This window comes from Stenotrophomonas sp. SMYL8, assembly GCF_036320065.1.
Lineage (GTDB): Bacteria > Pseudomonadota > Gammaproteobacteria > Xanthomonadales > Xanthomonadaceae > Stenotrophomonas > Stenotrophomonas maltophilia_A.
The window spans coordinates 75,447-129,390 of the sequence record NZ_JAWIRR010000003.1; the positions used below are offsets into that span (position 1 = coordinate 75,447).

Below are 53,944 nucleotides of genomic sequence, written 5' to 3' on the forward strand. Positions count from 1 at the left end.
CCGGGGCTTTCTTGCCTCCCCCCAGCCCCCCCCGGCCCCCCCCCCGCCCCCCCCCCGCCCCCCCCCCCCCCGACTCTACAAAAAACATCGAGCAAGCCCGACGCTACATCACCACGGCCGGCGCATGCTCACCGAGGCCAGCGCCACGCCACTGGGATGCGGATAGGTCTCTTCGCGCACGCTGATGAACCCGTGCCGTTGATAGAACGGCACGGCGTTGAGCGAGGCCGACAGCACTACCTCACGATCACGATCGGCCATCGCCAGCAGGCGCTGCATCAGCGCCTGGCCGATGCCCTTGCCGCCGCGATCCGGATCGACGAACAACGCATCAACCTCGTTGGCATCGGTATCAAACACGCCGAACCCGAGCAGGACACCCTGCCCGTCCTCGGCCACCACGCAGCCCCCCTGCGACAACAGCCGCGCGTACTGCGACGGTGGCGGCGAGGCAGACCAGGGCGCGATGACCTCGGGAGGGTAATGGCTGCTGCAGGTCTCGCGCACACAGCGCGTGCGCAGGGCCCACAGCCTGGCCACATCATCCATGGTGCCGGTCCTGAACTGCATGACGCCTCCTTGTAGAGCCGAGCCCATGCTCGGCTGTTCTTCGTTCCAACAGCGCGATGCCTGATTGAAAGGCAGTCGAGCAAGACTCGACTCTACAGAATCGTTAATCTCGACGCCTGATCGAAAGGCAGTCGAGCAGGGCTCGACGCTACAGCAACGGTTACCGCGACTTGCTGGCGCGCAGCGCCTGGATCTTCGGCGGCGGCTGGAACGAGTCGCTGCGTGCATCGGCCCAGAACGCATGGAACACCGCATGGTCGGGCACCTTGTGCAGCAGTTCGCCTGGTTCCAGGTAGCGGTACAGCGAGGCCAGTGAACGGATTTCCACCGGTGAGACGCGGCGCAGGATGTGCTCCGGCCCCAGCTCGGCCGGATCGTTCAGGCCCGCGGCACACAGCAGTTCCTTCAAGGCGTGCAGCGTGTGCTCGTGGTAGCTGTACACGCGGGTGGCCTTGTCCGGTGCATCCAGGTGCTTCCAGCGCGCAGGATCCTGGGTGGCGATGCCGGTTGGGCATTTGTCGGTGTGGCAGCTCAACGACTGGATGCAGCCCAGCGCGAACATGAAGCCACGGCCGGCATTGCACCAGTCGGCCCCCAGCGCGATGGTCCGCGCGATGTCGAACGCACTGGTGATCTTGCCGGCCGCGCCGATGCGGATGCGATCGCGCAGGTCGAGGCCGACCAGGGTGTTGTGCACCAGCAGCAGCGCTTCGTGCATCGGCACGCCGACATGGTCGACGAATTCGGCCGGCGCCGCGCCGGTACCTCCCTCGGCACCGTCGACCACGATGAAGTCCGGCAGCAGGCCGGTCTCATGTATCGCCTTGGCAATGCCGAACCACTCCCACGGGTGGCCGATGGCCAACTTGAAACCGACCGGCTTGCCACCGGACAGCTCGCGCAGGCGGGCGACGAACTGCAGCAGCTCGACCGGCGTCGAGAACGCCGAGTGACGCGAGGGTGACACGCAGTCCACACCCATCGGCACGCCACGCGTCACCGAGATCTCGGCGGTCACCTTCGGCGCCGGCAGCACGCCACCGTGGCCGGGCTTGGCGCCCTGCGACAGCTTGATCTCGATCATCTTGACCTGATCATGGGTGGCATTGGCAACGAAGCGCTCCTCGCTGAAACCGCCCTTCTCGTCACGGCAACCGAAATAGCCCGAGCCGATCTCCCACACCAGGTCACCACCCATCTCGCGGTGATAGGGCGAGATCGAACCCTCGCCGGTGTCGTGGTAGAAGCCGCCCTGGCGCGCGCCTTCGTTCAGCGCGCGGATGGCATTGGCCGACAGTGAACCGAAGCTCATCGCCGAGATGTTGAACACGCTGGCCGAATAAGGCTTGGCACAGTTCGGGCCGATCAACACACGGAAGTCATGCTTGGCGATGGCGGTCGGTGCCAGCGAATGGTTGATCCACTCGTAATCCACCGCATAGGTGCTGCGCAGGGTGCCGAACGGCACCGTGTCCATCTCGTTCTTGGCGCGCTGGTAGATCAGTGCACGCTGCTGGCGCGAGAACGGCACGTCTTCCAGGTCGCTCTGCACGAAGTACTGGCGGATCTCCGGGCCGATCGATTCCAGCCCGTAGCGGAAGTGCGCCATCACCGGATAGTTGCGGCGCAGCGTGCTGCGTTTCTGCAGCAGGTCCCAGGTCCCCAGCGCCACCATCGCGGCAGTCAGGCCGACGCCCCAATACCAGGCCGGCCAGATCGTGGCCAGCCACAGGCATATCGGGAACATCAGGATGGCGAGCAGGTAGACGATATACCGGTGCATGGCTTTCCTCGGTTGCAACTGCCCCCGAGTCTACCGCGCCGCCCGCTGCCAAGGCTTACAAGCGATCGTCAACCACGTTGCGCGGCCAGGCCGATTTCACGTCGTAGACCAGGCCTCCCGGCGCCAGCAGCGCCCGGATTGCGGATTCATCCATCGCCTTGAAACGGGCGTGGGCCACTGCCAGCACCACCGCGTCATAGCACCCCGCCCCGGGATCGGCCAGCCAATCCAGGCCCTCGCCGGTCAGCGCCGCCGGGCCGACCCAGGGGTCGCTGACCTCCACCTGCGCACCGGCATCACGCAGGCGTTGCGCCAGTTCCAGCGCGCGGCTGTTGCGCAGGTCCGGGCAATCCTCCTTGAAGGTCACGCCCAGCACCAGGATGCGTGCGTCCGCCGGCGCACGGCCACGCTCGGCCAGCATCGCCAGCACCCGCGCCGCCACGTGCTCGCCGACGCGGTTGTTGACCTGTCGTGCGGTGTGGATCAGGTCCGGGTGATAGCCCACGCTCTCGGACTTGTGCAGCAGATAGTACGGGTCCACGCCGATGCAGTGGCCGCCGACCAGCCCCGGCCGGAACGGCAGGAAATTCCACTTGCTGCCGGCGGCGTCCAGTACGTCCTGGGTATCGATGCCCAGCCTGTCGAAGATCAGGGCCAGCTCGTTGACCAGCGCAATGTTGACGTCGCGCTGGATGTTCTCGACCACCTTGGCCGCTTCGGCCACCCGCATCGACGGTGCCGGGAAGGTACCGGCGGCGATGATGCGCTGGTACAGACCATCAATCACCGCAGCAACTTCCGCTGTCGAGCCGGAAGTGATCTTGCGGATGTCGGCCAGGCGCCGCTGGCGGTCGCCGGGGCTGACCCGTTCCGGGCTGTAGCCGCAATAGAAGTCTTCGTTGAAGCGCAGGCCCGAACCCTGCTCCAGCAGCGGCACGCACACTTCCTCGGTGGTACCGGGGTAGACCGTGGACTCGTAGATCACCAGGTCGCCGGCGCGAAGATGACTGGCAATCAGCCGTGTCGCTGAACGCAGGGGCTCCAGGTCAGGCTGCTCGTAAGCATCGATCGGGGTCGGCACGGTGACGATGTAGACGTTGCAGGCATCGAGCAGTGCCGGATCGCTGCCGTACTGCAGCAGCTGCGCACTGGCCAGCTCGTCGGATTCCATTTCCAGCGTGTGGTCCTGGCCGTTGCGCAGCTCGGCGATGCGAGCGGCATCGATATCGAAACCCAACGTCGGCCACTGCCGGCCAAACGCCACCGCCAACGGCAGGCCGACGTAGCCCAGGCCGATCACCGCAAACCGGGGTGCGCTGGCCGCCGCTACCGGCGCACTCATCGGCACATCCCGCGCAACGGATGCGATCGCACATACGCTGCCATGGCCTCGGCCAACACACTCATCTGCTGCACCACTCCGGAAAACCTGCGCCAGAAAGGCTACAGCCTACCGGCCCCGGCGCCCTGCCGCCAAGGCGGGCTCAGGACCCCAACGCCACCGCGGCCGGTTCCAGTTCGCCGTCGGCGCCGGTCCAGGCCTGCAGCAGGCGTTCGAAGCCACCACTGCCCTGAAGGAAGCCTGGCCAGGCGGTGTCGATGATCTGTGCCAGCAGGTCCGCTTCGATCCGTCGCGTGCCCATCGACCAGCGCGGAAATGCGCGCTGCACCACGGGGGCACGGCATAACACTTTCAGCTGCCCGTGGCTGCGCGCATTGAGGATGCGCTGGAACACCGAATCGATGCCGTCCTCCGGGCCCTCGAGATACTGCAGGAAGCGCGCTCCGTCGAACATCAGCACACCGGTGACACCGGCTACACGATTGAATGCCGTGGCGTCGGCCAGCAGGCGGTCAAGATCGGTTGTCTGCAGATCGGCGCGGGCCTCACTGGCATAGGCAATCGCGTGCAGCGACATCAGGTGGCTCCCCCCCTGGGAACGATGGCAGGGACTATGACATGAATGCGATCGACAGTTAAGCACGCCGCGGCCATGATGCAATCCGGTTGCGGAACCGCAGGTGGGCTACAATCGGCGCCGCACTGCAGGCCCGGATGGCGAAACTGGTAGACGCATCGGACTTAAAATCCGCCGGGGGCAACCCCATGCCGGTTCGATTCCGGCTCCGGGCACCACACGCACGCAGCACGTCCCGCTTTCAGATCGCCCGCGAGTAACGTGGTTGCTCGTGCGCGGCACGCAGATACGGGTCAAAGCACATCGCCAGCAACCGCAGCAGCGGTCGCCCGGGTTCACTGGCACGCACCACGCCATCGCGGTATTCGGCCAGGCCGTCTTCCTGCAGCCGCTGTACCGAACGCAGGTCCTCGGCAAAGTACTGCTCGAAATCCAAGCCGTGACGCTGCCCCAGCAGCACGCCATCCACCTCGCCCTGGCACATCAGCTGCTGGATCAGTTCCGCGCGCAACTGGTCGTCGGCACTCAACGCCACGCCGCGCCAGACCGGCAGCTGGCCCTGGTCCACCGCGTCCTCCCACGACGGCAGGTCGCGCGGATTCTGGCTGTAGGTGGCACCGATGTGGCTGATCGCACTCACGCCCAGGCCAAGCAGATCGGTATCGGCGTGGGTGGTATAGCCCATGAAGTTGCGATGCAGCTGGCCGGCGCGTTGTGCGCGCGACAGATCCTCTTCCGGCAACGCAAAGTGATCCATGCCGATGTACTGGTAGCCCGCCGCGGAGAGCTTCTCCACCGCCAGGCCCAGCAGCGCCAGCTTGTCTTCCGGCGACGGCAAACAGCTTTCGTCGATCTGCTTCTGTGCGCGGAACAGATGCGGCAGATGCGCGTAGCCGTAGACCGCCAGGCGGTCCGGGCGCAGCGCCAGCAGCAGCTCGAGGGTGCGACCGAAGCCTTCCAGGCTCTGTCCCGGCAACCCATAGATCAGATCGACGTTGACCGAACGCATGCCGCTGTCGCGGCAGGCGCGCAGGATGTCCAGCGTCTGCTGCACGCCCTGCACGCGGTTGATCGATTCCTGCACCTGCGGATCGAAATCCTGCACGCCCAGGCTGGCCCGGTTGAAGCCCAGCCGCGCCAGCATGGCGACGTCGCGGGTGTCGATGAAGCGCGGATCGAGTTCGATCGAGAAATCGCGCTGCGGCGAATCACTGAAATCGAAGCGCCGGCGCAATCCTTCCACCAGCGTGGTCATCGCTTCGGCATCGAGGAAGTTCGGCGTACCACCGCCCAGGTGCAGCTGGATCACTTCACGGCCGTCATCGAACTGCGGCGCCAGCAGGTCGGCCTCGGCCAGCACGCGTGAGACGTAGCTGTGGCCACGACCGCGATCACGGGTGATCACCCGGTTGCAGCCGCAGTAGAAGCAGGGGCTGGAACAGAACGGCACATGCACGTACAACGACAGCGCGCGGGCCAGCTGGTTGCTGTCGGCGATCGCCTGGCGCAGCGCCGGCGCGTCGAAGCCATCATGGAAATGCGGCGCGGTCGGGTACGAGGTGTAGCGAGGGCCCGGCCGGTCGTGCCGGCGCAGAAGATCGGGGTCGAAGGTCCAGGCCAGGCCACCGGCGGCGGGAGAGAACGTGTCCATGCCGCCAGCATCGCGCCGGGCGGCCCGCGCCGCCTTGACCCAGATCAATCCTTGGCAGGGATGCCCAGCACCGGCAGGCCGACCTGCGGCCAGCGCAGCATCTGGTAGCGCTTCCAGAAGGTGTCACCGATGCGCGCGGCCACGTCGTTGGCCAGCTCCTGCATCGGCGGGTTGTTGCATTCGGCGGTGGTGATCCGGAACAGCACCAGCCAGCGGTCGAACAGGTCCTTGTCCAGCTCGATGGCCATGTGCTTGGACATCGGCGAGCCCTTGAAGCGGCGGGTGCCGCGCAACATCGCCGACCAGAAGTCGACCAGCTGCGCCAGGTGCTCGGGCCAATCGTGGACGTGCGCGCCGAACACCGGCCCCAGCCGCTCTTCCTCGCGCACGCGCGCATAGAAGTCGTGAACCAGGCGGGTCACTTCCTGCTCGGTGCACAACTCGGGCGAGGCAACGGGAAGAACAGGCGGCGGTGTTGCGTTCATCGGGGCACCCAAAGCTTGCCGGCAGTGTGCCGCAGCCGGCCATCACCACCGTTGATCCAGATCAATGTCGGCGCAGTCCGCTGCACCTAGGCTGGCACGCTTGCAGGAAGCATGCCCTGCGGATGCAGCGCCGACCCTGGCGAAGTATACGCGCCGCCCACTTTTCGATCCGGGACAGCATGAACAGACCTTCTCCCAACCGCCGCCAGCGGCTGATCCAGCAGTGGGGCGCCATCCTCTGGCCCAGCTTCATCGCCGCCGGCGTGGCCAGCGTGGTGTTCTTCGCCTTCGTCGATCCATTGCGCCTGCAGGCCATCAGTTTCCCGGGCACCGCAATCAGCCGCGAACTGGGTTACACGGCGGGATTCTTCATGTTCTGGTCGGTGACGGCACTGTCCAGCGCGGTCACCTGGTACCTGCAGCGGCCCATGCCGAGCGATGACGACGACGAGCTGCCGCTGGGATGAGCACGTCATGTACCCGGACTCCCCGTCCCTGGCACTGGCGCGGCACGCTCAGCGCCGCCCTGCTGGCGCTGTTCTACGCACTGCCGTGGCTGCGCTGGGAGGGCCGCCAGGCGCTGCTGCTGGACATCAACGCGCGGCGATTCGACCTGTTCGGCTGGACCCTGTGGCCCGGCGACGTCGGCGTACTGATCGGCCTGCTGGCGGTGCTGGCCGTCGGCCTGGCGCTGCTTACCCACCTCGCCGGACGCATCTGGTGCGGCCATGCCTGCCCGCAGACGCTGTGGCGGCGCGCCTTCGACTGGATCGCCCGCAGCGCGGCCCGCATGCTGCCGGCACCTGCTGTACGCCCGGTCACCCAGCTTGCCTGGGGACTGCTGTCAGTGTGGACCGGCATTACCTTCGTCGGCCTGTTCAGCCCGATCACCGGCTTGCTGGCCGCCGCGCCAAACGCTGGCTGGAGCGGCTGGGAAACGTTCTGGGTACTGTTCTATGCCGCTGCCACCTGGGGAAACGCCGGTTTCCTGCGCGAGCAGGTCTGCCGTTCGCTGTGCCCGTTCGCACGCATGCAGCCACTGCTGACCGATCCGCATACGCCGCGCATGCTGTACGACGCCCGTCGCGGTGAGCCGCGCGGGCCACGTCCATCCGGGCTCGGCGGGGTGCTGGGCCGTGGCCGCGGCCTGCTCGACCCGACCACTGCGCAGGACTACGTATTCCGCGCCGCGCATCCGCTGCTGGCCGGACCGATGCCGACCTTCAGCGCCGACCGTCTGGGTGATTGCACCGATTGCGCGGCCTGCGTCATTGCCTGCCCGATGCAACTGGACATCCGCCAGGGACCGCAGGCCGATTGCCTGGCCTGCGGTGCCTGCCTGGAGGCCTGCGCACAACAGCAGCACCGGGCCGGTTTCGGTCCGGCGCTGGTGCGCTACTGCAGTCCGCAGGCAATGGCCGGACAACCGAAGCGCCTGTGGCGACCCCGGACGTTGGCGCTGCTGTCCTTGTTGCTGGCGCTGCTTGCCTGCGGCGCCTGGCGCCTGCTCTGAATCAACGCGACCCGCTGGCGTGCGGCGGCACAAGCTGCGCACGCCGGACGATGCCCAGCTGTTCGATGATCAGCGCCATTTCGTTGGTGACTTCGGTACGCTCGGTCCCCTGCGGGACCAGACGGTCCAGCACCTGCTGGTAGGTATCCCAGAACGCCGGACCGCATCCGTGTTTGTGGTAACTGGCTTCCAGTTCGCGGCGTACCCGTTCAGCCAAGCCATGCATGCCGTATTCCATACGACCTCCGTTGGACTTGTTCTGCATTGTTGACGGTCTACCGACTCACTTGCGTGCTACTGAAAGACTCCCAGGCTTCACGCCTGGTTGACTCCAATTAGTCATAGATTTCACGACAGGTCAATTACATGCAGCGACTTTCGTGATTGAAATTATTAATCGTTCACGAAACTACATACGGGACCCCGGGGCCCCCGGATGGGGTGAAGCCGACAGGCCGCGGGAACCATGGACCGATGACTCCAGTAGATGGCGCCGATTGTGACCCTCAGATCGATCGATCTTGCCTATTTTGCTAAGCATACTTAGCAAATTGCGCTTAGCGTGCTAAATGCGACAAAAGGCGGCGCAAGTCAGATGGATTCGCCCGCCGACGCTTCTGTCGTGGGGAACAGGTTCGGATAGCGCTGATGCAGGATGTACTGCCGCAGGGCCGGAATCGGGAAATCCTTCGGCCATTGCGACACTGCGGAACGGCTGATGCCAAAGAAGCGGGCCAGTTCGGCATCGGTCTGGAATCCCAGCCGGGTGCGCACCTGCCGCTTGCTCCAGAATTCGGTCACGGTCGGTCCTTCTGTTAACCAGACTGATTCTTGCGACAAGGCTTCTTCGCAATCCACGCGTTAAGCTGCCTTGCATAGATGAATACTCTCGGCCAACGACTCGCGGCAGCCATGAAGAAAGCCGGGCACCCACGCCCAGCCGATCTGGCACGCGCCGCCAAATCAACGACAGCAACCATCAGCAACTGGCTCAACGACCATGTGAGTGCCTCGCACGTTAAGGCCGAACAGCTGTTCCGCATCGCCGATGCGGCCAAGCTGGACGCACGCGAGCTGCTTTACGGGGTCAGCGGGCTCGGCGTCGGTGAGCCTGGCAGCGCCTACATCCCCAGCCAGGCCCATCTGGATGTCTGGCAGGACGCCTACGAGCTGGTCAGTCACCTGGTAGCCGAGAACGGGCTGGAGATCGACCATCGCCGCCATGCAGCGTTGGATCTGCTCGCGTTCGAACTGCTGATGGATGGCTTCAGCCGCAGCAAGGTCGCCCGCGTGCTGACGACCTCGATGACGTGAATGCACCGCCGCTGGTAGCATGGACCGCGATGGGGATGGGGCTCCCCCGATAACCGCCTGAGAAGGCTGATGGCTCCTGCCAGGACGAACCCGGTGTTCGTCGACGGCAGGTCGTGCCTGCCCTCGGCGTTCGCCATTGACCCTGCGAACCCGCATTCGAGGCACGCCATGCAAACACTGAACAATTATTTCCTGGTCTTCGTCGGAGGCGGCATCGGTGCCTGCCTGCGCCATGCCTGCAACCTGATCGGCGCGCGGGTGGCCGTCGGCAGTCCCTGGCCCTGGTCGACCTTCCTGATCAACGTCAGCGGCGCCCTGCTGATGGGCGTGGTGGTCGAGGTCTTCGCGATGCGCAATGGCGCCTCGCCGCAGCTGCGCCTGTTGCTGGCCACCGGCATCCTCGGCGGCTACACCACGTTTTCCACCTATGCGCTGGAGATCGGCCTGCTGCTGCAGCGTGGCCAGCATGGGCTGGCGGCACTGTATGCCGGCGGCTCGGTGGCACTGGGCCTGGCCGGCCTGTTCGGTGGGATGAAGCTGGCCCGGCTGGTGCTCGGCTGACGCTCAGGCCGCACTGGCACGGGCCTGTCCCCGCCATTCCCGCGGCGACTGCCCGGTGTGCGCCTTGAACGCGCGCGACAGCGCCGCTTCGCTGCCGTACCCCACATCGTCGGCAATCCGCTTCAGCGGTCTGCCTTGGCGCAGTGCCTGCTGCGCCAGCCCCACCCGCCAGCCCTGCAGGTACTGGCCCGGCGTGGTGCCCATCGCCTCGCGGAAGCTGGCGGCGAACACGCTGCGTGACATGCCGGCCACTTCGGCCAGGTCTTCCAGCGTCCACGCCTGCGCCGGCGCTTCATGCATCGCCACCAGCGCCAACCGCAGCCGCGGATGACCCAGCCCGGCGAACAGGCCGCCACGCATCTCGCCGCCTTCCATCAGCTGACGCAGCACCTGGATCATCACCACCTCGAACAGCCGGTTGACCATCGCCGCCCGCCCGCAACGCTGCTCGAACGCTTCTTCGAACAGCAGTTCCAGCGCCGCGTTGCCGCCATACAGATCGGCCAGCGGCAGGCAGATGAAATCAGGCAGCGCGGCGCTGATCGGATTGAGCCGGCCACCCTCGAAATGCAGGTTGGCGCAGGCCATGTCGGCGCCCTGCTGCGGGTCGGTGCTGAATCGATGCGGCATCGGCCGCGGATACAGCAGCAGGCTCGGCACTTCGACCTGCACGGTCTGCTGCCCGTGGCTGACCTGCACCGGCCCGCGCCGCACCAGGTGCAGCTGACCCGCCTCGTCTTCGCCCTCCAGCGTGTTGATGCCGCACAGCGCACCGGCATGGAATACCGAGGCGGTCACCGCAAAACGTTCGAGCAGTATGGCGAGACGGTCGACCATGACGGGACTCCGGGTCAAGCGAGGCGAGCTCAATGCGACAGATCGTATCGGAATCACCACCGAAATGGTCGACTGAACGCCGCCCTCTCCGGGCCCTCAAGCATCCTGTGAATGGCGGATCACCACGAAGCCCTCCTCCTGCGCAGGTGCCACGAAGTGACGGGTGATCTGCTCGAAGGCTTCGTCGCTGGGCTGGAACGGGTGCTCACCGCGCGCGTTGCGGGCATGCAGCCGCGCCTTGCAGATGGCGTCGGCAACATCGAGAAAATGCAGCTGGTGGGCAACACCGGCCGACTCGAACAGTTCTCGGCCCCATGCACGGGCGGCCCGCGTATTGAACGGAACGTCGAGCACGACCGAAACGCCGGCCTGCAGGATTGCGCATACATGCTGCGTCAGCGCTCCGCGCAGCGCGGCCGCGCGCTGCAGGTAATCGGCAACGGAATGGATCTGGTCGGGATACAGCGCGGCCAGCCAGGCGTCCTCGCTGATCAGCACATGACGTGGCTGCGCCGCCAGCTGCTGCGACAGGGTGGATTTGCCGGAACCGATCTTGCCGCACACCAGGTGCAGGGTCGGCGCATTGTCGGTCGATGAAAGATGATGCATCTGCGTTCTCCTTGATGGATTCCAGTACCCGGGAGAGCGCCGCATGCAACCCGCCCTCCCGGGCGGGTTGCATGGCCGTGGCGACCGCGCGCTATCCCGCCTTCCCGTGGGGAATGCGGATAATCGACGCGGTGCTGTGCAGGACCATGCCGCCAGCGTAGAGCGCAGCCTGGCCGGCGGGCAATCCCCTGCGGCAGTGCAGCGCGCGCAAGGTTTTGCGGGGATCTATGCTCGGCGCCATTCCCGCATGGAATGACCACGATGCGACCCTTGCTTCGATGCGCCCTCGCCCTCGGCCTTCTGCTGCCTGCGGCATCGCTGCTGGCTGCGCCCCCCACGGCACCACGCATGCTCAGCGGTGAGCTGCAGGGCGCACCCTGGCGCCTGGACGTGCCGGCTGACTGGAACGGCGACCTGGTGATGCTGGCGCACGGCTACGAGCCGGTGGGCGTGCCACGCACTACGCCGATGACCGCCAATGACAGCACCGCAACGCTGCTGTCCGCAGGCTACGCCGTCGCGCAGAGTGCCTACGCCAGCCAGGGCTGGGCAGTGGCCGATGCGATCACCGACATGGAGCGCCTGCGCCAGCACGCGCTGGGCGAACTCAAGCGCGTGCGCCACACCTGGCTGCTCGGATTCTCGATGGGCGGCGCGGTGGCACTCGCCAGCCTCGAGCGCTACCCGAAGCACTACACGGGTGGCGTCTCGCTGTGCGGTGCCAATCTCAGTGGCGAACAGATCGCCGCAGATCTGCTGACCACGCTGGTCGCCTTCGATTACTTTTTCCCCAACGCTGCAGGCCTGCCGGCCACCGGACTGGCTTCGCATGAAGCGGCCGTGCTGCCGCAGGGAGTGCTCTATCAGGGCATCGCCGACGCGCTGCAACGGAATCCCCAGCATGCCGACATGCTCGCCAAGCGACTGCAGGTCGCTCCGGATGCACTGGCCGGGACAATCAGCCTGCACACGCTGGTCCTGCATGAACTGGCCACGCGCAGCGGCGGCATGCCGGCCGGCAACCTTGGTGTGGTGTACAGCGGATTCGGTGACGACGCCGCGTTCAATGCCGGCGTGCAGCGCATCGCTCCCGTGCCTGCGGCACAGGCCGATGTCCGCGCGAAGCTGGCACTGAGCGGCGCGTTGAAGCGACCGCTGGCGGTCCAGTTCAACAACAACGATCCCACCATCGTGCCGCACATGCAGGCGGTGTATCCGCAGATGGCCGCACAGGCTGGCGCGCGACCATTGCCGCGCGTGCTGCCGCCGGTGGGCGAAGGGCATTGTGGCTTCTCTGAAGCACAGGTTGTCGACGCCTTGAAGGCAATCCAGCGTTGAGCTCAACGTGTCGCAGCTCATCAGGGGCGCGCCATAAGGACTGCTATGGTGGCCGGGCCCATTGACGGGCACACAAAGGACTGACGTGATGATCAAGACGACCTTGAAGACCGTGATGTTCCTTGGCATGGCCGTGACCGGGCTGGCCTTCGCCGCAGGCCCCTGTGAATTCTGCAGCCAGCAGTACGAATATTGTCTGCGCGCAACTTCAGGCCCACTGGCCAAGACACCCGCAGAATGCCTGGCCCAGTACAAGATGTGCCGCGAAATGGATTGCCAGTCCTCCTGACCGGCATCCGGCCGGCTCCTGCGGGAGCCGGCTCAGCCGGCCACGCTGCCAAACGCTTACGATGCAGGGACCCGCGCAGCATCTGCCGCCTCCCCTCCCTGCTGACACAACGCATACGATGGCCTTCTTCGAACGACTGAGCGACACCCGCTACCTGCCGACCGAACACACGGGCGGCGCCTGGAACATCCGCGAACAACACATCGCACCTGCGATCGGGCTGCTGGCGCACCACCTGGAACGCGACGCCGCAGCGCGTGGGCACGGTTTTCTGATCGCGCGCCTGTCCTACGACATCCTCGGCACCATTCCGATCGAAGCGATGGAGGCCGACGTACAGGTGCTGCGCGGTGGTCGCACCATCGAACTGGTCGAAGCCACGCTGCGCCATGACGATCGCCCGGCGCTGCGCGTGCGTGCATGGCTGATGCGCCCGAACGATACGCAGGCCATCGCCGGCACGCCGATCACCGGCATTGCTCCGCCGGAATCAATGCCCGCGTGGGACCCAGGTACGGTCTGGCCAGGCGGTTTCATCAAGAGCGTGGAGATCCGCCGACATGATCAGGGGCCCGGCCGTGCCACCTACTGGGCGCGCGCGAAGCACGCGCTGCTGGACGGCGAGCCGGTCAGTCCGCTGGCCCGTGCCGCCACCCTGTTCGATCTGTCCAATGGCATGGCCGTGCGCGCCGATCCGAAGGAGGTCGCCTTCCCCAACCTCGATCTGACCGCGCACCTGTTCGGCATGCCCGAAGGCGAGTGGCTGGGCTTCGACACGTCGGTGTCGTTTGGCCACCAGGGTCTCGGCTTGACCAGCACCGTGCTGCACGATGCGCGCGGTCCGATCGGCATGCTCGGCCAGGCACTGACCGTACGCCCGTAATCCCCAAAAGGGCGGCGTCAGCCGCCCAGCGTACCCATGGTGAAGGTGTAGCCGGAGCTCATCAGGAATTCGCGCATGCGCATCTCCGCGCGCCGCGGTGAGGCCAGGTTGGCCGGTGCATACAGCGCGTAGACCACGCCCGCGCCTTCGATGGCTTCACGCCGCACGCCACAGTGGCGGGTCTCCGAAGCAATCACCCATCCATCCTTCAGCCGATCCGGTCCGATCGACTGGCCGTTCATCAGCCGGAACGTCAGCCAACGTACTTCCACAGAAGATTTGCTCATTGCCGGCATACCGCCAGCGTGCCGCGATCGTTCATGTCCTTGCTCGCCATTGCAGCTCCCTAAGACTTGGAACTCGACCATAGCGCCTTGCCATGTCGTGGGCGAATGAGACGGGAGGGGCCCTTATGTCGCCAGGCCGAACCGCGTCCACAGCGCTTCGCGCCCCGGCTGCGTCAGGCGCAGTTCGCGTCGACCCTCAACCCGCCGAAGCCAATCGTTCTTCACGAAGCTGTCCAGCATCGCCTCGCCGACCAGCCCGGCCAGATGCGGGCGCCGCTCGGTGCAGTCCAGGCATCCTCGGCAGTAGCGCGCAGGCTTGACCGTCACGGGAAGCCGCAGCAGCTCAGCCAGCGGCTGGCCGAGCTCCTGCAGGAACGCTGCGCCCTCCACACTCACCTGCCAATGCGCCTGGTGCGGTACCAGGTGTTCGGCCTGCAACAAGCGGTCGGTGATCGCCACCGCATGCACACCGGCCAGATGCCGGTAGCAGGAACGCGCCTGGCGCAACGCCGGCATGCTGCGTGATGCCACTGCGGTGCAGCACGGCGTGCGGTCCCCAACGCGCAGCATGCCCTCCAGCATGTCGGCGACTTCGTGCGAGGCCAGCCGGTGATAGCGGTGGCGCCCCTGCGCGACAGCGACCAGCAGGTCGCCCTCGACCAGCCTGCGCAGATGCGTGCTCGCCGTCTGCGGTGTCACCCCAGCCACGCGTGCCAGCTCCGTCGCAGTATACGCACGCCCATCCATCAACTGCAGCAGCATGGATGCGCGCGCCTGGTCGCCAACCAGGGCACCGACGCTGACAAGGGAACCGGAGGTGTGGACCATGCCCGCATTGTGGCACGCCGTTGCAGGCCGACAGTTCGATGCAGGCCGAAGCGTCGGCACCCGCTGCCAAGGCACAGTGGCCACCCCGATAGCGCAAGGCCTGCCGTGAAAACCGCTCCGATTCCCCGCCGCCGCATCACCCCTTCGGTCCTGTACCCGGGCACGCCTGTGTTGCTGATGACCACGCTGAACGACGACGGCAGCAGCAACATCAGTCCGTTGTCTTCGTTCTGGGCCCTGGGCAACCGGGTAGTGCTGGGCCTAGGCGTGCAGGGTCAGGGCTATCGCAACCTGCAGCTGCGCAACGAGTGCGTACTGAACTTCCCATCCTCCGCGCAGGCCGCACAGGTCGAGGCCATCGCGCGCGCGACAGGCTGCGACCCGGTGCCCACAGCCAAACAGGCCATGGGCTACGTGCATGTGCGTGACAAGTTCGCGCTGGGGGGCTTCAGTGCGGTCGCCTCGACGCACGTCGCGCCAGAGGCGATTGCCGAGTGCCCGCTGCAGGTGGAAGTCAGCATGATGGCGATGCACCCGCCCGCCGAAGATGACGGCCAGGGCTTCGTGATCGTCGAAGGACGGATCCGTTGCGTGCATGCGCACGAAGCGATCACCGTGGCTGGCACCCAGCACATCGATGTCGCCCACTGGAAACCGTTGATCTATCTGTTCCGCCACTACCTGAGCGTGGGTGAACCAGTCGGGCGCAACTTCCGCGCGCAGACGCCGGTCCACGATCCGGCGTAGAGCGGGTGATTCAAGGTGCCGGCGATGGTGGGTGGCTGGTCACTGAAATCCAGTACGACACCATGTCCACATAGCGGCCGTCGCGCTTCACCGCGCGCGGCTCGACGCCGGATTCGGTGAAACCCAGCGATTCATACAGCGCGCGCGCGGCGGCGTTGTCCGCCAGCACCGTGAGAGTGAGCGATTCAATGCCTTCCGCGCGCGCAGCCGTGAACGCGGCAAGAAGAAGTTGACGGGCGATACCCTGGCCTCGATGGCCAGCACCCACATGGACACTGTGCACTTCCGCCGTATGCCGTCGCGCCATCCGCACCGGGCGTACGTAACGCAGGAAACCCACCAGCATGCCGTCCACGAACGTGCCGAAGTAGCGCGTACCAGGATCGCCAAGCTGGGCGCGCATCACGTCCGCCGAGTCATTCTGCGCCTCGGCCAGCGTGGACAGGAACGCCGCAGGCGACTCGCGAAGGGCCTGCAACCGTGCTTGCCAGAGAATATCGGCGTCGTCAGCGCCGAGTTGCCGGAGAAGCATGCGACACACCTGTGAGGTTGCTGATGCACAGGTGCCCAGCCTAGCGCGGGTTCGCCTGATACGGCGTGCATGCAAGAATGAAGACGGCTCCTTCTTCATTCTCTGCCATGACTGAACTGCAGATTCCCCGCGTTGGATGCGGCGTCGTCGTCCGTGATGCCGACGGCCGCATCCTGCTGATCCAGCGCGGACGCGATCCGGAGCGCGGGCATTGGGGCCTGCCCGGCGGCAAAGTCGACTGGATGGAAACGGTAGAGGCTGCCGTGGTCCGCGAAGTCCGCGAGGAGACCGCCTTGGAAGTGCAGCTGCTGCGCCTGCTATGCGTGGCCGATCATTTCGAGCCGGCGCTTGCGCAGCACTGGGTTGCGCCGATCTACGAGGCACGGGCAACTACCTGCACCGAGGCCTCCATCCAGGAGCCGGGTGTGCAGACCGGGCTAGGCTGGTTTGCCGTGGATTCACTGCCCCAGCCGCTGACGCAGGCCACGGTGCAGGCGCTGGCCCGGCTGTAGCGAGTATCGATCCGGGCACGTGCCGGTATCCAGACAAACAAAAAGCCCTGACCGGAGTCAGGGCTTTTCAATTGGAGGCCTCAAGCGGAATCGAACCGCTGTAAACGGATTTGCAATCCGGTGCATAGCCACTCTGCCATGAGGCCAACGTACTGCGCGCCAGGAACGGAGCCCTGACAAGACAAAACCCCATGATGGGGCCTGTCGGAACATGGAGCGGGAAACGAGACTCGAACTCGCGACCTCAACCTTGGCAAGGTTGCGCTCTACCAACTGAGCTATTCCCGCATAAGCCGCCATGGTACCGGAAATCCGGAACACACACCAGCGATTTCACTTTTCTGACTGCGCGTAAAGCCTTGTGGCCCAACGTGCCCCGCCTTGCCGTGGCGGGAGAAAAACAAGGCCCCTACCGGGGCCCTGTAGAATCTGGAGCGGGAAACGAGACTCGAACTCGCGACCTCAACCTTGGCAAGGTTGCGCTCTACCAACTGAGCTATTCCCGCAGATTCCGTTCGACCTGCGTCGAAGGAGCGCTATTGTGTCCAAATTCCTTCACGCCGTCAACAGTCTTCACACGATGCGGTCACGGGCGTCCGCACTGGGGTACGCTGCCCCGCCCAACCCCGTGCGCCCATGTTCCTTCGCGGCAAGCCCCTGTTGATCGCCCTGCTGCTGCATCTGGTAGTAGCGCTGCTGTACTGGGCACTGATTCCGCTGGGAATGAACTGGTATCGCGACAATTTCGGCTTCACCTCGCATCGCGACATCGGCCTTGGCATCGCCCAGTTCTATCTGTTCCATATGTTCCTCGGTGCCCAGCCACTGATTGCGGTGCTGCGGCCGCTGTTCGCCAAGCTGTTGGTGCTGGCGGTTCCGCTGACGTTCGCGACCTGGACGCTGATGCACAACCACCCGCTGCGCCTGCTGTACTTCACTGTCGGGCCTGGCCTGCTGGCGCTGGCCGCGATCGCCACATCGGTGTGCTATGCATCACGCAGCCGCCTGCCCGCTACCATGGACACCGCCGATGCCTAGACGTTACATCCGCCTGTTCTGGCTGCTGGTCGCGCTGACCTGGCTGGCGCTGATCGCTGCGCTGGTCAATGCCGGCTTCACCCCGGACTACTGGTTGCTGCACCGCCTGGAAGGCGCCGAACTGTCCTACCCGACCAGCACCGTCATCATGTTCGCGTTGCTGGGCACGGTTGAACTGGTCGTGGCCGCCTTGATCGTGCGGCCATGGAAACTGAAGCGACTGTGGCTGCGCCTGTTGATTGCCTTCGTTCTGCTGCTGGCGTGGTCGGTACCGTGGATGCTGTCGGCCATGCATCAACCACCGGTGCACGGCATGCACCTGCTGTGGTTGCTGCTGCTGGACGTGGGACTGCTGCTGGCGCTGTGCGTGGTGTCGGCGGTGAGCGCATGGCGGGCGCTCAGGCGAGCTTCTTCCAGCAACTCCGACTGCCGGTAGTCGAAGATGCTGAATCGCGAATGCGAGGCCACGCCCGCGCGCCTCTTTTCAGATTAGTTGCATAGCCTCAAGGTAGATCTATGACAGACAGTATCTGACCCGAGGTCTCCAGCACTGGCAGCGTTCCGATTGACCATGCCCAGCAGTGACCTCCTGTCGAGTCAGGACCGTCCATGCAGCAATCGAGCCTTTTGAATTCTGCCCCCCTCAGCAACGTAGAAGTTGACGCACTCGAAAACGTAGTACCAGCTGCGATTCGCGACCTGCTGATCCGTCGCGGGCGATCAGTCTTCAGAGGCGGCCGCATCCAGCTATGCCATCCGCAGGATCTCGCAATGGTGATGGAGCTGGCGTTACGGCACGATCCGGATCTCGCTCCAGAGGACACACTCGCCTACGCTTACTCTGCGTTCGGCACCATCTACTTCGTGCATACGCAGTACGGTCCGGGCCAGATCGATCTCTTGAGCGGCTCAGTCCTCTGCAGGCGATTGACGGAGGACAGATTCTCGCCAGGTGATATCGGCGGAGATGCAACTTCCGTCTTCCGGCTCCCTGAAGAGAGGTTGGACTTGGTCGACAAAGACGGCCATCCAATGTTCGATGCAGCAGTGCTGGCGCAAGGCCCCTTGGGTGTAGGACATTGCTACGGATTCTTCCCTGCACTCGGATTGGGAGGCGTCGCGCAACTGGACTCACTGCAGGTGGTTGAGGCACCCGTGCACTTCTCGATACTGGCCCAGCTTGTCGAGTTCCAGCTCTTCCGTGAAGCGTCGCATGGCGAACTCGTCGCCGTCATGCGACAACCGCCCGTACCGACACCCGAGGAAATCGTTGCTCACCTTTCTCCGGAATGCCCCTTTCAGGTCGTCCGATACGCCGACATAAAGGCTGAGGTACCGCAGGACTCAACATACGCACCAGAGCACTACGTCTGGGGTGATCCCGATGAGTTGGTTCTCCTAGTTGATGGCGATCTCAAGCTGGACACACTGGATCTCGACGACCCGCTGGCCCCGTGGCGGGAAGAGGATCTTGGTGCGTACATCCGTTTCATTCTGGTTCGCGGCAATGCAGAGATCACACGCCATGTTCACAGCCTTGAAACCGACGGCGCATGCGGACTGCTTGTCTCGGGCGACCTGACGACAACCAATGCCATCGTCGGCGGACAGGAAATCCGCGTAGGCGGCAACCTGCGGGTCCGCGAGCTGTTCTGGGGCGACTACAACCATGGGGAACTGCACGTCGTTGGGAACACCGAGGCAGCGGTTCTCATTCAAACCGACTACTCCATGCAATTCGATGGCTCGGTTCACTGCGTGCGTCGGATGGACGACGAAGCCATCACTGACGACGGAATTGAGCAGATCATCGAACCCGACTGTCTGTCACGCGAATCCGAGGATCCGGACAGTTTCTGGTCATTGGACGCGGGAGCCATGCTGGAAAGGCTCACTGCCGGAAAGAGCGTCATCCGTGCGGAGGGCCTGTCAGCGCCGGACCCGCTGCTATGCACAGTGAATCTGTTTGGCGACGGCACTATCAGTCCAGACAACTTCCTGCGGATCTGCGCCGAAGACATGCTTCCGATGAATATCTGCGGCTATGATTTCCATCGTGACGGCCTCTCACTTCAAGTACGAGCGGACATCGAGGATGCTGGCGCCCCCTCTTACATCATGCAGATGGAAGACCCATCAAGGAATATCGCCGCACGCTTCGTCATGGAGCGGGTTGAGACATCTGTCGGAATAATTGATCGCCTCAAGGGACGAAGGCCCGAGACTGGCTGGGGTCTCTGGAATTACATCTGCAGTGATGTCAATAGCGACCAGAGCGAATGGGCGCGAGTGGAAGCGCATGAGATCCCGCCCGCCCACGTTTCACTCGTCCTAAAAGCCTGGCAATTTCTGCAGGAAGGGGCGTCCAGCCGCCATTGGACCGCGGAGATCATTCCAGCGAGCGAGATCAAGGATCTTCTTGCGCTGGAGATCTGCCAGCCCTACGACAACTATGACGATGATGACCGTTGCGGATTCTGGATCGGTCACTGTCATGCGGCATTTCGCCAACAGGAGCAGGGACCAGATCCAGTGGAACCTACACTTCGCCTGTCTCGCGAACTGAATCAGCCTGACGGCACGAGCGTGATCGAGAGCTATTACTTCGACGTTGAAACCTGCATGGATGGCAGTGAGCGCGTCCGAATCCGCTACAAGGCCGACCAGGATCTGGAGGACTCTCCGGCTCAACTGGATCCCGTTGGAGGGGCTGAACTGGCAGGCGCACTGCGTATCTACAAGCGTGGCGCGAGGGAAATGCGCAGTGCGAATGCTGACCTGCTGAGCGGAGAAGCCCCGTACTTCGCGAGAGATGATGTGTTCGCGATGAACTTCTGGAAGCGGCAGGGTTACCTGACCCAGTAGATGAAATCCTCTTCCCAGCCCCCTGCAGCATCAAGAGGCTTCTGGCAGTTCGCACTGGTTGTGTGGCTGCTGCTGGTTGCCGCGCTCATCCATGCCGGCTTCAAGCCAGACTACTGGCAACTGCGTCACACCGAGTCCGGGACGCTGCCCTATCCCATCGGCTCGGTGATCACATTCGCGCTGATCGTCCTCGTGGAAATGACAGCGCTGGGCCTGGCTGTGCAGCCATGGCGGTTCCGCCGCCTGTGGCTGCGGATCCTGATCAGCCTCATTCCATGGCTGGGGTGGTACGTCCTATGGGGCTTGGCTGCCATGCATCAATCCCCCGTGCGCGACGTCCACTCGAACTGGCTGCTCGGCATGAGCGCCCTCCTGCTGCTTGCACTGCTCGTGGTTGTGCCGGCCTCGCTTTGGCCTAGCCTGCGACGTTGGCTCGGGAACTGAGACCCGCGCCCTACTTCCGGAACTCCACCCGCACATGCTGGCCGAAGCGCGCCTTGGCCTTGCCGTCGAACTCCAGCACGCACTCCACCACCTTGGCCACGCCCCGCCCGGCATCTTCAGGCAGGCGCGCCTGCGCGAACACCGGACTGATGCGCACCACGCGCGCGGGTGGCAGTGAGCCGGTGTTCTCGGCGCCATCGCTGTCCGGCACGACGGTGGCCTTCATGCCCACCTGCACGGCATCGGCATAGGCGGCGCTCAGTTCTGCACGCACCTGCAGCGGACGCGCCAGCAGCAGCGAGATCGCCGGCTTGCCAGCCTGCACGAAGGCGCCGAGGCCCGGCACCTGGCCGACCACGGTGCCGGCTTCCGGCGCGCTCAGCGACATCTGCTGCAATTTCAGTCTGGCGTGCTCCAGCTTGTGCTGGGCCATGTCGACCTGCGCACCGGCCACATCGACATCGGCGCGCACACCTGCCAGCTGCTGCTTGGCCGCATCGGCCTGCTGGTTGGACGACACGCCTTCGCTGGCGCCGGTGGACAGACGGGTGGCGTTGCGCTCCAGTTCGCGCAACTGCGCCTGGCTGCCCTTCAGGCGGTCGTTGGCCAGGGCCAGATCGGCGGTGGCCATCGCCACTTCCTGCTGCAGCAGGGCGCCATCCAGCGACAGCAGCAACTGTCCCTTCTTCACCGTGGCACCCTCCTTCACCGGCGCGGCGGTGATCGAGCCATCCACTGGCGGCGCCAGCGCGATCAGGCCACCCTCGACGTCGATGATGCCGCGCGCCACCGCGACCTTGCCGGCGGTGGCAGTGCCGGCTTTATCTGCAGGTGCTTGGGCAGGCGCGTCCTTGGAACAGGCGCCGAGCAGCAGCGCCGCGGACAGTACCAGGCTGAAGGGAAGCAGGTGCAACGTCTTGGTCATGGGGCGGACTCTACAGTTTCGTTCTGGCGGCGGTCATCACGGACCATGCCGTCTTCCATGGCGATCACCCGATCCGCATGCCGGATCAGGCGTGGATCGTGGCTCACGCACAGCACGGTGGCGCCATGCGCACGTGCGTAGCGATGCAGGATGTCGATCACGCGCTGGCCGTTCTCGGCGTCCAGCGCGCTGGTGGGTTCGTCGGCGAAGATCAGCGTCGGCGACTTGGCGAAGGCGCGCGCAACGGCCACGCGCTGCTTCTCACCACCGGACAGCTGCGCCGGTCGCATGTGGCTGCGGTGGCTGAGGCCCACCTCGTCCAATGCCTTGCGGGCCAGCGGTTCGCTTTCGCGATTGCTCATGCCGCGATAGCCCAGCGGCAGCTGCACCTGTTCCAGTGCGGTCAGTGCGGGGAACAGATTGAAGCCTTGGAACACGAAGCCGACATGGTGCAGGCGGAAGCGCTCCACTTCGCTGCGCGTCATGTGGCCCACATCCTGCCCGAGCGCGTGCACGCGGCCGCCATCGGGCGCAGACAACCCAGACAGCAACGACAGCAGCGTGCTCTTGCCGCAGCCGGAGGGGCCCGATACCAGGGTCAGTTCACCGGGATAGATGTCCAGTGACAGGCCACGCAGCACCGGCACCTGCACGTCGCCGGACATGAAACCCTTTTCCAGTGCGTCGGCCTGCAGGGTCGGGGCGACGGCGCGTTCGGAAGTCATCGGCCGGTCCTCAACGCAGCAGCAACGATGGATCGGAGCGGACGACACTGCGTACCGCCATGATGCTCGACAGCATGGCCATCACCGCGACCAGCGCCACGCAACCGATGATCACCATCGGTGTCAGCTGCACCGGCACGCGCTGGGTCTGTGCGATCAACAGCACGACGGTACTGAACGCCGCCGCCAGCAACATGCCCACGCCGCCGATCAACAGTGCCTGCTCGAACACCACCCGCGCCAGCGCATAGCGCCCGGCACCGAGTGCATTGAGCGTGGCGTACTCGCGCACCGAACCGGCCACCACCGAAGCAAACGACTGGTTGGTGATCACCGCGCCGACAAAGCAGACGATGACGGCCATGAACAACACTGCGATGCCGGCACCGGTATCGAACAGCCAGTATTGCTGCGAGCGGCTGGCGAACTCCGGTGCCGTCCAGAACTCGACCGGCGTGGCCTGCCCCATCGACGTGGCCAGGCGGTCACGCACGTCGTTTGCCAGGTCCGGCGAGCGCAGACCTGCCACGAAATAGGTGCTGCCCTCATGTGGGTCGGTACCGGCGATGGCGCGCGCGGTATCCAGCGAGGCCAGCACGTTGACGCCACCGAGGCCACGCAGGCCCGGTTGTGCCGCGACCACGCGCACCGCCTTGCCATTGATCCACGCACGGTTGTTCTGCAGGTCCACGCTCAGCGTATCCAGATCGGCGCTATCGACGATCACCGCACCGGGTTCGCGCAGCTGCGCGCGCAGGTCGGCGGGCAGGATGCGCGCGAACATCATCGCGTCGCCTTGGGTGGAGATGCCGGACAGATACACAGACACGTTACCGGTACCCTGCGCGCTGGAGCGCCATTCGCCATCGACCCACTCGTAGGGTTCGACGCGGGTGACATCCGGATCCATGCGCAGGTGGCTTTCCACATCCGCACTGATTGCATGGCCGTAGTTCACGCTCTGGGTGCCAGGGAAACCGGCCCAGATATCGGCGGAGGATGCCTTCACGTAGATCGCGGCGGTACCGAAGATACCCAGCACCAGCGCCGCCTGCACGATCAGCAGCACGCCAGCGAAGCACATCGCCAGCACTACCGGCAGGAACCGGCGCCACTCATAGGCCAGGGTCTTGCGGGCCAGCGCGATCATTGCTGTTCGCCCTCACCCTCAGCCGGCAGCGGTGCACCGCCAAGCGCGCGGTACAGCGAAGCAAACGCGAGCACGCGTGCGCCCTGCGCACCGATCAGATCAGCCTGCGAGGCGAGCGCGGCACGCTGCGTATCCAGTCCATCGAACTCGCTGGACAGGCCCAGCTGCACCTGCCGTGCCTGGCGCTTGACCTGCTGGCCGGCGGCATCATTGGCCGCACGCAGCGACTGGATGCTGCTGTCCTGGCGCGCCAGGCTGCCCAGCGCGCCCTCCACTTCGCTCACGCCTTCCAGTACCGCCTTGCGGTAACCGAGCAGTGCAGCATCCAGCTGCTTTTCATCGGCATTGAAGCGCGCACGACGCTGGCCCCAATCCCACAGCGGGATATCGACGTACGGGCCGATCGACGGACTGGAATCGGAGTTGGAGCGGGCGTTCTGGGTGAGGTTGTAGGCGTACAGGATCGAGCCACCAAGACTGACTCGCGGATACATCGCGGCACGTGCGGAGCCCTTGCTCGCCGCGGCCTGCATCACTTCAGATTCGGCCAGCAGAATCTGCGGGCGGTGGCGCAGCAGATCGGCCGGTACCTGCTGCAGCGAGAACGTGCCCAGCTTCGGCGGCGAGCGATAGGCGCGCCAAGCCGGATCCGGGCCATCACGGCCCAGCAACAATGCCAGCGCACGGGCGGCGTTGTCGGCGTTTTCCCGGGCTTGTGCGATGGCGGCGTGGGTGGCGGCCTGGCGTGCACGCAGGCGATCAAGTTCGCCAGGCTCATCCAGGCGCAGGCGCTGGCGGACCAGGGCCAGGTGCTCGCCGCGGTCATCCACCGATTGCTGGCGGGCCAGCAGGTCCTGCTGGGCCTGTGCAACGGTCAGGTCCAGATAGCTGCGCACCACGTCGGCAATCACCGCCACCTGCGCGGCATTGCGCAGCGCCTCGGCATTGCCGGCCGAAGCCTGCGCGCTCAGCTGCGCGCTCTCTGCGGCGCCGAACAGGCCCAGGTCCCAGATCGCTTCGATGCCGGCATGGAAGTAGGTATCGACGGCGGCGGCGTCCTGCACCTGCTTGGCGCTGGCCGAGATTTCCGGCAGGAAACGCGAGTCGGAAGTGCCTGCGACGATCCGAACGGCCTGCAGGCGCAGCGTAGCCTGCTGCAGGTCCAGGTTGCCGGCGATGGCCTGGTCGACCAGGCCATCCAGTGCCGGGTCGGACAGCACTTTCCACCACTGTCTGGCATCCACTGCCACGCCCTGGCCCTGCGGCACCTGGGTCCAGGTGCTGGGCGTGCGGTCAGGCAGGTCCGGAACAGGCACCGACATGCAACCGGCCAGGGCCAGGCTTGCCAACAACGCACCAGGGCGCAGCACTGCATGCAGGGAGAGTCGGTGCCCGGCCTTGGGCACTGCCACTGAAGTGATACGCCTGACCACCAGCCCGCCAACGTGTAGAAGGAGCATGAAGGCTACCGTGCGATTGTGGAGCGAACATGGAGAAATCGTCCGAAAAAGGTCACAGCACGCGTGCGGTTCAGGCAATGCCGCCTCAGCCTTTCACCACGCTTTCAGTGCGTTCTCAACACGGAACACTGGACGGCTTTCACAGCGTATTGCACATTGCGGCATTGTCTTGCTTCGATGCTGCCCGACAGTGAAACGTCCCCGCCGCTGGATGCTGATTGGCTCGATCACGACAGCGACTGTCGGTGTGATCGTGCTCGTCCTGACCACCCCACTGGTCTCGAACGCCACGCTGCTACTGATGGAGCGCAGCAACTTCATTCCCGCCGAATCCTCGATCTTCACGTCCGAGCCGTATGCCATCAACCAGGGCTCGTCGAACTACTGGTTGTACGGGAAGGACCGGACCTACTACTACCACTTCACCTACGAAGATGACGCTCCCTACGTCTACATCCCGCAGGACAACCGCTGCCCCGGTTTCGACCGGCAGGATGCCCGGACCTGGTGCAGCGTCCTGCCCGGCAAGGCACGCTAGCGCGGCAGTGGTGCAACCGGTGTGACAAACGAAAAACGCCCCCTTTCGGGAGCGTTTTCTTGAATCTGGAGCGGGAAACGAGACTCGAACTCGCGACCTCAACCTTGGCAAGGTTGCGCTCTACCAACTGAGCTATTCCCGCAGATTCCGTTCGACCTGCGTCGAAGGAGCGCTATTGTGTCGATATTGCTGCACGGCGTCAACAGGAATTTTCGCGTGCATTGTGGGGCGGCGTTCAGGCCCTTGGGCCCTGGCCTCAGGTCCGCAGACCACGGCGATGGAAGTAGACCTGCTCAGCGATGCGCCGCGTGGCCGCCGTACGCAGCAGCGCATCGAACGGCCAGTCGGCCTGCAGATGATCCATCGCCCAGCGCAGCAGGCGCTTGCAATGGAATGCCGGCGCCACCTGCCGCGCCATCCGTTCCGCTTCCCGCCCTTGCCCGCGCAGGTGGCGGGCAATCGCCTCGCCGACCGCCCAGCCGTGCCGCCACGAGGAATGGATGCCCCCGGCGGACAATGGCGAGACGATGCCCGCCGCGTCGCCGGTCAGGATCAGCCGTTGGCCAGTGATCGGCCCATCTGGCCGGCCGCAAGGCACCAGCCCTGCGCGGGTGGCCGAGGGACGCGCCGAAGGCGGAATGCCGACCACATCGCGCACGTGCTCAAGAAAGCCATCGATATCAGGCGGCCGCACCTGGTTCGGGTCATGGCGCAGCGCCAAGCCGACCTGCAGCCCGGTCGGGTTCTGTGCGACCCAGCCGATGTAACCCGGTGCAAAGCGCTTGCTGACGAAGCAATGGAGTGCGTCGCCCTGCGGCAACTGAAGGCCGGCGAACTCACGTTCGACGCCGTAGAGGTTGTCACGCACCTGGCCGAGCCCGGCGCGTTGTGCCACGCGTGAGCGTGCGCCATCAGCGCCAACCAGATAGGCGCATCGCCCTGCCCCTTCCACCTGCCAGCCGTCACCACTGCGATGGGCGTCGGTGAAAGACTGCTGCAAGCGCAGGTCGACACCATTCGCGCGCAGCTCGCTGACCAGCCAGCGCATCAGGTTCGGCGTATCGGTAGTGAGGAAGTAGTAGCCCGGCGCAGTCAACAACACGCTGCGCAGGTTCGGCGCATACAGACGCACATTGGCGACGCGTTGCACCAGGTGTTCGGGCATGCGCCCCAGCCAGGTCTGCTCCATCGCTTCCTTCACCACGATGCCGGTGGTGTGCAGGCGTTCGCCGGGGTCGGCCTTGCGTTCGAGCACGCAGACGCGCAAGCCATACTGGGCGGCAGCCAACGCGCAGGCGGTACCGGCGAAACTGGCGCCGACGATGACCACGTCGTGGTCGTAGGCGGAGGATTGATGAGGCATCGCGGCGTCACCCTTGGAACGAAGGATGCAGCATCCAACCTTCATGTGGTGGGGCGATGGGGCGACGGTGAAGTGGCAATGAAGCGCGTTGGACGCAAACGAAAAACGCCCCCTTGCGGGAGCGTTTTTCTTGAATCTGGAGCGGGAAACGAGACTCGAACTCGCGACCTCAACCTTGGCAAGGTTGCGCTCTACCAACTGAGCTATTCCCGCTTGGGAGGCGAAATTTTACCTATTCCAAGAATGGCGTCAAGCGCTTTTTCTCAGGGTCTGCGTGGCACCTTGCATTGCGTATCCACGCATGGCATGGATCTACTATGGCATCCCCGCAAACCGATGGATCCGCATCATCTGTGGATGCGGCATTTACAGTTTATCCACGCCATGCGTGGATAAACGCACCGATGGGGTCAGAGCCCATTCCTGAGGAAAGGGATCCGACCCCGGGGCTCAGTTACCCAGCTTCTTCTGCCGCGCACGCTCGCGCGCCGCGCGCTCGTCATCACGCAGGCTCGGCCAGGCGGCGTGCAGGTACTGCAGGCCCGACCACAGGGTCAGCACCGCGGCGATCGCCAGGGTCCAGTCGCCGATGTGGAACACCGGCCAGCCCATCCAGATGTCTTCCACCGGCACGTTCGGTGCCACCGAATACAGCAGGCAGAGCAGCGCGACCATCTGCGCCGTGGTCTTGACCTTGCCGATCATCGCCACGCGCACCTTGGCGCGCTGACCCAGCTCGGCCATCCATTCGCGCAGCGCCGACACCGCGATCTCACGACCAACGATCACCGCCGCCCAGAACGCCATCCACGGCGTCGGGTGACCCTGCACGATCAGGAACAGCGCCACCGCCACCATCAGCTTGTCCGCGACCGGGTCAAGGAAGGCGCCGAAGGCCGATTCCAGCTGGTAACGGCGTGCGATCCAGCCATCGAGCCAGTCGGTGATCGCGGCCAGGCCGAAGATCGCCGCCGAAGCGAAGTTGGTCCAGGTGTAGGGCAGGTAGAACACCAGCACCAGCACCGGGATCATCACGATCCGCAACAAGGTCAGCCAGGTGGGCAGGGTCAACTTCATGCTTGCGTGCTTCTCTCTCTACTCGGCCGGATCAGGCGTGGCCAACCCGTGCAGGTTAGCGTAGATACGTGCCGCGAGGGCGTCATTGATGCCTTCCACCTTGGCGATTTCCGCTTCACCAGCGGCTTTCAGGCCGACCAGGCCGCCGAAATGCTTGAGCAGGCTGGCGCGGCGGCGCGGCCCGATACCAGGGATGTCCTCCAGCTTGCTGGTCATCCGCGCCTTCTGGCGGCGGCCGCGGTGGCCGGTGATGGCGAAGCGGTGCGCCTCATCGCGCACCTGCTGGATGAACTGCAGCGCCGGATTGGCCGCGCCCGGGCGCAGCTCGCGGCCATCGGGCATCACCAGCGCTTCGTGGCCGGCGCGGCGTTCCACGCCCTTGGCCACGCCCACCAGCAGCACGCCTTCCACGCCCAGGTCGGCCAGCGCGGCCTGGGCCTGGGCCAACTGGCCGGCGCCGCCGTCGATCAGCAGCACGTCCGGCAGCACGCCCTGCTCTTCCACTGCACGGCGGAAGCGGCGGTCGATGGCCTGGCGCATGGCGGCGTAGTCGTCGCCCGGCTCGATGCCGCCGATGTTGAAGCGGCGGTACTGCGCGCGCACCGGACCGGCGGCGTCGAACACCACGCATGAGGCCACGGTGGCCTCACCCATGGTATGGCTGATATCGAAACATTCAACACGCTTGACCGGCTCGGCCAGGCCCAGCATGTCGCGCAATGCATCGCTGCGCGCGTGCTGCGCGTTGCGGCTGTTGAGTTCGGTCGCCAGGGTCAGCTGCGCGTTGCGGCTGGCCAGTTCCACATAGCCGGCGCGTTCGCCGCGCACGTTCCACTTCAGCTGCACCTTGCGCTCGGCCGAGGCTGACAGCGCGGCGACCAGCAGGTCGGCATCGGGAATCTCGCGGTCCAGCAGGATCTCGCGCGGCGGCTCGAATTCGATGTAGTACTGCGAGACGAACGCGGCCAGCACTTCCTCCGGGCTTTCTTCACCGTTGGTGCGTGGGAAGAACGGGCGGGTACCGAGGTTGCGGCCATCGCGGAAGGCCAGCAGCAGCACGCAGGCCTGCGAACCCTGCATGGCCACCGCCAGCACGTCCAGATCCGCGGCACGGCCATCCACGTACTGGCGGGTCTGCATGCTGCGCAGCGAGGAGATCAGGTCGCGCAGGCGCGCGGCCTGCTCGAACTCCAGTGCCTCGCTGGCGGCCTGCATCTGCTCGCCCAGTTCGCGGGTCAACTCGTCGCTCTTGCCTTCCAGGAACAGTGCGGCGCGACGCACCGATTCGGCGTAGTCCGGCGCCGGCACCAGCTCCACGCAGGGCGCGCTGCAGCGGCCGATCTGGTACTGCAGGCACGGCCGCGAGCGGTTGCGGAACACGCTGTCCTCGCAGCTGCGCAGCTTGAACAGCTTGTGCATCAGGTTCAGCGTTTCGCGCACGGCGGTAACGCCGGGATACGGCCCGAAGTAGCGGCCGGGAATGGCGCGCGGACCGCGATGCAGCGCGATGCGCGGCCAGTCCTCTCGGGTCAGCAGCACGTGCGGATAGGTCTTGTCGTCGCGCAACGAGACGTTGTAACGCGGCGACAGTGATTTGATCAGCTGGTTTTCCAGCAGCAGCGCCTCGGCTTCCGAGCGCGTCACGGTCACGTCCATGCGCGTGATCTGCGAGATCATCGACATGATCCGCGCGTTCTTCGGGCTGCCGTTGAAATAGCTGCCGACACGGTTGCGCAGCGCGCGCGCCTTGCCCACGTACAGCAACGTGTCGTCGGCGGCGTACATGCGGTACACGCCAGGGGCGGTACTGAGCTGGGCCGCGAAGGCCTTGCCGTCGAAGGCCGGGGCGGGAACGTCTGTCATTCGCTGATCGGGACTTCGCTGAGCACGCCGCTATCCGGGTCGAATCGCAGCACGGCATGGGCGTCGGTCTCGGCGATCCACACCGCACCGGCGCCTACCGCCAACCCCGCCGGGCCATGCAGGCGTCGTGGCAACGGCTGGGTGGTCAGTTCGCCACCGCCCAGGCGCAGCGTGCGCAGGCGGCCGTTGCCGGTATCGGCAATCCACAACAGCGGCGCATCCGGGCTGAGCGCGATCGCCTGTGGGAACTGCAGGCTGGCGTCCGAACGCGGACCGTCTTCGCTACCGAAGCGCCACGGCCCCTGCCCGACCAGGGTCTGCACCAGATCGCCGCGCAACTGCAGCGCGCGGATCGAGGAACCCAGCGCATCGGCCACGTACAGCACCTGCTGCACCACGGCCAACGCGGTGGGTTGGGCGAAGGCGGCCAGATGCCCGCTGCCATCGCGCTCGTCGATGGAACCACTGCCCGCGCGCCATTGCAGGCTGCGCTGGCCCAGGTGGTAGCTCCAGATGCGGTTGTCGCCGGCCATGGCGATCTGCAGCTGATTGTCGGCAATGGCCAGGCCGACAGGATGGTCCAGCGCAACCTGCCGCGCCTGCGCGACCGGGCCTTCCACCGGCGCACCGGGACGGCCGTTGCCGCACAGCGTGTCGACGATGCCGGTCAGCAGGTTGATGCGGCGCACCGCGTGGTTGCCGGTGTCGGCGACGTACAGCGAATCGCGCTCCAGCACCAGCGACTGCGGGCGGTGGAACGCGGCTTCGGCGAGGTTGCCGTCCATGAAATCGGCGGTGCCCAGCCCGAACTGGCGAAGGATGCGGCCACCATGGCTGCATTCGAGGATGCGGTGATGGCCGCTGTCGGCGATGTACAGGCGTTCGGTGCTGACCGCCAGGCCAAGCGGGAAGCGCAGCGCGTGGCGCGGCTCCGGATGCAGCTCGCTGCCACCGCGCGGCGGCGCCGATGGCGCGCCCTCGCACAGCGCGTTCAAGGCTCGCTCCAGTTCGCCGGGGGCGCCCTGCCCGACCAACCGTTGTTGCTCGCGCCCCTGCGCATCCAGCAGCACCAGGGTCGGCCAGGCGGTGATGCCGAAGCGGCGCCAGCCATCCCAGTCGGCATCGAGCAGGACCGGCATCGTCAGCCCCTGGCGACGCAGCAGCTTCAGTGCGGCACCGGCGTCGCGTTCGAAATCGAAGCGCGGCACCTGCAGCACCAGCGGCTGCAGCTTGCCAGGGTGGCGCGACAGCCATTGGCCGAACTCGGCCAGGCGTTGCGCGCTCCAGGCGGAGGCGGCGTTGACAAACAACAGCGCCACCGGCCGACCGCGCAATTCGGTCAGGGTGCAGGGGGTGGCGTTGAGCCAGGTGGCGAACTCGGGCAGGTCCGGGACGGGCTGGACGTTCATGGCCCGATTATGCCGGAGTCGGCGTCATGCAACAGTCGTGCCACGGCACGTTTTGCAGCATCGTCGACCAATGTCCAGACCTGTTCGAAATGCTCACTGCCGCCGGTGTACGGGTCCGGGATCGCACCCCTGCCCTGCCCGCCGGACCACGGCAGGTACAGCGCCAGGCGTTCGCGCTGGGCGGGTGTGGCCAAGCGACCGGCATCCCGCAGATTGGCCTCATCGGCACACAGGATCCAGTCAAAACGGTCGAAATCCGCGACCTGCAGCTGGCGCGCGCGCAGGCCGCCGATGTCCACGCCATGCCCGGCCGCGCAGGCGATCGCACGGCGGTCCGGTAGCTCGCCCACATGCCAGTCGCCCGTGCCGGCCGAATCCACCTGCACCCGACCAGCCAGCGGCGAAGCGTCCAGGCGGGCACGCAGCGCACCTTCGGCCATCGGCGAACGGCAGATGTTGCCGAGGCAGACGACCAGCAGCTTCATCGGGCAGCCAGCGTCTGCAGCAATGCTTCAGCGCGTTCCAGGTCCTCGGGCGTGTCGATGCCCGGCGGGAACGGTTCGGGCGAGATCGCCACGCTGATCGGGAAACCCGCTTCCAGCACGCGCAGCTGTTCCAGCGATTCGATCTGCTCCAGCTGGCCCGGCGGCAACGCCGCGAACTGCTGCAGGAAACCGGCGCGATAGCCGTAGATGCCGATGTGGCGCAGCCAGTTGTGACCGGCCGGCAGCGTGTCACGGCTGCGTGCAAAGCCATCGCGGTGCCAGGCGATCGGGGCGCGGCTGAAGTACATCGCCTCGTTGCGCACGTTGCGCACGAGCTTCACCACGTTCGGGTCGAACAGGGTATGCGCGTCTTCGACGGTCGTGGCGAGGGTCGACATCGGCGCATTGCCTTCAACCAGTGCCTGGGCCACCGCGCGGATACCCGCAGCCGGCGCGAACGGCTCGTCGCCCTGCAGGTTGACCACGACAGTGTCATCAGCCCAGCCGGCGATGCGCGCGCACTCGGCCAGGCGGTCGGTACCGGAGGCATGCGAGGTGGCGGTCATCGCCACCTTCACTTCGGCCAGCCCGGACAGTGCGTCGGCAATGCGTTGATCGTCGGTAGCGACCCAGACCTCGCCGGCACCGGCCTGCAGCGCGCGACGCGCCACGTGCAGCACCAGCGGCTCACCGCCCAGCGGGCGCAGCGGCTTGCCCGGCAGCCGCGAGGCGGCATAGCGGGCCGGGATGGCGACGACGAATTCGGTCATGGGGCGGTACTCGGCAGGCTCGTTACAACGGGAATGCGGCCGGCGGCACATGAATGCAAGCGCCGCCGCGCCACTCAGTTCGGTCGCAGCTTGTCCAGGCGGTCGGTCAGCGCCACCCAGAATGCGGCAGGCAGCTCGGCGCGCAGCGGGACCGCGTAGTACCAGTCATTGCCGAACGCGCGGCATTTCACCGCGTCCTTTTCAGTCATCAGCACCGGCAGCTGGCTGCCAAAGGACAGGTCCTGCGGCTGATAGGCCTGATGGTCAGCGAAGGCGTGCGGCACGACGCCGATGCCACGCGCGCGCAGCATGTCGAAGAAGCGCTGCGGGTGGGCGATGCCGGCCACGGCGTGCACGCGCTGCCCCTTGAAATACGACAGCGGACGGGCACGGCCACCGGCCAGCGGTTGTGCGCTGTCGATGTGCAGGGCCATCGGCCACTGGCCGAAGCCGCAGGCCTGTGCTGCAGTCTCCTCATCGGCCTGGCCGAGGTTGACCACACGGAAGTCGCATTCGCTGGCACGGCTGACCGGCTCACGCAGCGGCCCGGCCGGAATCATCCGGCCATTGCCGTAGCGGCGCTGCGCATCGACCACTTCAATCTCGATGTCGCGCGCCAGCCGGTAGTGCTGCAGGCCGTCGTCGCAGACGATCACATCGCAGCCGGCCTCGATCAGCGCCTTGCCGGCTGCAACACGATCACTGTCCACGCGCACCGGCACGCCGGTCTTCCAGGCAATCAGCACCGGCTCGTCACCGCCCTTGGCGGTCGGCGTATCGGCCTTTACCCACAGCGGCTTGTCGGCATCTTCGCGGCCGTAGCCACGACTGGCCACGCCCGGCTTCCAACCGGCGGCACGCAGGCGCTCCACCAGCGCGATGGTCAGCGGCGTCTTGCCAGTTCCACCGGCGGTGATGTTGCCAACCACGATGACCGGCACCGGCAGCGTGTAGCGCTTGCGCCAGCCACGCCGATAGGCGCGCCGGCGCAGCGCGGTGACGCCGGCATACAGCGGCGCCAGCAGGCGCATCGCCCACGGAACCGGGGTGCCGTCGTACCAGTACGGCGGGGTCTGGGTACCCTTGCCGGCCATCAGTCCTGCCTTTCGCGGAACTGCATGCTGTGCAGATGCTGGTACAGGCCACCCATGGTGAGCAGCTCCTTGTGGGTACCGCGCTCGACGATGCGACCGTGATCCATCACCAGCACCTGGTCTGCATGCTCGATGGTCGACAGGCGATGCGCGATGACCAGCGTGGTGCGCTCGGGCATCAATCGCTGCAGCGCGTCCTGCACCAGGCGCTCCGATTCGTTGTCCAGCGCTGCGGTGGCTTCATCGAGGATCAGGATCGGCGCGTCGCGCAGGATCGCACGCGCGATCGCCAGGCGCTGGCGCTGGCCACCGGACAGCAGCGCGCCGTTCTCGCCCACCGGGGTCTGCAGCTGCTGCGGCATGCGTGCGATGAACTCCCAGGCATTCGCGGCTTCAGCTGCCGCTCGGATCTGTTCATCCGTCGCGTCCATGCCATAGGCGATGTTGGCGCCGATGGTGTCGTCGAACAACATGACCTTCTGCCCGACCATCGCCACCTGGCGACGCAGGTCGGCCAGCGGATAGTCGTCCAGTGCCACCCCGTCGAGGGTGATGCGCCCGCCGCTGGGTTCGTAGAAGCGCGGCACCAGCCGGATCAGGCTGGTCTTGCCGCTGCCGGATCGACCAACGATGGCGGTGACCGTACCCGGCTTGGCCACGAAGCTGATGTCGTCCAGGGCGATGCCACTGTCTTCGCGGTAACGCAGCATGACGTGCTCGAAGGCCAGTTCGCCACGCACGCGCTGCACCGTGTTGCGGCCTTCGTCGCGCTCGACCGGCATGTCGAGGATGTCAAACAGGCGCTCGGCGGCGGACACACCGCGGGAGATCGAGGACTGCACGCTGGTCAGGCGGCGCAGCGACGGGATGATCGCCGTCATCGAGATCATCAGGCCCATGAACTGGCCGGCATTGAGGCGCCCTGCCAGTGCTTCGCGGGTCGACACCCAGACGATCACCGCCAGCGCCAGCGCGGCCAGGAACTGGACCACGCTGGAGGCACCGGCACGGGTGATTTCCACCTTCATGTTCAGCGCCAGCATGCGGTTGGCCAGGCGCGAGTAGCGCGACATCTCATGCTGCTGGGTGCCGTGCACCTTCACTTCCTGCTGGGCCGCCAGTGACTGCTCGGCGGTCTGCGCCATCGTGCCCATGCCGTCCTGGATACCGCGGCTGATACGCCGGTAGCGCTTGCCCACGTAAGACACGATCACGCCGATCATCGGCACCACCACCAGCATGGCCACGGTCACCTTGACACTCATCTGCAGCATCACCGCCAGCATGGCGATGATGGTCAGGGTGTCGGCAACCACGGTCTTGAGCGCATCGGCGCTGGCCTGGGTGACCTGCTCGGTATCGAAGTTGAGGCGGCTGACCATCACCGGCGTCGATTCGGTATCGAAATGCGAGGACGGCAGGTGCAGGTACTTGGCCAGCACCTGTTCACGCAGGTCGCGCACCACGCTGCGACCGGTCTTGGCCAGCGCGTAGTCGCTCACCCAGGTGGCGGCGCTGCGCATCAGGAACAGGCCAAGGATGGTCAGCGGCAGGATCACCGCCATTTTCGGTTCGGGATTGACGAAGCCACGGTTGACCAGCGGCTCCATCAGCTTGGTGAAGTGGTAGCCGGCTACCGACTCCACCGCCATGGCGATGACGGCGGCGACCATCATGCCCCAGTAGGCACGGGTGTATCCCAGCAGACGTTTGTAGATCGGCCACACCGGCGCGTGTTTGGAACTCATGGACGCACCTCGGGTGCTGTTGCAATGGCAATACGGCGGAAGCCGAGCTGACCCAGCGCATCCTGCGCGGTCACCACGGCCTGATAGGGCGTGCGGGCATCGGCACGCAACAGCACCGGCTGGGTACGGTCGCTGCCGGCAACGGCCGCGATGGTCTGCTTGACCGACTCGACGTCGCTGCGCAGCACTTCCTGGTCATTGATGAAGTAGCGGCCTTCGGCGTTGATCAGCACGCTCAACGAGCGCGGCGGCTCATTGCTGGGCTGCTGGCTGGCCGTAGGCAGCTCCACCTGGAGTGTCGAGCGCGCATCGAAGGTGGTGGTGACCACGAAGAAGATGATCAGCACCAGGATGACGTCGATCAGCGGCACCAGGTCGATATGCGGCTCATCCTGGGATCGGTCGTTGCCGATACGCATCGATCAGGCCTTCGCCGTGGCCGCGCCGGCCGGGCGCGTGGCAGCGGCAGGGTTCATCACGCCGGGGCGGCCATCCAGCGTATCCAGCAGCGCGCTGGCTTCCTGCTCCATCTCCACCACGTAGCCGTGGATGCGGCCCTTGAAGTAGCGGTGGAACATCAGTGCTGGAATGGCGACGATCATGCCGGTGGCGGTGCACACCAACGCCTTGCCGATACCACCGGCCAGCTGGTTTACATCACCCACACCATGGTCGAGGATGCCCAGGAACATCTGGATCATGCCGATCACCGTGCCCAGCAGGCCCAGCAGCGGCCCGGCCGATGCGATGGTGCCCAGCGCGTTGAGGAAACGCTCCATGCGGTGCACCAGGTGGCGGCCGGTGTCTTCGATGCGCTCGCGGATCTGGTCGCGCGGGCGGTTGCGTGCTTCCAGCGCGGCGGCCAGCAGCGCGCCCAGCGGCGAGTTCGCCCGCAGGGTCTGCAGGTGAGCCGGGTCGAGCTTGCCGCGTGCCGCCCAGTTGCGCACTTCCTGGCCGAGGCCGGGCGGCAGCACTTCAGTACGTCGCAGGGACCAGAAACGCTCCAGGATGATCGCCAAAGCCAGTACGCCCAACAGCAGCAGCGGCACCATCGGCCAGCCACCGGCCTTGACCAGTTCCCACACGTTTCAACCCTCCGGCCCAACGGCCGCTTGTTCGATCGGCGATAGGATAGCAGCCGACCGCGCCCGCCCAGCGGCATCCCACCACCGGGATGCGTGGATGCGCTGTTCACGCAGCTGCAGCCCTTGTGCGCCAAGCCATATGCGGATCGCCCCGGAATCGGCCGTGGCCAGCACCTCGGCCCCTTGCGCCTGCCAGCGCTGGACCACGTCCTGGCGGGGGTGCCCGAAGCGGTTGCGGTGCCCTGCCGAGACCACCGCCAGCCGTGGCGCCACGGCGGCCACCCACGGCGCGCTGGAGCTGCCGCCACTGCCATGGTGCGGCACCAGCACCACATCCGCCTTCAGCGCTGCCGGGTATGCCTTCAGCAGCGCCTGCTCGGCCGGGCGGCCGATATCGCCAGGCAGCAGGACCACGCCGTGACGGCTGGCGACGCGCAGCACGCAGCTGTCTTCATTCTCGGCCTGGCGGCTGCCCGGCGCCGGGTGCAGGACCTGGAAATCAACTCCGTCCCACTGCCACTGCATCCCTTGCTGGCAGGGCGCAGCGCCGGCGATGGTGCTGCCCGGTGGCGCCAGCAGCTGCAGCCCGGGCAGCTGCCTTCGCAGGCTCGGCAGGCTGCCGGTGTGATCAAGATGGTCATGGCTGAGCATCGCCCGCTGCGGCGGCCCCTGTCCGAGCGCGCGCAGGGCCGGGACCAGAATGCGTTCGTTGCCGTCGCCGCCGGTCGGCGGCCCCACGTCGTACCAGAGCGCGTGCCGCGCCGTACGCACCAGCACCGCGGCGCCCTGCCCTACGTCGTGCACCAGCAGCTCCAGTTCGCCTTCAGCCGGTGCATGCCGGGCGGGCCACAGCAGCGGCAGGCACAGCAGCAGGCCTGCCAGGCCACCGCCAGCGCCGCGTGGCAGCAGCCACCAGAACACCCCCGCCACTGCCGCCGGCACCGCCCAGCGCGGTGCCTCGGCCAGCCACCACATCGCCTGCGGGTGCAGCGCCAACGGCTGCAGGGCCTGCCAGCTGAGCTCGAACAGCCAGGCGGCGGCGCGCCATGCCCAGCGCCCGGCGCCATCATGCAACGCGTGCAGGCCGGTACCCAGCAGCGACAACGGCACCACCAGCAGGGTCCACCACGGAATGATCGGCAGATTGACCAGCGGCCCCAAGCGCGCGGTGCCGCCGAACAGGGCCACGCACAGCGGCAACAGGCCGAGGCTGGCCACGCCCTGGGCGGCCAGAAAGCCGCGCAGGCCCCCACCGACGCCGTCCGGCCCGGTTCGTGGAAGGCACCACAGCAGCCACAGCACTCCCCCAAAGCTGAGCCAGAAGCCGGCCGACAGCACCGACAGCGGCGCCGGCAGCAGCATCACCATCGCGGCCAGGGCCAGCCCCTGCCCCGCGCCCACCGGACGACGTCCGGCACGGGCCAGTGCCACCAACCCGATCATCAGCGCCGCACGCACCGTTGGCAGCGCGCCGCCGGCGGCCACGGCATAGGCAGCTGCGGCCAGCGCCGCGCCCCATGCCGCTGCCTGCGGCCGTGGCCAGTACCGTCCCAGCACTGGGCACAGCCACCACGACACGCGGCACAGCAGCACGCCGAAACCCGCCACCACGCCCACGTGAAACCCGGAAATGGCGACCAGATGGGTCAGGCCCAGCGCGCGCAGGTGTTCCCAGTCGGCATCGGACAGGCCGCGGGTGTCGCCCAGGGCCAAGGCCTGCACGAATCGCGCGGCAGGATGTGCCACCTGCGTGGCGATGGCATCACTGCTGCGCTCGCGCCAGGCCGGCAGGCCCTGCGCAGGCGCGCGCTCACGCGCAGCGCCGGGGTCGCGCACCGTGCCATTGCCGGAAATACCGCGCAGCAATGCATGGCGTTCGCCGTCGAAGCCGCCAGGATTGATCCGCGAGCGTGGCGCGCGCACGCGCAACGACAACTGCCAATGTGATCCCGCACGAACCGCGTGGCGCCCGCCCTCCGCCTGGTGCGCTGGCGATCCGCGCCACGGGTCGTTCCAGGTGACCTGCAGGCGCTTTCCACGCAGCACTGGCGGCGCATCGGTCTCATCCACGTGCAGCACGAAACGCGTGTAGCCGGGCCCTCTCTGCGGGAGATCGGCCACCCGCCCGCGCACCCGCACATCCTGCGGCGGCGCGTCGGGTGGAAGCTGGTCGTGCAAGGCCCATTGCCCGTGCACTGTTGCCCATGCCAGGCCGAGCATGACTGCAGCCCACGCGCGGCCGCGCCAGCGCAGCAGCCAGCCCGCGACGCCGGCAACGGCCATCGGCGCACTCAGCGACAACGGCAGCAGCGCCGGCATCTGCACGCAGACCAGCGCGCCCAGCACCAGGCCGGCGGCGCAGCCGGGGCCAAACAGTGCCGGAGCGGAACGTTCGGGGACCATTCCAGCAGCCTGCCGAGGGACGTGGCAGGTTGCCTATCGGGGATTTCCCCGCGTGGCTGTCAGCGCCGGACGGTGCCGCGATGGAAGTTGACCCGGAAACTGGCGCCACCGCCGGCAGCTTCGCCGACACTGACCGAACCGCCGTGATGCTGCACGATTTCCTTCACCAGATGCAGGCCCAGGCCACTACCGCTACCCGCTGCGCGCAGACGATGGAACGGCTCGAAGATCGCTTCACGGTCGCCCACCGGAATACCGGCGCCCTGGTCGCTGACCTCCAGCAGGCCACGTGCATCCAGGCGCACGCAGATGGTGCCGCGTCCGCCGCCGTGGACGATGGCGTTGTGCACCAGATTGGCGATCACCCGCCCCAGCGCCAGGCTGTCGCCATGGATCCACACTGGCATCTCGGGTGCATCCACTTCGAAGCCGTAACCGGCACCCACCACCAGCGGCGCCAGATCGGCGGCCGCTTCGCGCACCAGCAACGCCAGATCCAGCCGCTGCAGTGCGCCGACATTACGATCAAGTCGCTGCAGGTCGAGCAGGTGCTCGGCAACGTTACCGAGCCGCGCCACGTCGGTCAGCAGCTGCGACTTCAGCTCGCCCTGCGGCAACTGCGACAGGCGCGCCTGCACCACTGCAATCGGCACCCGCAGTTCGTGCGCGGCATCGGCGAGGAACTTGTCACGCGCGGCATACCCCTGCTGCACCTTGTCGATCGCGTCGTTGAAGGCTTCCACCAGCGGTGCGACCTCGGTCGACACCAGCTGCGCATCCAGACGCGCCCCCGGCTGGCCGATATCCAGCTCCTTGGCCTGTTGTGCGGAGCGGCGCACGCCGCGCATCGCGCGGTGGATCACGGTCGGCATGACCAGCAGCGTGATCACGATCAGCGGCAGGAAAAACCACAGCCCGATCAGGCGCAGCACCATCAGCGCACCGTCCAGCAACCCGCCCTTCGGCGCCCCACCCACCATCACCGTGATGCGCCGCCCGTCCTCCTTGCGGATCATGACCCGCGCCACGTCCAGGTACGGCGGCACCAGCGAGCCGAGTTCGGTGGCACCCAGCGTCGGCAGGCGCGCGAGCAGCGGGGCGTGGATCGCCGGAATCGTGCCGCGTTCCAGCCAGACACCCTTGTCGTCGACCGCCGCGAACCAGAGGTTGCCCCCGGCCTCGGCGTCGAGCTTGTTCCAGCGCGCCTGGTCCAGCACCAACCGCCCGCCTTCACTGTGCACGGCCTTGGCCACGGCTTCAGCCATGAACATGTCCATGCCCCAGGTGTCCTTGTCGCCCCAGGTCAGGATCAGCGCAACAACGGCGAACAGCACGGTGAAGGCCTGCGCCAGGAACAACCGCCAGGCCAACCCCAGCGTGATGGAACGGATCGGACGTGTCGGACGCGCCATCTCAGGCCTCCGCCAGCAGGTAGCCGACGCCCCGGATCACATGGATTTCAACGCCCGCCCCGGCCTGCTGCAGCGCCTTGCGCAGCTTGGAAATGTGCGCATCGAGCGCATTGGACTGGATCTCATCGTCGAAGCCGTACACCGCGGCCTCCAGTGCCGTGCGGGTGACCGTGCGCCCCTGGCGCATCGCCAGTGCCTGCAGTACCAGCACCTGGCGCCGCGGCAGCGCCAGCGGTTGGCCCTCCACCTGTGCCTGCAGCGATTCGAAGTCGAATTCCAGCCGGCCCAGATGCAGGCTCGGTGTCACCATCGCCGAGGGCCGCCGCGAGACAGCACGGATCCGCGCCATCAGCTCCTCGATCGCCACCGGCTTCACCAGGTAGTCGTCGGCACCGACATCCAGGCCCTCGACCTTGTCCGACAACCTGCCCTTGGCCGTCAGCATGATCACCGCCAGGTTCGGGCGCAGCGCGCGTGCGGTGGCGACGAAAGCCACGCCATCGCCATCGGGCAGCTGACGGTCCAGCAGCATCAGCTGATGCACCGGCTCGCGCAGCGCAACCGCGGCTTCGGCCAGGCTGCCGACCACGTCGGCGACCACGCCCTGCCGCTCCAGGCCCGACTGCAGGGCTCGGGACAGATCGGGATCGTCTTCGACCAGGAGAATGCGCATCAGGGGCTCGGCTACCGGAAACGGTGCCGATCATAGTGCCTGGCGCCAGGTTTGGGCGTCTTCGTGTGCCAGTTGCGAAGGCGCAATGTTCTGACAATGTTGTACCCGCACCATGCACAGCCATCCCCCGCAAAGTGGTTGATCGATGCCGTCGCTGTCCCCGACCCTGCTGCGCCCGTTGCTGTTCTCCGCTGCCATCGGCCTGCCGTTGATCACCCACGCCGCCGACCGGAACCCGGGCGTGCAGGCCGGTATCAGTGCCGGCGCGACCTCGGGGGCGTACGCCCACTACGACGTCAAGCCGCTGGTCGTACCGTCCATTGCCTGGCAGGGCGAGCGCTTCTTCGCCAGCCCGGGCTCGCTGGGCATGTACCTGTACAAGCGCGAGGGCCTGCGCCTGTCGGCGGCAGTCACGCCCTACACGCTGCGCTTCAAGACCGACGACGTGAACGATCCGCAGCTGCGTCGCCTGCACAGCCGGCAGATGTCGGCCATGGCCGGCATCAACGGTGAGTACAGCGCCGACTGGGGCATCGTCGAGGCCAGCGTGATGCGCGAGGTCACCGGGCACGGAGGTGGCATGGAGTCGCGCCTGCACTACAGCTATCCGATCCAGGCCGGTCGCTTCACCTGGGTGCCCAAGGTCGGCGTGGTGCACTCCAGTGCGCGCCTGCTCGACTACTACTACGGCATCACCGACGAAGAAGCGCTGCGCTCGGGACTTGCCGCCTACAACCCGGGCAGCGCGACATCACCGAGCCTGCAGATCGCAGTCAGCACGCCCTTGGGCACGAAGTGGCGCGCGACCGGCGTCGTCGCCAACCAGTGGTTCGGCGATGCAGTAAAGGACAGCCCGATGGCCCGTCGCGGTACACAGACGTCGGCCTTCGTTTCCCTGATGCGCTCGTTCTGATCGAGCGCCCGCAACGGACAAGGACCCCCCCATGGCCTCCGTCTCCCCTGCTGCTGAAGCGCACGCGATCCTGCGTGCCCCCGACCTGGACAGCGCCGAGCGCGTCTACCTGGGGCTGCTGCCCGACCTGGAACACGTGAACGCGCTGACGCGCCGCGCACTGGGCCTTTCGCGTGCTGCCGATGCGGCACGCGGCTACGCGTTGTCGATGACGCTGGTGGGATTGCGCCTGCAGGAACTGGAGATGGGCGAAGCGACCGCAAAGGAACATCGCCAGGCCACGCTGCGCAGCCTGCGCCAGGCCTTCAGCGCCTGAGCGCAGGCCAGCGACGCCGCCGCTGCCGCAGGCAGCGGGAAGACTCAGCGGAACGTGGTCCACGCCAGCACTGCCGCCAGCAGGGCCACCCAGATCACCGCCTTGAAGGTACCCTCCAGCATGTTGCCGCCGAACAGCAGTTCGATGATGGGATTGGGCCGGGAAACCGGAACGTGATCACTCATGCGGCAGCTCCTTGCAGTGACGGCGCGATTGCGCGGTAGACCGGAGTCTACGCCTGCACGGCCCGGATTCATCGCCCCCCCGGCCGTCTTTGGCGGTTCAATTCCGGCCTTCGTCGCAGGCCGGCTGCAGCACCCCACATGTCATGCCAGCCTGCGTGCACTTTCCCGCTGGAGCACCGTGCCATGCCGATGCTTGCCCTGATGCTGCTGCTCTCCAGCCTGTTCGGCGCTGGCAACGGGCCCACTGAAGAGGCCCTTCGCAGCCAGATCCTGCTTGCCGAAACCCAGCAGCCGGACGTCGTACGACAGGATTGCGGTTCGCCCTCCCTGCTGCTTTACCGGCTGCGCCAGGACCGGGTCCTGAGGCTGGCCAACCAGCCCCTGCAACACGAACCCGGCGTTGCCCAGCCCACGCGTGGTGCGACGGTTCGCGTCGCCCAGCTCTGGGAGCGCGTGGACGGTCACTGGAAGCTGCAGCGGATGATCAGCGTCGAAGACCTGGTCGTGCAACGCTGACCATGTGGAACCGTGATCGATGCCTGAAACGAGAAAAGCCGGCACAAGGCCGGCTTCCGTCGTGATCCACCGCTGCACCGGCAATGCCGGGAGCCAGGTGGTGGGCGGTACAGGGTTCGAACCTGTGACCCCTACCATGTCAAGGTAGTGCTCTACCGCTGAGCTAACCGCCCATCTTGTTCTTGCCGCCCGAAAGCTGGCCTTGCTACGTAAAAACCCGGCGCCAGGGCCGGGCTTTGCAGTTCACGACAGCCCCCTTCCAGGGACTTCGTGGTGGGCGGTACAGGGTTCGAACCTGTGACCCCTACCATGTCAAGGTAGTGCTCTACCGCTGAGCTAACCGCCCGTTTTTGCTTCTGAACGTCCGCGATTGCGTCGGTGCAGGCCGCGTATATTACGGATGCCGGCCGTGAAGCGCAACACTTTTGTGAAGAAGATGCTGCACTGCCGCGTTCAGCCCAGACTCGCTTCCTTCAGCTGCCGGATCTGGTCACGCACGCGGGCGGCATCCTCGAATTCCAGGTCCTTGGCGTGCTGGTACATCTGCTGCTCCAGCGCCTTGAGACGGGACGCCAGCTGGGCCGGGCTGAGCGATCGATAGTCACTCCCCTCCTCGGCAACGCCGGGCCTGCCCTTGCCCTTGCCCTTCTTTGCTTCCTTCTCGGCCGCATCGGAGCGCGCGCCTTCCAGCACGTCGGTGATCGGACGCGCCACCGAGCGCGGCACGATGCCGTGCTGCTCGTTGTACTCGACCTGCTTGGCGCGACGGCGGTCGGTCTCGTCGATCGCCGCCTGCATCGAACGGGTGATCTTGTCCGCATACAGGATCGCCTTGCCACGCACGTTGCGGGCGGCACGGCCGATGGTCTGGATCAGCGAGCCGGTCGAGCGCAGGAAGCCCTCCTTGTCGGCATCCAGGATCGCCACGAGGGACACCTCGGGCATGTCCAGGCCCTCGCGCAGCAGGTTGATGCCCACCAGCACATCGAACTTGCCCAGGCGCAGGTCGCGGATGATCTCCACGCGCTCGACCGTGTCCACGTCCGAGTGCAGGTAGCGCACGCGGATGCCGTGCTCGGTCAGGTACTCGGTGAGATTCTCGGCCATGCGCTTGGTCAGCGTCGTGACCAGCACCCGGTCACCGGCCTTGATGCGCGCGTTGGCCTCGCTCATCAGGTCGTCAACCTGGGTGCCGACCGGGCGGATCTCCACCACCGGGTCGATCAGGCCGGTGGGGCGTACGACCAGTTCAGTGATCTCGTCACCGGCTTCGCGGTACTCATAGGGGCCTGGCGTGGCCGACACATAGATGCTGCGCGGGCAGCGCTCTTCCCACTCCTCGAAGCGCAGCGGCCGGTTGTCCAGCGCCGAGGGCAGCCGGAACCCGAACTCGACCAGCGTCTCCTTGCGCGAACGGTCGCCCTTGAACATGGCACCGATCTGCGGAATGGTCACGTGCGATTCGTCGATCACCAGCAGCGCGTCGGCCGGCAGGTAGTCGAACAATGTCGGCGGCGGTTCGCCGGCGTTCTTGCCGGTCAGGTGCCGGGAGTAGTTCTCGATGCCGTTGCAGTAGCCGACCTCGGCCATCATTTCCAGATCGAACTGGGTGCGCTGCGCCAGGCGCTGCGCCTCCACCAGCTTGTTCTGCGCGTACAGCTGCTCCAGACGCTCCTTCAGCTCGACCTTGATCGTCTCGATCGCCGCCAGCACACGCTCGCGCGTGGTGGCGTAATGGGTCTTCGGGTAGACCGTGAAGCGCTGCATGTTGCGCAGCGTCTCGCCGGTGAGCGGATCGAACAACGTGATCTTCTCGACCTCGCCATCAAACAGCTCCAGGCGCAGCGCCTCGCTGTCCGACTCGGCCGGGAACACGTCGATGACTTCACCACGCACGCGGAAGGTACCGCGCTGCAGCTCGTATTCGTTGCGCGTGTACTGCAGCTGGGTGAGGTGGTTGATCAGGTCGCGCTGGTCGATGCGCTCGCCCTTGGACAGGATCAGGCGCAGCGACAGGTAGTCTTCCGGCGCGCCCAGGCCGTAGATCGCCGACACTGTCGCCACCACGATCGCGTCCGGGCGCGACAGCAGGGTCTTGGTCGCCGCCAGCCGCATCTGCTCGATGTGCTCGTTGATCGAACTGTCCTTCTCGATGAAGGTGTCCGACGATGGCACGTAGGCTTCCGGCTGGTAGTAGTCGTAGTAGCTGACGAAGTACTCCACCGCGTTGTGCGGGAAGAACGCCTTGAACTCACCATATAGCTGCGCCGCCAGCGTCTTGTTCGGCGCCATGATCAGCGTCGGCTTCTGCACGTTCTGGATGACGTTGGCGATGGTGTAGGTCTTGCCCGAGCCGGTGACGCCCAGCAGGGTCTGCTTGGCGATGCCCGCTTCGAAGTTGCTGGTCAGCTTCGCGATGGCATCAGGCTGGTCGCCCGCCGGCGAGTACGGCGAGACGAGTTCAAAACGGTCGCTCATGATGGTGCCAGTTCCCGGGAGTAGTGAGTATACGGGGCATGGAGTGACGGCCCGCTGAGGGGTTTTCGGGCAGATGAGCGCGGCGATGCCTGATGGCGGCGCCTGCGCTGGACAAGGGAGGCTGGACCCATGCGCCACCTCCCCTTCCCCAGCCCTACCGCACCGCGAGGCATGCATCTGGTCGAACTGTTGGCGGTCGTGGCGGTGATGGCCGTGCTACTGGCGGCCGGCTGGCCCTCCCTGCAGTCCCTGCTGCTGCGGCAGCGCGCCGATGCCCTGCAATTGAGCCTGCATGCGGGTCTTTCCAGTGCTCGCAGCGAAGCCCTGAGGCGGCGCGAGCTGATCGGCGTGTGCGCCAGCGACGATGGACTGCACTGCATCAGCGACTGGAGCATCGGCTGGATCGTCTACCGGAGCGGCACCCGCCGAGGATCGCCGTCATCATCCGACATGGTATTGACACACCAGCGCGGGCGTTCCGACGTCCTGATCCTGGCCCAGGCGAGCAGTGGCCGCCCGCAACTGTTTTTCCAGGCCGATGGGCGGAGCCCTGGTGCCAATCTGACCCTGCGCATCTGCGCCGGCAGCCGCCTGCATGGCAAGCTGATTGTCAACAATGGCGGGCGCACACGCAGTGAACGCACGGACCGCAACATGCCCTGCTGAACATCCACGCAAGAAAAACAAAAGCCGCGATTTCTCGCGGCTTTTGCAGTATCTGGCGCCCGAAGTTGGACTCGAACCAACGACCCCCTGATTAACAGTCAAGTGCTCTAACCGGCTGAGCTATTCGGGCGGGGAGGCGCATTGTACTGACCGTTTACCGGAAGATCAACACCTGACTTACCAACAGTCCGAAAGGGCCGCTTCGGCTGTCTTGCGGTTGGCCTGGTCCAGGCTCAGCTTGCCGCAGCTGTCCTTGGTCTGCGTGCCCTGCGGCGTGGCGGTGATCGTGAAGGTTGTGCCGTCCCCCTTGTACGCCAGGTTGTAGCGGGCCGTACCACCTTCGCGTGGCGAGACCTTGCTGGGCAACGCAAATCCGGAATAGGAATTGTTGCTTGAGTGGTAGCGCTCGGCACGCTGCGCATACTCGGCCATGTCCGCCTTTACAACTGCTCGATGCGATCGCCTCACGTAGCTCTGATAGGAGGGAATCGCGATTGCCGCCAGGATGCCGATGACGATCACCACGATCATCAGCTCGATCAGCGTGAAGCCGGCCGCACGACGAGGCGAGGAGACAGCAAACATGTGATGGGTTCCTTGCATCGGAATCATTGCAGCTGGCGCCAGGACTGGCGACCGCAGGGATAGGGCAGATACAGCGATTGGCTGCCGGCGGCGCCCACCACCATCCAGCACGAGCTGCCCCCGGGCGGGCCCTCCTTGCCGGTGCCAAGACGCGGCAACACTGACAGCGATACGTCCCTGATCGGGGCAGTGCCCTCGCTCTTCAGCAGAATACCTGCCGTGCCCGCTGCTGGCTTTTCACCCTTGGGCGATCCGGCCCGGACATTCTCCAGCGCGGCCGCGCCGGTCAGCGACGAGAGACCAAACAGCCAGTTCGAACCACTCGTCGAGCAACCCACGGATTCCAGATTGGGGACATACGTAGGCAGGAACATGATGCCGCTGACGAGCAATGGGTTGCCGACGAACCGCTCTCCATTGGTTGTGGGAAGACTGACCATCCAGCCACGCGCATTGGCAGGCGCAGTACCTGCAACGATCTTGCGCGCCTCCGCGCCGGTTGCTGGTGTGGCGGCCGTGTAGGGGACGAGATTGGAAGCCGTCAACGTCGTCGCAACGCTCTTTCCAGCAAGGTCGTTGACCGCATACAGCGCCTGCTGTGTCTTGTCGTCCTTGTCCGAGTAGAACGAGAAGCTGCCCGTACCGAAGTACAGCATCACGCCACCAGACGGCCCGGTCGCTGCCGTCATGCCGCCGGTGATGGGCTGGCGATAATTGCGCCCGCCCGCATCCTGGCTGACCTGGGTGGTAAACACGGGAGTCGACAACGCGGTGTCCTTGCCGTCGGTCAGATCGAACTTCCAGACCGCACCTCGCTGGTCGGCTGCATAGACGGTGTCCGCCAGCCCATCCCGGCCACGCACGTTCTGGTTATCGCCTCGCCAACGATCCACCACCACAACGTTGCCCAGGCCATTGTCACCACTGATACCGTTTGCAGCAGTTCCTTCAGCCGCCTCGATCATCCGTGCACTGCCAGTGGCCATGTCGACCACGAACAGCACTGCCTTGCGACTGAAACTGTTGTAGCCGTTGCCGAAGATCGCCTTCCAGGCAATGCCGTTGCCTTCCTTTACAGGAACGATTACTGGCTTGCCCAGCACAAACCCGATGTTGTTGCGCACGTTCTCGGGCAACGACGCATTGATGTCATTGATTTCCCACAACACTTCGCCGGTGCCGAAGGAACCCGGAGCACTCACATCCAATCCGAACACTGAGCGACCGCCCGCACCGGCGGTGCCGACCAGCGCTGTCTGCCACGTGCTTCCATTCAAAATGTCGGAGACCGTGATCGGTCCATCGACGTAATAGCGATGACGGAAGGTCTGGTCCTTGCTGTCCGGCTTGAAGGGGAACAACAGGTTTGCCATGTGGCCCAGTGCAGTTGCGGGAATATAGGCGAAGCTCTCGGTGCCACCGCTGCTGTCCATCTCACCCGAGGCACCCATACCACCGTCGAAGGCATGCAACATGCCGTCGTTCGCGCCCACGTACACCATGTAGCGACGGCCCTTCGCCTTGGTATCGAGATACTTGGCGTAGCTGACCGCATAGCTTCCACCAAGCTGGCGATAGCCATAGTCGTCAATCGGCGAACTCACCACGGGTGCCGATGTGACGATGTCACCCAGCGGTGTCGCGCGGTCACGGTACTTGCCACCGTTGCGCTTTTCCATCGATGCATCCGCCTTCAGATAGCGGATGGCCGTGCTCAGGTCAGCATCAATGTCCTTCAACTTATCCTGGCTGCACACCAGCATCGTGGCGTACTTGCCATCCGGCTTGCTGCACAAGTCGGTCAGGCTGATCGTACCCGCCCCAAAGTCGACGACGGTGCCCGCCTTGTTGGCGACAATGCGACGACCACTCGAGGACAGCTTGGCGGACGCCTCCCAGGCCTCATTGAACACAGCGACCTGTTCACCAGTGATCCTGACGGTCGAAGCCTTGAGCTTGCTCGACCAGTCGGTCGCACCATTGCGGATGTCGTAGCTGGGCGTAACCGACAGCGAGCCTGCACCAATGCGGGCGCCGGTCATGCCCAGTGTTCCAGACGGTGACTTGCCGGCAGTGATTGATTCCAGCACCCGGCGCATTGCAACCGTCACGTCATTGGGCGTCTGCGCATTGATGAACTCACCGCGGCTGTTCAGCGCGGCGTGCCAGATTTCGTCGACAACCGTGCCATCGTCAACCTTTGCAGGATCTGGATTGCTGTTCCAATCAGGAGGATTCTTGAAAGGGTCCGCAGTCGCAGCGGGATTGACACCATAGATGCGCCCTTGCGCACCCAGGGTCACGCCGTAGAAGTTCATATGCAGGTCAGTCTGGCAATCCAGCCGCTTCCAGTCTGCACTGCTCTTGTCCAGTGACGCGCAGCGCTCATCCACCGGCACCTGGCCCTTTGCGAATCCGGTACCCGAACGCAGCGGGGTCTTGCTACCGGAATAATAGGCGGCCGTGATGTCCGCCATGGTATTGCTGTAACCATCCGCGAATGGAACGCTGGGAAGATCGGTGGTATTGACCCCATCGGCATTGCCAAACGTTCCATTCGGCACATTACCGGAGTTGGTGTAGCCGTCAGTAAACAACATGCCACCATTGCGCTGGCACGCCCGCATCACCGGCGCGCCATCATCAGTACGTCGGAACTGTTCTGCCAGGTACTCCACCGCGCGACGGTTGGGCGTGCCGCTGATCGGCTTCAGGCCGTATATCTGCTCGTACAGATCGCTTCGATTGGTCACCAGATCATGCATCTTCACGTCTTTCAGGACATTGATCGTGAAGTAGCCCACGCGCATGTTGTCGACGCCATACAGAGCCTCCGTCGATGCACCGATGATGGCGAGCGTGCGATTGCGGTGATACTGGAACCAGTTGGCGAAGTTCTGGATCGCCAGACCGTACGCCCCGTCGATATTGTAGTTTTCGCTCTTGATCTGGTAACGACGAAGATTGCACTTTGGACCACAAGCACCTGCGATCACCGGGCGATTGGCATCGTCGCTCTTGTAGCCATAGGGAGCGGGCGCATTCTCTGGAAGATAGAACGTCGCCGGGAAGTACTTCACACCATACTGAACCGCGGAGCTGATATCCCGCGCAGCCGTACGCCAGCTGCCGCTCCGGTAATACTCGTTACCGGTGCCGGCGAGATTCGGAATCCGCATTCCGTCAACGAACTGGAAACCCTCTGAACTCGACTCACGGGTCGCCAGCATGTTGTACAACTGAAGATTGCCCGCAAATCCGGCGCGAGGGTCAACGCGCACCTTGTCAAGGACTGCGTCGGCCCAGCGTGTCCCGTCAGCCTTTATCCATGGCTTATAGGTGACAGCAGGGTTGTAATAGCTCGCATTGTAGACGTGCGAACGTGCGAACCCGAAGATGTCCAATGGCGGAATCGCACGGCCGTACGAATAGCGTTCGTTGTAATCGGAATGTGGATACAGATAAAGATAGCAATCGACCGAGCTGCTCGTGCAATCACGGCCAACACTGTAGAAGCTGCCATCATTGTTGAAGAAGCTGCCCGTTGACGAGTTGAAGATCAGACGCCCATCGCCCCCTGGAAACATGCGCTCAAAGGTCATCGAGTTGGAGTCGTCTACCGCCATGATGAACGCCGGCGGCGTCTGCACCTGAACGTTCATCGGCTCCTGGGCCAACACCCCCTGCGCCTGTGCCGCCATCAGCGTATGCACCAGATAGCCGCCGGCGGCCAGGACGGCAAGGCCAACGCCTGCCAGGATTCTGCGATTGCGCGTGTTCATGGGCTCCCCAGCCTCACAGCTTGAATACGGTATCGACCGCCGAACGCGACGTCGCGTCGGAAGTCGTATCACTGGCATACGTCGTGATCTGGTAAACCGGCGTTGCTGTCTCCAGTGGCTTTCCCATGTCCAGCGCCCCCTCTCCCTGGATGCAGCCCTGGATCTGCCGGACCTTCACCGCCGGCTTGCTGCCCAGCTTGGTCTTGGCCACCCAGTCGGACGGATCGAAACCATCGTCGCAGCGTTGATCGATGTCGGCGGAACTGACCATCGGGTTGTCACCCGCTGACTGTCGGTTGGCGATTTTCTCGACTGCATTTTCCGCCCCACGCGCAGCCCCCTCGGCGTTCTGGAACGCCAAGCTACCAGCGCGGTAGCCCGATGCCATGCGCTCCTGCATGCCTGCCACCTGCATGCCTATCACTCCCAGCAGGGCCAGCAGAATCAACAGGATCAGCGAAATGTACAGCACCGCACCACGCTCGCGGGCAGGACCAGAAAAGGGGCGGCGCGAAAAGCGAGTGATTGGTCGCATGGTCGTCAGTTCCCGAACAGGCGGTTGCGGAGCGCAACGGAGACTTCATAGGCCCCGCGATGACGCTGGTCATAGGGATCACCCGGCGCGATGGTCACCCCGAGCACTCCAAGATAGTTGTCGGCCGCACCCGGTGCTTCGGCCGAAGCACGCTGCGGACTCCTGGACAGCAGACCGACCTGCACCATGCCGACACGTCGCCACGCGGCGGTTGCCGTTGCATCGGTAGCGGTACTGACACTACTGGCTACGCGCTGATCGACGATCCGCCCAGTCGGCGGCGTGGCCAGGGCGATATCGGTCGTCGCATCCAGGCCATACAGGACCTGCATGTTCTCGATGCCCTCCACCAGCTCCTCGCCCGTGCCATAACCACCTGCGCCATTGGCACGTGCCCTGAACAGCGATGGCTCGTTGTTGCCGTTGGTCGCGATGTAGTACACCAGGCCATCGGCGCGGTACAGCATGGTCATTGCGTTGTTGACCGAGTAACCCGTCAGGTCGACCTTGTCCACCTTTACCGTAGAACCTGTGATGGCGCCTGAGAACACGTCGGCGCGGGTGCAATCTGCAAGCGCGAATACGGTGGGAGTACCCGCGGCATTGGCCTTGAGACGCGCCATGCCGTCGCTGGACACGGTCAACGTGGTAGCGGTGCCGTCCACGCTTGCCGAGGCAAGCACGGCTCCCTCCGGGCTCAGCAGCCGCAACACGAGAATGTCGCTGCCGGGCAGCGGCTTCGGCTTCAGATCGGTGATGCTCTTGGGCACCGAGCCTGCGGCACTCCATGCCCGGCCCAGGGTCAGGGTGTTGGTCGGCGCGGTGCCGGCAGCTTCATAGCCCTGTACCGGTACAGAGAAGTCCAGAGGATCACCGCTGCCGGAAGCGATTCCCAGGTTGTAGCGGACATCGCCCGTGTTCTTGATCACATGTGCCTGGTCGTTCACGCAGCCGAAGTGCCCGGCCATACGCAGGTCACGCTGCAGGAAATCCAACGCGAAACGGGCATTCTCCTGGGTCCGGGCAGCGCCCTCGGACAGGCGCGAAGCCGCGCGGGACGCAATGAATATCTGGGTGATACCCAGCATCAACACCAGGCCGATGACCATGGCGATCATCAGTTCGATCAGCGACAAGCCGCGGATTCGCGAAGACGGACTCATGGGCACGTTCACAGGAAAGTGGTCAAGCCAAAGGTGGTCAGGCTGTCGGGATTCTCGGGGTCCCAGCGCTGGTCTCCCCACGTGATCGCGACGCTTACCTGACCGGTACTCTGGGTGAACTTCACCTCCGCGCTGGCCTTTTCGCCAAGCGTTTTGACGACCTCGCACTGCCATCGCGCGACATTGGTCTTCGGTGTCACCGCGGCACCGGTTGGCCAGGCGCACGCGCCCTTCGCGGTCACCGAGCCGGCCGAGAACGAAGCGGCGGAGTAAGCACCTCCGGCCAGGGTATCGGTGCGCTGGGCACGCATCAGTTCGATCAGGTCATTGGCCAGATTGGTGGCCTGGGTACGATAATTCGCGCTCTGCACAAAGCGGACATTGGTGGTCTGCAGCAAGGCGAAGCCCAGCAGGCCGAACGCCAGGATCAGCATGGCCACCATCACCTCGATCAGGCTGAAACCACCCTGCGAAGAACGCGGGCCGGCAAGCTTGCGTCGGCTCATGAGCAGGTCCCCTTGGTCGCCCGGACCTGACCGGACTGGTTGATCGTCAATGTACTCTTGGGCTCACCGGTCTTGCAGGTATCCGGCGACAGCACCAGCGTCTGGTCCGCAGCCGCCCTGCGACGGCCGCGACCGTCGAACGCGATGGTCGCACCCGCGGGCCCCACCACACTCAACTGCGGGTTGCCCTGCGAAAACCGCAACACGGTATCGGTGCCCCCCAACTGGCCATCTCCATCGAGATCCGACCAGGCCAGGACACCCTTGGACCATTCGCCATCGCAACCGGTGCCATCGGTACTGCCACAGACACCACCACCACGGCTGTTGCGGATGCCTTCGCCTCTCGCCAGGCCTGTCAGGGCAATCAGTTCATTGTTGGCGGTTGCCAGGCGGTTCGAGCGGATCATTCCGCGGAAACTGGGATAGGCGATCGACGCCAAGATCACGAAGACGGTCAACGTGACCATCAACTCGATCAATGTAAAGCCGTTTTGCCGGCGCAAAGACATTGGACGCTCCCCAGCGTGTTGATGGCCACGATGGGCCATCGCCCTGCCACCGGCAAGCGGCGGCAGGATGAACGGTCATTCCGGGGCGACGGGCGTCAAGGCCTTGACGACCCGCCCTCCCCTGCCTGTACCGGCGCGATCCCCATCGCGCCGGCGCAGACTCAGGCCAGCACCTGATAGCAGGGCTGGTATTCGCCGGAGATCTTCATCCGGCGCTGTTCGACGAAGGCGCGCAGAAGCGCGTCCAGGGCCTGCATCATGTCCGGGTCACCGTGGATCTGGAACGGCCCGAACTGCTCGATGCGGCGCATGCCGTCTTCCTTCACGTTGCCGGCAACGATGCCCGAGAACGCCCGGCGCAGGTCGGCCGCCAGCGCGTGCGGGGCACGTCCGTGGTGCAGGTCCAGCGCGGCCATTGCCTCGTGGGTCGGCACGAACGGCTGCTGGTACTCCCACGGAATCTCGATCGACCAGTTGAAGAAGAACGAGTCCTTCTGTGCCAGGCGGTACTCACGCACGCGCTTGATGCCGTTGGCCATCTTCTTTGCCACCGCCACCGGGTCGCCGATGACGATCTCGTAGCGCTCGGCGGCTGCATCGCC

At 65.4% G+C, this 53,944-nt stretch carries 57 protein-coding genes, 9 tRNA genes and 1 riboswitch (1 of these 67 running past the window's edge); of the genes, 19 read left to right on the forward strand and 47 right to left on the reverse strand.

Translation table 11 applies throughout. The annotated features are described in order from the left end of the window. Positions 1–108 precede the first annotated feature (108 nt). The 4 genes from V3B25_RS04080 to V3B25_RS04095 all read right to left on the reverse strand — a co-directional run bounded on the left by V3B25_RS04080 (position 109) and on the right by V3B25_RS04095 (position 4,272). Positions 109–570 carry a GNAT family N-acetyltransferase gene (locus V3B25_RS04080; RefSeq protein WP_049399957.1) on the reverse strand — a complete coding sequence of 154 codons (462 nt, stop codon included), beginning with the start codon at positions 568–570 and terminating at the stop codon, positions 109–111. Positions 571–730: 160 nt separating this feature from the next. Continuing rightward, positions 731–2,353, reverse strand: a complete 1,623-nt coding sequence (locus tag V3B25_RS04085; RefSeq protein ID WP_106467655.1) for an FMN-binding glutamate synthase family protein — start codon at positions 2,351–2,353, stop codon at positions 731–733. Between the two features lie 55 nt (positions 2,354–2,408). Continuing rightward, on the reverse strand, positions 2,409–3,695 hold the full coding sequence (locus tag V3B25_RS04090; protein WP_329810147.1) for a nucleotide sugar dehydrogenase: 1,287 nt from the start codon (positions 3,693–3,695) through the stop codon (positions 2,409–2,411). Positions 3,696–3,837: 142 nt separating this feature from the next. Continuing rightward, on the reverse strand, positions 3,838–4,272 hold the full coding sequence (locus tag V3B25_RS04095) for a BLUF domain-containing protein (protein WP_329810148.1): 435 nt from the start codon (positions 4,270–4,272) through the stop codon (positions 3,838–3,840). Positions 4,273–4,403: 131 nt separating this feature from the next. Here V3B25_RS04095 and V3B25_RS04100 point away from each other — a divergent pair. Then, a tRNA-Leu gene (locus tag V3B25_RS04100) sits at positions 4,404–4,490 on the forward strand. Positions 4,491–4,513: 23 nt separating this feature from the next. On the opposite strand, the gene hemN is transcribed toward V3B25_RS04100, so the two are convergent. Further along, positions 4,514–5,923 (reverse strand): oxygen-independent coproporphyrinogen III oxidase, encoded by a 1,410-nt coding sequence (gene hemN, locus V3B25_RS04105; RefSeq protein WP_329810150.1) that lies wholly within the window; start codon positions 5,921–5,923, stop codon positions 4,514–4,516. Positions 5,924–5,967: 44 nt separating this feature from the next. Continuing rightward, positions 5,968–6,408 (reverse strand): group III truncated hemoglobin, encoded by a 441-nt coding sequence (locus V3B25_RS04110; protein WP_032128934.1) that lies wholly within the window; start codon positions 6,406–6,408, stop codon positions 5,968–5,970. Positions 6,409–6,587: 179 nt separating this feature from the next. Between V3B25_RS04110 and V3B25_RS04115 the strand changes: the two genes are divergently transcribed. Together V3B25_RS04115 and V3B25_RS04120 are read left to right on the forward strand one after the other, a co-directional pair. After that, entirely contained in the window at positions 6,588–6,875 is a 288-nt protein-coding gene (locus V3B25_RS04115) for a hypothetical protein (protein ID WP_010486039.1), read from the forward strand. Further along, on the forward strand, positions 6,872–7,921 hold the full coding sequence (locus tag V3B25_RS04120; protein WP_121503772.1) for a 4Fe-4S dicluster domain-containing protein: 1,050 nt from the start codon (positions 6,872–6,874) through the stop codon (positions 7,919–7,921). Before V3B25_RS04115 ends, V3B25_RS04120 begins: the two co-directional genes overlap by 4 nt. Before the next feature lies 1 nt (position 7,922). On the opposite strand, the gene V3B25_RS04125 is transcribed toward V3B25_RS04120, so the two are convergent. Both V3B25_RS04125 and V3B25_RS04130 read right to left on the reverse strand, forming a co-directional pair. Next, positions 7,923–8,159: a hypothetical protein gene (locus V3B25_RS04125; RefSeq protein WP_032128931.1), complete on the reverse strand. Its 237-nt coding sequence runs from the start codon at positions 8,157–8,159 to the stop codon at positions 7,923–7,925. A gap of 353 nt (positions 8,160–8,512) precedes the next feature. Beyond that, the gene (locus tag V3B25_RS04130; protein WP_032128930.1) at positions 8,513–8,722 is read right to left on the reverse strand and encodes a hypothetical protein; all 210 of its coding nucleotides are present in this window, start codon (positions 8,720–8,722) and stop codon (positions 8,513–8,515) included. Between the two features lie 111 nt (positions 8,723–8,833). Here V3B25_RS04130 and V3B25_RS04135 point away from each other — a divergent pair, with 111 nt between their 5' ends. Then, positions 8,834–9,235: a transcriptional regulator gene (locus V3B25_RS04135; RefSeq protein ID WP_010486043.1), complete on the forward strand. Its 402-nt coding sequence runs from the start codon at positions 8,834–8,836 to the stop codon at positions 9,233–9,235. Between the two features lie 22 nt (positions 9,236–9,257). After that, positions 9,258–9,321: riboswitch (Fluoride riboswitch) on the forward strand. Positions 9,322–9,403: 82 nt separating this feature from the next. After that, the gene (gene crcB, locus V3B25_RS04140; RefSeq protein ID WP_032128929.1) at positions 9,404–9,796 is read left to right on the forward strand and encodes a fluoride efflux transporter CrcB; all 393 of its coding nucleotides are present in this window, start codon (positions 9,404–9,406) and stop codon (positions 9,794–9,796) included. 3 nt (positions 9,797–9,799) lie between these two features. On the opposite strand, the gene V3B25_RS04145 is transcribed toward crcB, so the two are convergent. Further along, complete coding sequence (locus tag V3B25_RS04145) at positions 9,800–10,633, reverse strand: AraC family transcriptional regulator (protein WP_032128928.1); 834 nt, start codon at positions 10,631–10,633, stop codon at positions 9,800–9,802. 96 nt (positions 10,634–10,729) lie between these two features. After that, positions 10,730–11,242: an ATP-binding protein gene (locus tag V3B25_RS04150; RefSeq protein WP_329810151.1), complete on the reverse strand. Its 513-nt coding sequence runs from the start codon at positions 11,240–11,242 to the stop codon at positions 10,730–10,732. A gap of 261 nt (positions 11,243–11,503) precedes the next feature. Between V3B25_RS04150 and V3B25_RS04155 the strand changes: the two genes are divergently transcribed. The 3 genes from V3B25_RS04155 (at position 11,504) to V3B25_RS04165 (ending at position 13,752) form a co-directional block, all read left to right on the forward strand. Next, on the forward strand, positions 11,504–12,580 hold the full coding sequence (locus V3B25_RS04155; protein ID WP_329810152.1) for a hypothetical protein: 1,077 nt from the start codon (positions 11,504–11,506) through the stop codon (positions 12,578–12,580). A gap of 88 nt (positions 12,581–12,668) precedes the next feature. Next, positions 12,669–12,869: a hypothetical protein gene (locus V3B25_RS04160; RefSeq protein WP_032128925.1), complete on the forward strand. Its 201-nt coding sequence runs from the start codon at positions 12,669–12,671 to the stop codon at positions 12,867–12,869. 118 nt (positions 12,870–12,987) lie between these two features. Then, positions 12,988–13,752: a thioesterase family protein gene (locus V3B25_RS04165; protein WP_049461945.1), complete on the forward strand. Its 765-nt coding sequence runs from the start codon at positions 12,988–12,990 to the stop codon at positions 13,750–13,752. Between the two features lie 17 nt (positions 13,753–13,769). Here the strand turns inward: V3B25_RS04165 and V3B25_RS04170 are convergent, their stop codons facing one another. Together V3B25_RS04170 and V3B25_RS04175 are read right to left on the reverse strand one after the other, a co-directional pair. Further along, the gene (locus V3B25_RS04170; RefSeq protein WP_032128923.1) at positions 13,770–14,039 is read right to left on the reverse strand and encodes a hypothetical protein; all 270 of its coding nucleotides are present in this window, start codon (positions 14,037–14,039) and stop codon (positions 13,770–13,772) included. 123 nt (positions 14,040–14,162) lie between these two features. Next, the gene (locus tag V3B25_RS04175) at positions 14,163–14,867 is read right to left on the reverse strand and encodes a winged helix-turn-helix domain-containing protein (RefSeq protein ID WP_329810153.1); all 705 of its coding nucleotides are present in this window, start codon (positions 14,865–14,867) and stop codon (positions 14,163–14,165) included. 105 nt (positions 14,868–14,972) lie between these two features. Here V3B25_RS04175 and V3B25_RS04180 point away from each other — a divergent pair, with 105 nt between their 5' ends. Beyond that, positions 14,973–15,614, forward strand: a complete 642-nt coding sequence (locus tag V3B25_RS04180) for a flavin reductase (protein ID WP_329810154.1) — start codon at positions 14,973–14,975, stop codon at positions 15,612–15,614. A gap of 10 nt (positions 15,615–15,624) precedes the next feature. Here the strand turns inward: V3B25_RS04180 and V3B25_RS04185 are convergent, their stop codons facing one another. Further along, positions 15,625–16,146 (reverse strand): GNAT family N-acetyltransferase, encoded by a 522-nt coding sequence (locus V3B25_RS04185; protein WP_329810155.1) that lies wholly within the window; start codon positions 16,144–16,146, stop codon positions 15,625–15,627. 107 nt (positions 16,147–16,253) lie between these two features. On the opposite strand from V3B25_RS04185, the gene V3B25_RS04190 reads away from it, so the two are divergent. Next, positions 16,254–16,658 carry an NUDIX domain-containing protein gene (locus V3B25_RS04190; RefSeq protein ID WP_329810157.1) on the forward strand — a complete coding sequence of 135 codons (405 nt, stop codon included), beginning with the start codon at positions 16,254–16,256 and terminating at the stop codon, positions 16,656–16,658. 72 nt (positions 16,659–16,730) lie between these two features. On the opposite strand, the gene V3B25_RS04195 is transcribed toward V3B25_RS04190, so the two are convergent. From V3B25_RS04195 to V3B25_RS04205, 3 genes are all read right to left on the reverse strand, one after another. Continuing rightward, positions 16,731–16,804: transfer RNA gene (locus V3B25_RS04195), tRNA-Cys, on the reverse strand. A 66-nt stretch (positions 16,805–16,870) separates the two neighbouring features. Then, positions 16,871–16,946: transfer RNA gene (locus tag V3B25_RS04200), tRNA-Gly, on the reverse strand. A 142-nt stretch (positions 16,947–17,088) separates the two neighbouring features. Next, positions 17,089–17,164, reverse strand: a tRNA-Gly gene (locus V3B25_RS04205). Positions 17,165–17,294: 130 nt separating this feature from the next. Between V3B25_RS04205 and V3B25_RS04210 the strand changes: the two genes are divergently transcribed. The 4 genes from V3B25_RS04210 (at position 17,295) to V3B25_RS04225 (ending at position 21,005) form a co-directional block, all read left to right on the forward strand. Then, positions 17,295–17,696: a hypothetical protein gene (locus V3B25_RS04210; protein WP_049463679.1), complete on the forward strand. Its 402-nt coding sequence runs from the start codon at positions 17,295–17,297 to the stop codon at positions 17,694–17,696. Further along, a complete protein-coding gene (locus V3B25_RS04215; RefSeq protein WP_032128917.1) occupies positions 17,689–18,132 on the forward strand; it encodes a hypothetical protein in 444 nt (147 codons plus the stop codon). Before V3B25_RS04210 ends, V3B25_RS04215 begins: the two co-directional genes overlap by 8 nt. 173 nt (positions 18,133–18,305) lie before the next feature. Next, positions 18,306–20,561 carry a T6SS immunity protein Tdi1 domain-containing protein gene (locus V3B25_RS04220; protein ID WP_329810159.1) on the forward strand — a complete coding sequence of 752 codons (2,256 nt, stop codon included), beginning with the start codon at positions 18,306–18,308 and terminating at the stop codon, positions 20,559–20,561. Beyond that, a complete protein-coding gene (locus V3B25_RS04225; RefSeq protein WP_329810160.1) occupies positions 20,562–21,005 on the forward strand; it encodes a hypothetical protein in 444 nt (147 codons plus the stop codon). 10 nt (positions 21,006–21,015) lie between these two features. Here the strand turns inward: V3B25_RS04225 and V3B25_RS04230 are convergent, their stop codons facing one another. Genes V3B25_RS04230 through V3B25_RS04245 form a run of 4 tightly spaced genes read right to left on the reverse strand, consistent with a single transcriptional unit; the run spans position 21,016 to position 25,265 of the window. Further along, the gene (locus V3B25_RS04230; RefSeq protein WP_329810161.1) at positions 21,016–21,930 is read right to left on the reverse strand and encodes a biotin/lipoyl-binding protein; all 915 of its coding nucleotides are present in this window, start codon (positions 21,928–21,930) and stop codon (positions 21,016–21,018) included. Further along, positions 21,927–22,655 carry an ABC transporter ATP-binding protein gene (locus tag V3B25_RS04235; RefSeq protein WP_201118674.1) on the reverse strand — a complete coding sequence of 243 codons (729 nt, stop codon included), beginning with the start codon at positions 22,653–22,655 and terminating at the stop codon, positions 21,927–21,929. Before V3B25_RS04235 ends, V3B25_RS04230 begins: the two co-directional genes overlap by 4 nt. A gap of 10 nt (positions 22,656–22,665) precedes the next feature. Further along, on the reverse strand, positions 22,666–23,805 hold the full coding sequence (locus V3B25_RS04240) for an ABC transporter permease (protein WP_201118672.1): 1,140 nt from the start codon (positions 23,803–23,805) through the stop codon (positions 22,666–22,668). Next, positions 23,802–25,265 (reverse strand): efflux transporter outer membrane subunit, encoded by a 1,464-nt coding sequence (locus V3B25_RS04245; RefSeq protein WP_329810164.1) that lies wholly within the window; start codon positions 25,263–25,265, stop codon positions 23,802–23,804. The genes V3B25_RS04240 and V3B25_RS04245 overlap by 4 nt, the downstream gene beginning before the upstream one ends. A 190-nt stretch (positions 25,266–25,455) precedes the next feature. Between V3B25_RS04245 and V3B25_RS04250 the strand changes: the two genes are divergently transcribed. Continuing rightward, positions 25,456–25,803 carry a hypothetical protein gene (locus V3B25_RS04250; protein ID WP_329810166.1) on the forward strand — a complete coding sequence of 116 codons (348 nt, stop codon included), beginning with the start codon at positions 25,456–25,458 and terminating at the stop codon, positions 25,801–25,803. Positions 25,804–25,869: 66 nt separating this feature from the next. Here the strand turns inward: V3B25_RS04250 and V3B25_RS04255 are convergent. The 15 genes from V3B25_RS04255 to V3B25_RS04325 form a co-directional block, all read right to left on the reverse strand. Next, positions 25,870–25,945, reverse strand: a tRNA-Gly gene (locus V3B25_RS04255). A gap of 114 nt (positions 25,946–26,059) precedes the next feature. After that, entirely contained in the window at positions 26,060–27,166 is a 1,107-nt protein-coding gene (locus V3B25_RS04260; RefSeq protein WP_329810167.1) for an NAD(P)/FAD-dependent oxidoreductase, read from the reverse strand. A 137-nt stretch (positions 27,167–27,303) separates the two neighbouring features. Continuing rightward, positions 27,304–27,379 (reverse strand) — tRNA-Gly (locus V3B25_RS04265). A gap of 237 nt (positions 27,380–27,616) precedes the next feature. After that, the gene (pgsA, locus tag V3B25_RS04270; protein WP_012510614.1) at positions 27,617–28,243 is read right to left on the reverse strand and encodes a CDP-diacylglycerol--glycerol-3-phosphate 3-phosphatidyltransferase; all 627 of its coding nucleotides are present in this window, start codon (positions 28,241–28,243) and stop codon (positions 27,617–27,619) included. 18 nt (positions 28,244–28,261) lie between these two features. Beyond that, entirely contained in the window at positions 28,262–30,106 is a 1,845-nt protein-coding gene (gene uvrC / locus V3B25_RS04275) for an excinuclease ABC subunit UvrC (protein ID WP_329810168.1), read from the reverse strand. Continuing rightward, the gene (locus tag V3B25_RS04280; protein ID WP_329810170.1) at positions 30,103–31,515 is read right to left on the reverse strand and encodes a hypothetical protein; all 1,413 of its coding nucleotides are present in this window, start codon (positions 31,513–31,515) and stop codon (positions 30,103–30,105) included. Before V3B25_RS04280 ends, uvrC begins: the two co-directional genes overlap by 4 nt. After that, complete coding sequence (locus V3B25_RS04285) at positions 31,512–32,000, reverse strand: low molecular weight protein-tyrosine-phosphatase (protein ID WP_329810172.1); 489 nt, start codon at positions 31,998–32,000, stop codon at positions 31,512–31,514. Before V3B25_RS04285 ends, V3B25_RS04280 begins: the two co-directional genes overlap by 4 nt. After that, the gene (gene kdsB / locus V3B25_RS04290) at positions 31,997–32,770 is read right to left on the reverse strand and encodes a 3-deoxy-manno-octulosonate cytidylyltransferase (protein ID WP_329810173.1); all 774 of its coding nucleotides are present in this window, start codon (positions 32,768–32,770) and stop codon (positions 31,997–31,999) included. The genes V3B25_RS04285 and kdsB overlap by 4 nt, the downstream gene beginning before the upstream one ends. A 74-nt stretch (positions 32,771–32,844) precedes the next feature. Beyond that, entirely contained in the window at positions 32,845–33,864 is a 1,020-nt protein-coding gene (gene lpxK / locus V3B25_RS04295; protein ID WP_049462675.1) for a tetraacyldisaccharide 4'-kinase, read from the reverse strand. Then, on the reverse strand, positions 33,864–35,612 hold the full coding sequence (gene msbA / locus V3B25_RS04300; protein WP_032128904.1) for a lipid A export permease/ATP-binding protein MsbA: 1,749 nt from the start codon (positions 35,610–35,612) through the stop codon (positions 33,864–33,866). The genes lpxK and msbA overlap by 1 nt, the downstream gene beginning before the upstream one ends. After that, on the reverse strand, positions 35,609–36,031 hold the full coding sequence (locus tag V3B25_RS04305; protein ID WP_032128903.1) for a biopolymer transporter ExbD: 423 nt from the start codon (positions 36,029–36,031) through the stop codon (positions 35,609–35,611). The genes msbA and V3B25_RS04305 overlap by 4 nt, the downstream gene beginning before the upstream one ends. A gap of 3 nt (positions 36,032–36,034) precedes the next feature. Then, complete coding sequence (locus V3B25_RS04310; RefSeq protein ID WP_019337175.1) at positions 36,035–36,697, reverse strand: MotA/TolQ/ExbB proton channel family protein; 663 nt, start codon at positions 36,695–36,697, stop codon at positions 36,035–36,037. 3 nt (positions 36,698–36,700) lie between these two features. Continuing rightward, the gene (locus tag V3B25_RS04315; protein ID WP_329810174.1) at positions 36,701–39,100 is read right to left on the reverse strand and encodes a DNA internalization-related competence protein ComEC/Rec2; all 2,400 of its coding nucleotides are present in this window, start codon (positions 39,098–39,100) and stop codon (positions 36,701–36,703) included. Positions 39,101–39,159: 59 nt separating this feature from the next. Next, positions 39,160–40,512, reverse strand: coding sequence for a HAMP domain-containing sensor histidine kinase (locus V3B25_RS04320; RefSeq protein ID WP_049399928.1), 1,353 nt, complete (start codon positions 40,510–40,512; stop codon positions 39,160–39,162). A gap of 1 nt (position 40,513) precedes the next feature. Then, complete coding sequence (locus V3B25_RS04325; protein ID WP_032128900.1) at positions 40,514–41,185, reverse strand: response regulator transcription factor; 672 nt, start codon at positions 41,183–41,185, stop codon at positions 40,514–40,516. 145 nt (positions 41,186–41,330) lie between these two features. On the opposite strand from V3B25_RS04325, the gene V3B25_RS04330 reads away from it, so the two are divergent. Both V3B25_RS04330 and V3B25_RS04335 read left to right on the forward strand, forming a co-directional pair. After that, positions 41,331–42,098: a MipA/OmpV family protein gene (locus tag V3B25_RS04330; protein WP_049412592.1), complete on the forward strand. Its 768-nt coding sequence runs from the start codon at positions 41,331–41,333 to the stop codon at positions 42,096–42,098. Between the two features lie 31 nt (positions 42,099–42,129). Further along, positions 42,130–42,414 carry a hypothetical protein gene (locus V3B25_RS04335; protein ID WP_032128898.1) on the forward strand — a complete coding sequence of 95 codons (285 nt, stop codon included), beginning with the start codon at positions 42,130–42,132 and terminating at the stop codon, positions 42,412–42,414. Between the two features lie 44 nt (positions 42,415–42,458). Here the strand turns inward: V3B25_RS04335 and V3B25_RS04340 are convergent, their stop codons facing one another. Next, the gene (locus V3B25_RS04340) at positions 42,459–42,599 is read right to left on the reverse strand and encodes a hypothetical protein (protein ID WP_165929929.1); all 141 of its coding nucleotides are present in this window, start codon (positions 42,597–42,599) and stop codon (positions 42,459–42,461) included. A 183-nt stretch (positions 42,600–42,782) separates the two neighbouring features. Here V3B25_RS04340 and V3B25_RS04345 point away from each other — a divergent pair, with 183 nt between their 5' ends. Beyond that, on the forward strand, positions 42,783–43,115 hold the full coding sequence (locus V3B25_RS04345; RefSeq protein WP_125893534.1) for a hypothetical protein: 333 nt from the start codon (positions 42,783–42,785) through the stop codon (positions 43,113–43,115). A 98-nt stretch (positions 43,116–43,213) separates the two neighbouring features. On the opposite strand, the gene V3B25_RS04350 is transcribed toward V3B25_RS04345, so the two are convergent. The 3 genes from V3B25_RS04350 to uvrB all read right to left on the reverse strand — a co-directional run bounded on the left by V3B25_RS04350 (position 43,214) and on the right by uvrB (position 45,593). Further along, positions 43,214–43,288, reverse strand: a tRNA-Val gene (locus V3B25_RS04350). Positions 43,289–43,386: 98 nt separating this feature from the next. Next, positions 43,387–43,461: transfer RNA gene (locus V3B25_RS04355), tRNA-Val, on the reverse strand. Positions 43,462–43,568: 107 nt separating this feature from the next. Beyond that, complete coding sequence (uvrB, locus tag V3B25_RS04360; protein ID WP_032128896.1) at positions 43,569–45,593, reverse strand: excinuclease ABC subunit UvrB; 2,025 nt, start codon at positions 45,591–45,593, stop codon at positions 43,569–43,571. 171 nt (positions 45,594–45,764) lie between these two features. Here uvrB and V3B25_RS04365 point away from each other — a divergent pair, with 171 nt between their 5' ends. Continuing rightward, positions 45,765–46,259, forward strand: a complete 495-nt coding sequence (locus V3B25_RS04365; RefSeq protein ID WP_032128895.1) for a GspH/FimT family pseudopilin — start codon at positions 45,765–45,767, stop codon at positions 46,257–46,259. 53 nt (positions 46,260–46,312) lie between these two features. Here V3B25_RS04365 and V3B25_RS04370 read toward each other — a convergent pair. The 8 genes from V3B25_RS04370 to ppnN all read right to left on the reverse strand — a co-directional run. Beyond that, positions 46,313–46,389, reverse strand: a tRNA-Asn gene (locus V3B25_RS04370). 47 nt (positions 46,390–46,436) lie between these two features. After that, positions 46,437–46,844: a type IV pilin protein gene (locus V3B25_RS04375; protein WP_032128894.1), complete on the reverse strand. Its 408-nt coding sequence runs from the start codon at positions 46,842–46,844 to the stop codon at positions 46,437–46,439. Between the two features lie 23 nt (positions 46,845–46,867). Further along, the gene (locus V3B25_RS04380; RefSeq protein WP_329810176.1) at positions 46,868–50,626 is read right to left on the reverse strand and encodes a PilC/PilY family type IV pilus protein; all 3,759 of its coding nucleotides are present in this window, start codon (positions 50,624–50,626) and stop codon (positions 46,868–46,870) included. Between the two features lie 13 nt (positions 50,627–50,639). After that, positions 50,640–51,161, reverse strand: a complete 522-nt coding sequence (locus tag V3B25_RS04385) for a PilX N-terminal domain-containing pilus assembly protein (protein ID WP_154352204.1) — start codon at positions 51,159–51,161, stop codon at positions 50,640–50,642. Positions 51,162–51,166: 5 nt separating this feature from the next. Continuing rightward, on the reverse strand, positions 51,167–52,324 hold the full coding sequence (locus V3B25_RS04390; protein ID WP_154352203.1) for a PilW family protein: 1,158 nt from the start codon (positions 52,322–52,324) through the stop codon (positions 51,167–51,169). A gap of 8 nt (positions 52,325–52,332) precedes the next feature. Next, on the reverse strand, positions 52,333–52,830 hold the full coding sequence (gene pilV / locus V3B25_RS04395) for a type IV pilus modification protein PilV (protein ID WP_189719760.1): 498 nt from the start codon (positions 52,828–52,830) through the stop codon (positions 52,333–52,335). Further along, positions 52,827–53,342, reverse strand: a complete 516-nt coding sequence (locus V3B25_RS04400) for a GspH/FimT family pseudopilin (RefSeq protein WP_032128889.1) — start codon at positions 53,340–53,342, stop codon at positions 52,827–52,829. Before V3B25_RS04400 ends, pilV begins: the two co-directional genes overlap by 4 nt. A gap of 161 nt (positions 53,343–53,503) precedes the next feature. Beyond that, positions 53,504–53,944: the final stretch of a nucleotide 5'-monophosphate nucleosidase PpnN gene (ppnN, locus tag V3B25_RS04405; RefSeq protein ID WP_049423248.1), read on the reverse strand. 948 nt of this gene lie beyond the right edge of the window; 441 of the gene's 1,389 nt are visible here — the last part of the coding sequence; the start codon falls outside the window, past its right edge — the gene reads right to left on this strand; it ends in the stop codon at positions 53,504–53,506.

Excerpts from the sequence above, each read along its gene's own strand:
- V3B25_RS04150 (WP_329810151.1), bottom strand. The coding sequence starts at position 11,242 with ATGCATCATCTTTCATCGACCGACAATGCGCCGACCCTGCACCTGGTG.
- V3B25_RS04185 (WP_329810155.1), bottom strand. The coding sequence starts at position 16,146 with ATGCTTCTCCGGCAACTCGGCGCTGACGACGCCGATATTCTCTGGCAA.
- V3B25_RS04145 (WP_032128928.1), bottom strand. The coding sequence starts at position 10,633 with ATGGTCGACCGTCTCGCCATACTGCTCGAACGTTTTGCGGTGACCGCC.
- V3B25_RS04335 (WP_032128898.1), top strand. The coding sequence starts at position 42,130 with ATGGCCTCCGTCTCCCCTGCTGCTGAAGCGCACGCGATCCTGCGTGCC.
- V3B25_RS04365 (WP_032128895.1), top strand. The coding sequence starts at position 45,765 with ATGCATCTGGTCGAACTGTTGGCGGTCGTGGCGGTGATGGCCGTGCTA.
- V3B25_RS04155 (WP_329810152.1), top strand. The coding sequence starts at position 11,504 with ATGCGACCCTTGCTTCGATGCGCCCTCGCCCTCGGCCTTCTGCTGCCT.
- V3B25_RS04225 (WP_329810160.1), top strand. The coding sequence starts at position 20,562 with ATGAAATCCTCTTCCCAGCCCCCTGCAGCATCAAGAGGCTTCTGGCAG.
- V3B25_RS04340 (WP_165929929.1), bottom strand. The coding sequence starts at position 42,599 with ATGAGTGATCACGTTCCGGTTTCCCGGCCCAATCCCATCATCGAACTG.
- V3B25_RS04165 (WP_049461945.1), top strand. The coding sequence starts at position 12,988 with ATGGCCTTCTTCGAACGACTGAGCGACACCCGCTACCTGCCGACCGAA.
- V3B25_RS04085 (WP_106467655.1), bottom strand. The coding sequence starts at position 2,353 with ATGCACCGGTATATCGTCTACCTGCTCGCCATCCTGATGTTCCCGATA.
- pgsA (WP_012510614.1), bottom strand. The coding sequence starts at position 28,243 with ATGAAGTTGACCCTGCCCACCTGGCTGACCTTGTTGCGGATCGTGATG.
- V3B25_RS04375 (WP_032128894.1), bottom strand. The coding sequence starts at position 46,844 with ATGTTTGCTGTCTCCTCGCCTCGTCGTGCGGCCGGCTTCACGCTGATC.
- V3B25_RS04400 (WP_032128889.1), bottom strand. The coding sequence starts at position 53,342 with ATGTCTTTGCGCCGGCAAAACGGCTTTACATTGATCGAGTTGATGGTC.
- V3B25_RS04125 (WP_032128931.1), bottom strand. The coding sequence starts at position 8,159 with ATGGAATACGGCATGCATGGCTTGGCTGAACGGGTACGCCGCGAACTG.
- V3B25_RS04135 (WP_010486043.1), top strand. The coding sequence starts at position 8,834 with ATGAAGAAAGCCGGGCACCCACGCCCAGCCGATCTGGCACGCGCCGCC.
- V3B25_RS04235 (WP_201118674.1), bottom strand. The coding sequence starts at position 22,655 with ATGACTTCCGAACGCGCCGTCGCCCCGACCCTGCAGGCCGACGCACTG.
- V3B25_RS04305 (WP_032128903.1), bottom strand. The coding sequence starts at position 36,031 with ATGCGTATCGGCAACGACCGATCCCAGGATGAGCCGCATATCGACCTG.
- V3B25_RS04120 (WP_121503772.1), top strand. The coding sequence starts at position 6,872 with ATGAGCACGTCATGTACCCGGACTCCCCGTCCCTGGCACTGGCGCGGC.
- V3B25_RS04230 (WP_329810161.1), bottom strand. The coding sequence starts at position 21,930 with ATGACCAAGACGTTGCACCTGCTTCCCTTCAGCCTGGTACTGTCCGCG.
- V3B25_RS04260 (WP_329810167.1), bottom strand. The coding sequence starts at position 27,166 with ATGCCTCATCAATCCTCCGCCTACGACCACGACGTGGTCATCGTCGGC.
- V3B25_RS04345 (WP_125893534.1), top strand. The coding sequence starts at position 42,783 with ATGCCGATGCTTGCCCTGATGCTGCTGCTCTCCAGCCTGTTCGGCGCT.
- V3B25_RS04080 (WP_049399957.1), bottom strand. The coding sequence starts at position 570 with ATGCAGTTCAGGACCGGCACCATGGATGATGTGGCCAGGCTGTGGGCC.
- V3B25_RS04190 (WP_329810157.1), top strand. The coding sequence starts at position 16,254 with ATGACTGAACTGCAGATTCCCCGCGTTGGATGCGGCGTCGTCGTCCGT.
- lpxK (WP_049462675.1), bottom strand. The coding sequence starts at position 33,864 with ATGGCCGGCAAGGGTACCCAGACCCCGCCGTACTGGTACGACGGCACC.
- crcB (WP_032128929.1), top strand. The coding sequence starts at position 9,404 with ATGCAAACACTGAACAATTATTTCCTGGTCTTCGTCGGAGGCGGCATC.
- V3B25_RS04175 (WP_329810153.1), bottom strand. The coding sequence starts at position 14,867 with ATGGTCCACACCTCCGGTTCCCTTGTCAGCGTCGGTGCCCTGGTTGGC.
- pilV (WP_189719760.1), bottom strand. The coding sequence starts at position 52,830 with ATGAGCCGACGCAAGCTTGCCGGCCCGCGTTCTTCGCAGGGTGGTTTC.
- V3B25_RS04215 (WP_032128917.1), top strand. The coding sequence starts at position 17,689 with ATGCCTAGACGTTACATCCGCCTGTTCTGGCTGCTGGTCGCGCTGACC.
- V3B25_RS04245 (WP_329810164.1), bottom strand. The coding sequence starts at position 25,265 with ATGCTCCTTCTACACGTTGGCGGGCTGGTGGTCAGGCGTATCACTTCA.
- V3B25_RS04220 (WP_329810159.1), top strand. The coding sequence starts at position 18,306 with ATGCAGCAATCGAGCCTTTTGAATTCTGCCCCCCTCAGCAACGTAGAA.
- msbA (WP_032128904.1), bottom strand. The coding sequence starts at position 35,612 with ATGAGTTCCAAACACGCGCCGGTGTGGCCGATCTACAAACGTCTGCTG.
- uvrB (WP_032128896.1), bottom strand. The coding sequence starts at position 45,593 with ATGAGCGACCGTTTTGAACTCGTCTCGCCGTACTCGCCGGCGGGCGAC.
- V3B25_RS04280 (WP_329810170.1), bottom strand. The coding sequence starts at position 31,515 with ATGAACGTCCAGCCCGTCCCGGACCTGCCCGAGTTCGCCACCTGGCTC.
- V3B25_RS04285 (WP_329810172.1), bottom strand. The coding sequence starts at position 32,000 with ATGAAGCTGCTGGTCGTCTGCCTCGGCAACATCTGCCGTTCGCCGATG.
- V3B25_RS04385 (WP_154352204.1), bottom strand. The coding sequence starts at position 51,161 with ATGCGACCAATCACTCGCTTTTCGCGCCGCCCCTTTTCTGGTCCTGCC.
- V3B25_RS04240 (WP_201118672.1), bottom strand. The coding sequence starts at position 23,805 with ATGATCGCGCTGGCCCGCAAGACCCTGGCCTATGAGTGGCGCCGGTTC.
- hemN (WP_329810150.1), bottom strand. The coding sequence starts at position 5,923 with ATGGACACGTTCTCTCCCGCCGCCGGTGGCCTGGCCTGGACCTTCGAC.
- V3B25_RS04325 (WP_032128900.1), bottom strand. The coding sequence starts at position 41,185 with ATGCGCATTCTCCTGGTCGAAGACGATCCCGATCTGTCCCGAGCCCTG.
- uvrC (WP_329810168.1), bottom strand. The coding sequence starts at position 30,106 with ATGACAGACGTTCCCGCCCCGGCCTTCGACGGCAAGGCCTTCGCGGCC.
- V3B25_RS04390 (WP_154352203.1), bottom strand. The coding sequence starts at position 52,324 with ATGAGTCCGTCTTCGCGAATCCGCGGCTTGTCGCTGATCGAACTGATG.
- V3B25_RS04110 (WP_032128934.1), bottom strand. The coding sequence starts at position 6,408 with ATGAACGCAACACCGCCGCCTGTTCTTCCCGTTGCCTCGCCCGAGTTG.
- V3B25_RS04170 (WP_032128923.1), bottom strand. The coding sequence starts at position 14,039 with ATGAGCAAATCTTCTGTGGAAGTACGTTGGCTGACGTTCCGGCTGATG.
- V3B25_RS04210 (WP_049463679.1), top strand. The coding sequence starts at position 17,295 with ATGTTCCTTCGCGGCAAGCCCCTGTTGATCGCCCTGCTGCTGCATCTG.
- V3B25_RS04330 (WP_049412592.1), top strand. The coding sequence starts at position 41,331 with ATGCCGTCGCTGTCCCCGACCCTGCTGCGCCCGTTGCTGTTCTCCGCT.
- V3B25_RS04160 (WP_032128925.1), top strand. The coding sequence starts at position 12,669 with ATGATCAAGACGACCTTGAAGACCGTGATGTTCCTTGGCATGGCCGTG.
- V3B25_RS04095 (WP_329810148.1), bottom strand. The coding sequence starts at position 4,272 with ATGTCGCTGCACGCGATTGCCTATGCCAGTGAGGCCCGCGCCGATCTG.
- V3B25_RS04090 (WP_329810147.1), bottom strand. The coding sequence starts at position 3,695 with ATGAGTGCGCCGGTAGCGGCGGCCAGCGCACCCCGGTTTGCGGTGATC.
- kdsB (WP_329810173.1), bottom strand. The coding sequence starts at position 32,770 with ATGACCGAATTCGTCGTCGCCATCCCGGCCCGCTATGCCGCCTCGCGG.
- V3B25_RS04315 (WP_329810174.1), bottom strand. The coding sequence starts at position 39,100 with ATGGTCCCCGAACGTTCCGCTCCGGCACTGTTTGGCCCCGGCTGCGCC.
- V3B25_RS04380 (WP_329810176.1), bottom strand. The coding sequence starts at position 50,626 with ATGAACACGCGCAATCGCAGAATCCTGGCAGGCGTTGGCCTTGCCGTC.
- V3B25_RS04320 (WP_049399928.1), bottom strand. The coding sequence starts at position 40,512 with ATGGCGCGTCCGACACGTCCGATCCGTTCCATCACGCTGGGGTTGGCC.
- V3B25_RS04115 (WP_010486039.1), top strand. The coding sequence starts at position 6,588 with ATGAACAGACCTTCTCCCAACCGCCGCCAGCGGCTGATCCAGCAGTGG.